Below are 52,178 nucleotides of genomic sequence, written 5' to 3' on the forward strand. Positions count from 1 at the left end.
CACCCCCAGCCACACAGGCGACGGCGGCGGCTCGCCCCGGACGCACGGCGGCGACGGCGGCGGTTCGCCCACCCCTCGGTCCGACCCGTCACCGGGCCACCACGGCGGCAACGACGGCGGCGGCCCCACCCGGCCGACCGACAGCGGAACGACGACCAGCGGCACCGCGCCCACGGCACCCCGCCTCGGCGACGCCGGCCCGTCACACGCGCCTTCTCAGCGCGGTGGTCCCGGTGGCGACGCTTCGCATGGTGTCCCGCCGCAGGGCCAGCCGATCGCCGGCGGCATGCCGCCGCAAGGCGCTCCGGGTGGCGCCCCCGGCGGCACCCCGGGTTCGCCCGGCGGCAGGCCGCAGGGTGGCGGCTGGGCGGGAACGCCCGGTTCGCCGCGCACCCCGGACACGAACGCCCCGCGCACCCCTGACACCCACACCGGCCCCAGCCGCGGACCCGGCCAGACCGGTCCCGGTGGACGGCCGAACCAGCCGCATCAGCCGCAGCCGGTCGCTCGTGGCAACGACTTCGGCCCCGGCGCCCAGCCGCACACCGGCTCACCGAGCACCCACGGCCCGGGCAACCGGCCCGGCGGCACGGGCCCCGGCAACACCGGTCCGGGCGGCCGCGGCCCCGGTGGCCACTCCGGGCCGCCGCATTCGCCGGACGGGCACGGACCCGACGGGCACGGACCGCGCCCGGACCCGAACGGGCATCCCGACAGCACGCCGCACGACCGTGGCCCGGACGGCGAGCCGGATCGTCCGTTGACGCCCGACGAGGTCAACCAGCGGCATTCGGAGAGCACCCCCGCGGGTAGCTCGTACCACCGCGGCGACTCGGACATGGGCGACCTGCCGCACCGGGTCAAGCCGGATCCGGACGGCCGCTACACCGTCGACGTACACGTCACGCCGGACGGGCACGCCCGGATCGGCAACCGCACCTACACCCCGGAAGAGTTCGCGGACATCCTGCGGCGCAACGGGGATTACGACGGTCGCCCGATCCGCCTGATCGGCTGTGACGCCGGCTCGAACGACTTCGCGCGCCGTCTGTCGCGGGAACTCGACACCGAGGTGATGGCGCCGAGCAAGCCGGCTTGGACCGACTCGAACGGGCGCGTCTTCTCGTCCGACTACGAGATCGGCCCCGACGGCCGTCCCCGGCCCAAGATCCCGCCGAACGGCGAATGGGACGTCCACAGCCCCGACGGCACCGCCCGCCGGGCGAGCGACGACGGCTTCACCCCGGACACCTCGCACGCGGACAAGCAGGACGTGGACGCCGACAGCGCCCGCGACCGCGGCCGTCGTGAGATTCCGGACGAAGAGGTCGATATCGAGCGCCGGGACCGGGTACCTCGCGCCACCATGCAGGAAAAGATCAACGATCCGGACTACCGCGCCAAGTACTACGACGGACCGCACAAGGACGGTTCGTACACGCGTAAGAACGCGGACCAGCCCGACGCCACCGACGAACGCGTGCCGAAGATTCAAGAGAACCCGTCCAAGCCGGATGGTGAAAAGTTCTCGCCGAAGTCGGACGATTTCGAGGAATCGCGTTACCACAGGGATCGCGAAGTCGAACACCCAGCCTCGGCGAAACAAAAAGAGGACGCGCAGAAACTCATCGACGAACGCGCGAAGGCGAACGAGCGCGCCAAGACCGCGGAATCCGACTATCAGGACGCGAAAGAAAAGGGAACGCTCACCGAAGAGATCGAGAAGGAACGCAGCGACGCCCACCGAGTACGGACCGACAAGGGCGAAGAACTCGGCGAGCACGCCGGTGAAGACGCGATCCGGGACAAGTATCCGGACAAGGACTACGAGCGCACACCGCTGCCGACCGATCGGCACGGGGACAACACCCACCGGGACGGCCAAAAGCCCGGCTCGGGCCGGTTCGACCAGATTTACGAGGTCAAGAACAAGCACACGGGTGAGACCCATATCGTCATCGTCGAGGCGAAGGGTCCCAACGCCGGGCTCGGCGTCCGCGAGGGAGCCGGGAAACTCCGCTACGAACAGGGCCACCCGGAGTACGTCAAAAGCATCACCAAGAACATGGAGAACAACGGCACGCCCGCGGAAAAGGCGCTCGCCATGGATATCGACCGCGCCCAGCGCAGGGGCACTCTGGAGTACTCGGTCGCAAGGGCCCGAGTACGCGAGGAAGACGTGCTCGACCCCGCCGGGAAGCCGATTCCCGACCCCGATAACCCGGGTAAGAACCTGAAACGACCGGTGTACGGTGGCTATAACCTGAAGGAATTCGACCTGACGCCACGTCCGCCCAAGAACCGCAGGGAGTGACACCTCGTGCGCACTATCGCCCGGCATGACGTCGATGCGCCCAACGCAGAGGAGACCGTCGAGCTTCTCGTGGCCCGCGCCCATGAGGTACGCGAGGACATCGAAGAGATTCCGCTCGGCCCGGGCTTCGCGATGTCGCGATCCCTGTCCGAGTTCGGCAACCGCTGCGCGAACGACCCGAGGGCCGCCTGGGCCGACACCTGGTACGCACTGATCCGGGCAATGCAGTCGTCAGCCGCTCTCTTCCAGGCCGCGAGCAGTACGGATGGCGACGTCGAGTTCCGGTTCGGCGACGAGACGATCCGGCGGCAGGCGACCGGCCCTACCACCGACACCAACGCCGCGAACTGGCTGACCGCCCTGTATCTGGCCATGATCTGCCGCGAGCGCCCGCGGATCGACCTGCTGGCCGGTATTCCCATCGACCTGCTCCGCGAATCCGGCCACGAGTACGACGAGTTCCTCTATTCCTGGGTACGCGCCCTCCAGAGCTATTGGCGCGGCGAAGAGAACCTGATCGACACGGTGCTGGAGGCGATGAGCGGCACCGACCCCGAGCGGCTGGAACGCTTCGAAGCCGCTCCCGTCCTTCAGCTCTATTATCCGCCGATGGAGATGTTCTACCTCCTGACCCAACGCGAGGACGCCAAGTTCAACGACTCACTCGCCAACGCGCTGGAACTGCACAAGCGATACTGGACCGCCGACGAAGAGCGCTTGCGGGATCCCGAGGGCTTCGTCGCGCTGGGGCCGCTTGCCATCGCCTGTCTCGCCCACGACGCCGGGGTGACCATCGAGGTCGAATCGGATTACCTGCCGATTCACCTGCTGGACGGCACCCGGGTCGGCGAGATGTCGACGTAAGCCGCCGCCACGAAGGTGTTGAAAGGATGAGGGGATGAGCCAGCCACAGGGGCCGTTGAACCAGCAGCAGCAACAGCAGCTCGTCTGGCAGATCGGCCATGCCCTCGCGACGCCGCTGCCGCCCGGCTGGCAGCAGATGCGCGTCGAGTACCGGGCGGCGGGCAGGCACGTCGAGGTCGACCTGCTCGTCACCGGTCAGGACGGTCTGCCGCGTCCGGTGCAGCCGAGTCCGGAAGCCGTGCAACTGCTCGGGAACCTGCGGGCGGGCATGTACCGGCCCGGCCGCGGGACGTGGCTGAGCGCGATCCTGGTCTACGGTTCGGCGACCGTGCTCAGCACGGACTTCCTCGCGGACGTGGAGCCGCCGTGGCGGCAGGCGCCGCCTCCGATCGGCTTCCAGGACGAACTGCGGTTCTTCCCCCGCGCCGAGCAGAGCATCCCGCCGTGGCTGCGGCAGCGCGCCGGGCTCGACATCGCACCGGCGGGCGAGCCTTCGGTGGCGACTCCGCTCGCCGAGACCCCGGAGGCGCTGAAGTCGCCGCGGGTCTACGACGGTCTCGACGAGTCCGGGCGCCCGATGGTGAACCGTGAGCAGCTTTCCCCGGCTGAGCGGGACCGTGTGCTGGAGTACCTCGACGGTGCCCCGGTCGTGCTGGCGTCACGGAGTTACGACGCCGACGCCTTCGATCCCGACAGGGAACCGTTGGTGCCGCTGAACTTCCGCACGGACGGCCGGTGGTACTGGCCGGGCGCGGTCGCCTACTACCTGCGTGAGCACGACGTGGCGCCCGATCCCGAGCTGCTCGGTCACATCCGGGCGCTGCGGTTCACCCTGCCCGAGGTCGGAGAGCCCGAACGCGAACTCGCGGTCGCCGCGATCACCGGTCAACCGTCCACTTAGGACCCGGTGCTGCGCGGGTGATTCGAGGCCGGATCATGCCACCTGACGGATACGTCACGTGACAGGTTCACGGTCCGGGTACTCTTGACGGCGGCGGCGAAGGCGACCAGGGAGCGCACATGGCACGGGGGAACATCGGCAGGGTCCGGGCGACCCGTTCCGCCGGGATGCTCCCGGTCGTGCTGGCTCTCACCTCGGCCGCGCTGCTGACCGGCGCCGCCGTCTACACGGTCGACCGCGCCGGTTGCGTGGATCCGGGCCAGTACATCCGGCACGACAACCACATCGAACTCGTCGGCGGCTGCGTCGACGGCTCCGAGCTGCCGGCCGCCCCAAAGGGGACTTCCCACGAGGCCGACGCGAAGAGCGGCGTCACTCCCAGCAACTACCGCCCATAGCCGGGCGCTTCCACCCACCACACCGCGCTGACCAGCGCGAACAGAGCAAGGGACCTTTGCTACCGCTTGCTTAGCTTGGCTAAGCGAGCGGTAGCAAAGGTCCCTTGCTCCCACGCGCGCAGCGGCCCGGCTCGGCCCACGGGTCACTGTGTGGGTTTTGGGACAGCTGACGTCCCAAAACCCACACGGTCGGTCAGCGTCGCTACGCGGGGTGAGGGGCGTGGGGAAATAAGGACACTCAACGTCTCTATTCCCGCACACCCTCCTGCCCTCCGGGGAGAGCGGTAGCAAAGGTCCCTTGCTCGCTCCCTGGGCTCGGCGGCGGTCAGCCCAGGGCCTTGGCCAGATCGTCGACCAGGTCGCTGCCGTCCTCGATGCCGACGGACAGCCGCAGCAGGTTGTCCGGCACCTCCAGGGTGGACCCGGCGGTGCTCGCGTGGGTCATCCGCCCCGGGTGCTCGATGAGCGATTCGATCCCGCCCAGCGACTCGGCGAGGATGAACAGCTTCGTCTTCGACGCGACGTCGAGCGCGGCCTGCTCGCCGTCGATGTGGGTGAACGAGATCATCCCGCCGAAGCGCCGCATCTGCTTCGAGGCGACCTCGTGGCCGGGGTGCTCCGGCAGGCCCGGGTAGTAGACACGATCGACCTTCGGGTGCTTCAGCAGCATCCGGGCGATCAGTTCGGCGTTGTCACTGTGCCGCTCCATCCGCAGCGCGAGCGTCTTGACCCCGCGCAGGGTCAGCCACGCGTCGAACGGGCCGGGTACCGCGCCCGCCGCGTTGCGCAGGTAGAACAGCTGTTCGCGCAACTCGTCCTCGTTCGTCAGAATCGCACCACCGACGACGTCGGAGTGCCCGCCGAGGTACTTGGTCGTCGAGTGCAGGACGACGTCGGCGCCCAGCGAAAGCGGGTTCTGCAGGTACGGGGTGGCGAAGGTGTTGTCGACGACCAGGCGGGCGCCGGCGCCGTGCGCGACCTCGGCCAGCGCGGCGATGTCGGCGATCCCCAGCATGGGGTTCGTCGGCGACTCGCACCAGATCAGCTTCGTCTCCGGCCGGATCGCCGCGCGGACCTCGTCGATGTTCCCCAGGTCGGCGACCGTGTGCTCGACGCCCCACAGGCTGAGCACCTTGTCGATCAGCCGGAACGTGCCGCCGTACGCGTCGTTGCCGAGCACGAGGTGGTCTCCGGGCCGGAGGGTCGCCCGCAGCAGGACGTCACTGGCCGCCATACCCGACGCGTAGGCCAGACCGTGCCGCGCGCCTTCGAGCGCCGCCAGCGCGACCTCCAACGCGGTGCGCGTCGGGTTCGCGGTGCGGGAGTACTCGTAGTCGCCTTCGCGCGTGCCGCCGACGCCGTCCTGCGCGTAAGTCGAGGTCTGATAGATCGGCACGATGACCGCGCCGGTCCGGGGATCAGGGGTCTGCCCGGCGTGGATCGCGCGCGTCTCGAAGCCCAGCAGAGAGTAATCGTCGGCCATACGGTCAAGGGTACGACCACCCGTGCGGGATCCCATCGTCTGGGATCGAACTCACCACTGCCCGGGTGGCTGTCCCTGCTGCTGGGCACCGGGAGCCGGCGGGTATCCGAAGTTCGGCGGCTGCACGGCGCCGTCGGTCTTCGGCTTGGCCGCCAGCCAGCGCGCCGTCGGCGGGACCAGCGCCAGCACAAGGGTCGCGATCGCCGGGATCAGGACCACGAAGAGGAGCCAGCCGAAGCCGAAGTGCAGGCTCACCCCGCCGTACGAGAAGTAGAAATGCCCGATCGCCCGGAGCAGGAAGGTCAGCGCCACGAACCCGATCGCGGACGCGGCTCCGATCACGGTGAGCACCCGTCCGGCCCGCTTGCGCAGGAGCAGCATGATCCCGCCGCCCAAGAGCAAAGCCGTGCTGACGAGGTCCAGCGCCGCCCCGACCACCAGGAACGAAATGACGTAGTGGGACAGCTCGATGACGTGGGACGCCAGCCCGGCGAGGAACCAGAGCCCGCCGAGAATCGCGAGGATCCCGGCGATGATCGCGGTCGCACCGCTCGGCTGCCGCATCGGCGGCGGGTAGGCACCGGGTGCCGGATAGCCCTGCGGTGGGTATTGCTGGAAGGTCATGTCTCCCCCTGTCGAATTCCTGGGCCGTGAAGTACGCCGGATCTCACCATCCGCCCTGCTGGGGGAACTGGTTCTGCGGCCGGTACGGCTGCACCGGCGCGGGCCGCCAGCGCAGGTACCTGAAGGTCGGCGGGAGCACAGCCAGCAGGAGCGCGAGCAGCCCGAACACGACCATGGCCAGGCGGAGGACGCCGTCGAAGGTCGCGAACCGGAGCAGGATGTCGAGGTGGATCCGGTACGGCACGCGGAAAGCGATCGGTTCCAGCACGACGGCCAGGATGGCGAGCAGCGAGCCGAGGATCAGCAGGATGGCGCCGATCAGCGACCGGAAGAACGTCGTCAACGCGCCCATCAGCAGGAACAACGCGGCGAGCAGGTACAGCACCAGCTCGACGAGCGCGAAGCCCGGCAGGTTCGAGAGGCTGAACCCCGACGGGAGCTCGATGAAGTAGCGGATCGGGATGAAGCCCGACGCGAGGGCACCGACGAGGCCCAGCACCGCGGCGATGATCGCCGTCGCCCCGGAGGGCCGGGCCTGCGGAGCGGGATATCCGAAAACCGGCGGTCCGGGCTGCTGGGCGGGATATCCGTACGGACCGGTCACGTCGCTCCCGTCGGCCAGGTGTGGGTTGACGGCGCTCACCCTAGCCCGCGGGACCTGGCCACGGCAGGCGAATCGGGATACCCCCGGCTAAACGGAAACACCCCCGGCGAGTGCCGGGGGTGTTCCGAACGAAACCGTTCAGTGGTGGTGAATCACCACTGCTGCGGGGGCTGACCGGGCTGCTGGCCCGGCTGGCCGAAACCGCCGCTGGGCGGACCCTGCTGGCCGGGCTGCTGCCCGAAACCGCCGGGCTGCTGCGGAGGCTGACCGAAGCCGCCCTGCTGCTGGCCCGGCTGGGCGAACCCGCCGCTGGGCGGACCCTGCTGGCCGGGCTGCTGCCCGAAGCCACCGGGCTGCTGCCCCGGCTGCGGGAAGCCACCCGAAGACGGCTGACCGGGCTGGCCGAAGCCACCCTGCGGCTGTCCGTACGGACCAGGCTGACCCGGCTGACCGGGCTGGCCGAAGCCACCCTGCGGCGGACCGCCGAAACCGCCGGGCTGGCCGCTCTGCGGGGCACCCAGCACCGAACCGCCGCCACTGAGACCCACGAACTGCGCGGTCGCCGGGATCAGGCCCAGCACACCGACGATCAGGATCACGATGCCGAGGAGCAGGTGCAGCAGGCCACCGCCGATACCGGCGCCTTCCCTGGCGGAAGGCGGCAGCTTCTCCAGGAAGTCCGACGACGGGGTCGAACCGACGAGCAGGAGGACGCCGAACAGCACCAGAAGCGCGCCACCGGCGGCGGCGACGATCGGCGCGATCTTCTTCACCGTGCCCGGGAGCTTGCCCGCGAGGGCGAGCCCGACACCACCGGCGAGCGAAACGAGCGATCCGACCAGAAGCATGATCACGTAGAACCACGTGGCGCCCGGACCGGCCACGCCCGCCTCGTCGAGGAACTTGTCGATCTGTTCCTGGTTCGGGGCGCTGTCGAAGACCTTCGAGTAGTCGCTCGCGTCACCGAAGTAGACGAACGACACGATCAAGGCGATCAGGCCGAGCAACGCCACGACACCGCCGGCGATGAACCCGAACATCGGGTTCCCGCCGCCACCGCCCGCGGCGGCGGGGCTGTAGCCCTGCGGCGGTCCGCCGAAACCGGGCTGCTGGCCGAAGCCGCCCTGCGGCGGTCCGCCGAAGCCCTGCTGCGGCTGGCCGAAACCAGGCTGCTGGCCCTGCGAGGGGTCGAAGCCGCCCTGCTGGGGCTGGCCGAAGCCCTGCTGCTGACCGAAGCCGCCACCCTGGGCGCCGTAGGCACCGGCGGACGGGTTGTCGGCCGCGCTCGGCGGCGGGGCGTACGGGATGGCGGGCGGCTGCGAACCCGGCGGCACGAGCTGGGTGGACTCGGCGGTGGGGCTTTCCCCGCCGCCGCTCACCGGCTGCACGACCTGGGTCGCGTTCGCGTCGTTGGAACCCGGCTGGACCGGCTGCACGACCTGCGTGGGCTCCGGCGTGTCGCCGAACCCGCCTCCCTGGGGCTGCTGCTCATAGGAGGGCTGCTGCCCGTACTGCGGTTGCCCGTAGTCGGGCTGGGCGGGCTGGCCGGGCTGCACCACCTGGGTCGGTTCCGGGGAACCGAACGGGTTGTCTTGCTGCGGCTGAGGGCCACTCGGGGGTCCCTGCGGTGGCTGGGCGCCACCCCAAGGCTGATTCGGTGGCTGCGGAGCACTCATTTGGGTCTTGAACCCCCTTGACGAGGACATAAAAGTTCAACTCACCGGACACGCTATCGGATAGCCGGTCGGGCCGCTCGTAACGCCCCGGCCCGACCATCCGATGAAATGCCTCTTTACCGTCCCGCGAGAAACGCGAGCAGGTCGTGCCGGGTGACGACCCCCGCCGGCTTGCCGTCGACCAGCACCAGCGCGCCGTCCGCGCCCGAGAGCGCGTTCATCGCCACGCTCACCTGTTCACCGGCGCCGATGGTCGGCAGCGGCGGCGACATGTGCTGCTCGAGCCGGTCGGCCAGCTGGGCCTTGCCGGTGAAGAGCGCCTCGAGGAGATCGCGTTCGTTGACCGCGCCGACGACTTCGGCCGCCATGACCGGCGGTTCCGCGCTGACCACGGGCATCTGGCTGACGCCGAACTCGGAAAGGATCGCCACCGCTTCGGCGACGGTCTCGTTCGGGTGACTGTGCACCAGGCTGGGGAGCGAGCCGCTCTTCTTCGTCAGGACGTCGCCGACGGTCCGGCCGCTGGAGTCCGGCGGCAGGAAACCGTAGGAGGACATCCAGCTGTCGTTGAACACCTTGGTGAGGTAGCCGCGGCCGCCGTCGGGCAGGAGCACGACGACGACGTCGTCCGGGCCGAGGCCCTCGGCGAGCTTGAGCGCCGCGGCGACGGCCATGCCGCACGAGCCGCCGACGAGCAGCCCCTCTTCGAGCGCGAGGCGGCGGGTGATGTCGAAGGAGTCCGCGTCCGACACCGCGATGATCCGGTCGGCGATGTTCCGGTCGTAGGTGTCCGGCCAGAAGTCCTCGCCGACGCCCTCGACCAGGTACGGCCGCCCGGACCCGCCGGAGTACACCGAGCCTTCGGGGTCCGCGCCGATGACCTGGACGCGGCCGTCGCTGACCTCCTTGAGGTACTTGCCGGTGCCCGAGATCGTGCCGCCGGTGCCGACGCCCGCGACGAAGTGCGTGATCTTGCCCTCGGTCTGGCGCCAGAGTTCCGGGCCGGTCGAGTGGTAGTGGCTGGCGGGGTTCTCCGGGTTGGCGTACTGGTTCGGCTTCCAGGCGCCCTCGATCTCACGCACGAGGCGGTCGGAGACGTTGTAGTACGAGTCCGGGTGCTCCGGCGCGACCGCGGTCGGGCAGACCACGACGCGGGCGCCGTAGGCCTTGAGCACGTTGCGCTTGTCCTCGCTGACCTTGTCCGGGCAGACGAACACGCACTTGTACCCCTTGCGCTGCGCCACCATGGCCAGCCCGACGCCGGTGTTGCCGGACGTCGGCTCGACGATGGTGCCGCCGGGCTTCAGCTCGCCGGACCGCTCCGCGGCTTCGATCATCCGCAGCGCGATGCGGTCCTTGACGCTGCCGCCGGGGTTGACGTACTCGACCTTGGCCAGGATGAGCGGCTGGAGCCCCTCGGCCAGTGCGTTCAGCTTGACCAGAGGGGTGTTGCCCACGAGGTCCACGATGTGCTCGACGTATTCCACACTCACAGCCTAAACGCCGCAGGTCGCGATGTGCCTGCTCGAACTCCGGCGTAAGGGGGTGTCGTCGTAAAGAGTGGCGTGGATCGCGTTCGCCTTTGACCCGCACCTTCCTCCGGTGGAGGATGCGAGGTGAGCAACCGCTTAGCGCGTCTGGATCGAAAACAAGGGAGTGTCGTTCCATGCCCGAAGCCGTCATCGTCTCCACCGCCCGATCCCCGATCGGCCGCGCCGGCAAGGGATCGCTGGTGAGCATCCGCCCGGACGACCTCGCCGCGCAGATGGTCCGCGCCGCGCTAGACAAGGTCCCCGAACTCGACCCGACGCAGATCGAAGACCTCATGCTGGGCTGTGGTCTCCCCGGCGGCGAGCAGGGCTTCAACATGGGCCGCGCCGTCGCCGTCGAACTCGGCTACGACCACCTGCCCGGCTGCACGATCACCCGGTACTGCTCCTCCAGCCTCCAGACCACCCGCATGGCGCTGCACGCGATCAAGGCCGGCGAAGGCGACGTGTTCATCTCCGCCGGCGTCGAGACCGTGTCGCGCTTCGCCAACGGAAGCTCCGACTCCTGGCCGAACACGCACAACCCGCTGTTCGCCGACGCCGAGGCCCGCACCGCGCAGGTGGCGGCCGAGGGCGCCGACAGCTGGACGGACCCGCGCGAGAACGGCGCCCTGCCGGACGTCTACATCGCGATGGGCCAGACCGCCGAAAACCTGGCGCGGCTGAAGAACGTTTCGCGTGAGGAGATGGACGAGTTCGGCGTCCGCTCGCAGAACCTCGCCGAGAAGGCCATCGCGGACGGCTTCTGGGCCAAGGACATCACGCCGGTCACCCTGCCGGACGGCACCGTGGTCTCGAAGGACGACGGCCCGCGCGCCGGCGTCACCCTCGAAGGCGTCTCCGGCCTCAAGCCGGTCTTCCGCCCCGACGGCCGGATCACCGCGGGCAACTGCTGCCCGCTCAACGACGGCGCGGCCGCGGTGATCATCATGTCCGACACCAAGGCGAAGGAACTCGGCCTCACGCCGCTCGCCCGGGTCGTCTCCACCGGCGTTTCCGGGTTGTCGCCGGAGATCATGGGCTACGGCCCGGTCGAAGCGTCGAAGCAGGCCCTCGCCCGCGCCGGGATGTCCATCGGTGACATCGACCTCGTCGAGATCAACGAGGCGTTCGCCGCGCAGGTCATCCCGTCCTACAAGGACCTCGGGATCGACCTCGACAAGCTGAACGTCAACGGCGGCGCGATCGCCGTCGGCCACCCGTTCGGCATGACCGGCGCCCGGATCACCTCGACGCTGATCAACTCGCTGCGCCACCACGACAAGCAGTTCGGGCTCGAGACGATGTGCGTCGGCGGCGGCCAGGGCATGGCGATGGTCCTGGAGCGCCTCTCCTGACCCGCTGACCTGCGGAAAGGGAGCAAGGGACCTTTGCTCGCGTTCGTTAGTGCACTAACCGACGCGAGCAAAGGTCCCTTGCTCCCTTTCGGGCCTAGTGGGTCATGATCGGCGGGACCGCGGCGACCTCGCCGTCCGCGCCCTCCGGCAGCGCGGGCTTGGTCTTCGGCAGGAACGCCGCCGGGATCAGGCACAGCGCGAGCAGGATCATCGACCACAGGAACGTCGTCGAGAACGCGTCCGCGGTCAGCCCCGAAGCCGCTTCGCGCGTCGCAGGGTTCATCACCGCGGCCGTCGCGGCCAGCTGCCCCTGCGCCGTCGGCACACCGAACTTCCCGGCGAGCAGCGCCGCCAGGATGATCGACAGCACCGCCGAACCGATCGCCCCGGCGGTCTGCTGCAGGATGTTCGTCGCCGTCGACGCCTTCGCCATGTCCTCCGACTTGAGCGTCTGCAACGCGGCCGAGGTGATCGGCATCATCGTCGCGCCCATGCCGAGCCCCATCACGAACAGCGCCGAAAGCAGCAGCCAGTACGGCGTCGCCGCGGTGATCTGGGTGAAGGCGATCAGGCCGGCGAGCATCAGCACGAGACCGGGCAGCACGATCTTCCGCGCGCCGATCTTGTCCGCGAACCGGCCCGCGATCGGCATGGTCAGCATCGCGCCGACACCCTGCGGGGCGAGTAGCAGACCGGCGTTCATCGCCGATTCGCCGCGCGCCAGCACGAAATACGTCGGCAGGAGCAGCATCGCGCCGAAGAACGCGACGCAGAAGAAGGTCATCGTCACCATGGCGACGGAGAACGACCGGTTCTTGAACAGTTTCAGGTCGAGCAGCGGGTTCGCCACGCGGTTCGCCCGGACCACGAACGCCACCAGCAACGCGATCCCGGCCAGCGCGGGCAGCCAGACGTCCACCGCGCCGACACCGCCCGCCGCCGGGATGTTCGAAACACCGAAGATCAGCGCCGCCAGGCCGGGCGAGACCATCAGCATGCCGAGGAAATCGAAGCGTTCACTGGGCTCCGGCCGGTCCTTCGGCAGCAGGCGCCACGCCATGGCCATGGTGATCAGGCCGATCGGCACGTTGATGTAGAAGATCCAGCGCCAGCTCACCGCGTCGACCAGCCAGCCGCCGAGGATCGGGCCGCCGATCGGGCCGAGCAGCATCGGCACCCCGAGCACGCCCATCACGCGCCCGATCCGGTGCGGTCCGGCGGCCCTGGTCAGGATCGTCATGCCGGCGGGCATCAGCATGCCGCCGCCGAAGCCCTGCAGGACCCGGAAGACGATCAGCGATTCGACGTCCCAGGCCATGCCGGCGAGCATCGACCCGATCAGGAACAGCCCGATCGCGGTCATGTAGAGCCGTTTGGTGCCGAACCGGTCCGAAGCCCAGCCGGTGATCGGGATGACCGTCGCCAGGGCGAGCATGTAGCCGGTCGCGATCCACTGGATGGTGTCGAACGAGGTCTGGAACTCGATGGTCAGTTTCTGGAGCGCGACGTTGACGACCGTCGTGTCGAGGATCGCCATGATCGCGCCGAGGATGACGACGCCGGCGATCTTGAGCACGCCGGCGTCGAGTTTGTCGCCGCCCGGTGCGGCCGGGCTTTGCGTTGACATGAAAAATCCGTCCCTGATGCTCAGTGTCCCCCGGGACGCGACAACCCCCCGCGGTCGCGACTACGGAATCGACGCCCGGCCTCGCGCCGAGCTCCCCAAACGAGCTTGTGCATTAATGCGCAAGCTCAGTACGTAGCCGAGGGTAGCCGAACACGGGTTTTACCTGCCAACCTTTTCCCCGCATGCAGGCCTAAAGGGCAGACCCGCATACGTCTTGTCACGAAGAGTGATCAGCAGATGCTGTCCGTGGGAGCCGGGTTGCCGAGCCCGAACAGCGGTCGCAGCTTCAGCCCGATCCAGGTGCCGCCGAGCGCGAAGACGCCCCACAGCCAGCCGTGCAGGCTGCCGACCGAGATGCCGCCGAGGTAGGCACCGATGTTGCACCCGCCCGCCATCCGCGCGCCGACGCCCATCAGGATCCCGCCGAGCACCGCGGCGACCGCGGTCCGCCACGGGATCGAACTGTGGATCTTCCACGCGCCCGCCGCCGCGGCCGCGACACCCGCGCCGATCATGATGCCGATGTCGGTGAGGCTGTTCTTGTCCTTCCAGATCGGCCCCGCCAGCGACGCCGCGTTCGCCTTGATCCGCCAGAACTCCCAGGTCTCGGGGTGCAGGCCGAACACCTGCAGGATCTTGGCGCCCCACAGGCTGAACGCGCTCGTGACACCCCAGATCCCGCCGGAGACCAGGAAGACCGCGCCCGCCAGCACCCCGAGCACGACGGCGCCGACGAGGATCGGCCAGGAGCCGCGGTAGATCCGGGCGAAACCGCGCGCGGTCGGCACGACGTCGACCGGCGGCGGGTTGCGGCGCTTCTGCACGAACCGGGTCCCCAGCACGATCGCGGCGAGGACGGCGACGGTGATCGCCCACGAACCGAACCAGCCGACATGGTCGGCGAGCAGGATGCCCTTGAATTCGGGCCAGCCCGACAGCAGCGGATACGCCCACGTGCAGAGGACGGACCCGGTGATGAAACCGCCGAGGGTCAGCACGATCGTCGACTGCCCGGAGCCGACCGCGAACAGCGTTCCCGAAGCGCACGCGCCACCCAGTTGCATGCCGATGGCGAAGATCGTCGCGCCGACGAACAGCGCGAGCCCAAGCCCACCCGCGGTCGGATTCGGCGAGCTGCCGAAGAGCCCGGATCCGGTGCCCGCGATCAGCGCGATCAACGTCGCCGCCGTGCCGAGCAGCAGCGTGTGCGCCCGCAGGCCCTGGCCGTTCCCGACCGCGATCAGCTGGCGCCAGGCCGAAGTGAACCCGAAACGTGAGTGGAAGAGCGCGAGGCCGAGCAGCAGGCCGAGGATGAGCAGGACACCGAATTTAGCCCCGTGCGCGGCCCAGACGTACCAGGTCAGCCCGACCGCGAGGGCACCCGCGACCGCCAGCGGCACGACCTTGACCGGTTCCTCCGGTCGCGGGACCGGGGCGGCGCAGGAGGTCGGGAAGTCGAGAAGTTTCCTCTCGCCGGCTTGGGTTTCGGTCGTCGCCACCAGGACTCCAGGTCGATCGGCGGGGTGGGGGACGAGCAACGTTAGGACCGGTGGCGGCCCGGTCGCAGCGCGTCCCACTCTGTGCGACGAACGGCGGCGCGCGCAGTGCCGGATGGCTGCGGTAGCAAAGGTCCCTTGCTACTTGGTGCTCTTCACGCAGACCGTCGAGGGCGGTGTCGAGTAGCTCTTGAGGTGAGTCGCGTCCGTGTCGTCACAGGTCGCGACACTGTCGACCACCTTCAGGACCTCCGCGTCCCGCGCGGGATCCGAGCAGGGCACCTTCTGGTAGGCCACGCTGTCGGCCAGGAAGTTCTCGAGACAGTCGCCCTGCTTGGCGTTGATCATCATGCAGAGCTTGTACGAGGCGAAGGTCTTGTCGACGGTGAGCTGGTCATACTCGCCCGCGGGGCAAGCGCCACCCGCGTCGGTCTTCGCGCCGGCCTTCGCGTTGGCCTCGGCCGAACCACAGTCCGCCTTGACCGGATCCTCGCCGATGTCACCGAAAGTGGTGACCGCGTAGCAGTCCCCCACCCGGACGTCGTCGGTGTTCGAGAGGTAGCCGACGATCCACGACGACGCGCTCAGCACCACGATCGCGACCGGCACCAGGAGGCCGACCCAGAACCACTTGGAACGCTTCGGCCTGGCGGGTTCGCCACTGTGCTCGGTCATGGGGTCAGCGTATTCGCGGCGACGAAAAAGGGCGCCCCGATCGCTCGGAGCGCCCTTTCGCGAAAGCCCGGATCAGTCGTTTTGGAAGTACGACAGCAACCGCAGGATCTCGAGGTACAGCCAGACCAGGGTGGTCATGAGACCGAAGGCGGCGAACCACGCCCACTTCGACGGCATGCCTTCGCGGATCATCCGGTCGGCCTGGTCGAAGTCGAGCAGGAAGCTGAACGCCGCGACACCGATCACCACGAGGCTGAAGATGATCGCGATCGGCCCGCCGTCACGCAGCGGGTTGAAGCCGAAGAAGCTGGTGATGAGGTTGACCAGCATCAGGATCGCGACACCGACGACGGCGCCGATGATCCACTTCGTCAGCTTCGGGGTGACCTTGACCGCGCCGGTCTTGTAGACGACCAGCATCGCGATGAAGACACCCGCGGTACCGATGATCGCCTGCAGCGCGATACCGGGGTACAGCGCCTCGAAAAGACCGCTGATCGCACCGAGGAAGACACCCTCGGCGGCCGAGTACGCCAGCGTGAGCGGACCGCTCGGCTTCTGCTTGAAGATGATCACGAGCGAGATCACGAGGCCGACGATCATGCCGCCGACGAGCGCGCCGATCACGCCGCCGCTGATACCGGTGATCCGGCCCGCGGCGTCCACGGGCAGCTGGCTGATCGCCCAGATCGCGGTGAGCACACCGGTCACCAGCGCGGTGCCGAGGCTCAGCGCCGTCTTGATGACGACGTCGTCGACGGTCATCGGACGGTCGTCGGCGCCGGCGGAGGTCTGCGGAGGGCCGTAGCCGGGCACGCCGCCCTGGGGTTGGTTGAAGCCTACGTTGGGTCCGTACTGCGCCGCGCCACGCGGCAGGTTCCGGAACGCCGGGTTGCTACTGGATCGCACCTGATCCTCCTGGATCTACTGGCACCTGCATCGGGTTCAACGACCGCGTGGGCCGCCCGGTTCCCGTCGAAGTAAAGACGACTTTACTCACAATCGGCGCGACGCCCATCCCCCACACCGTATGCGGTGGAGATCACCGACCGTTCACCGATACCCCACCTGATGCCGTATTGCCAAAACCGCTGATCACCCGCCACCCTCCACGTTACGTGTTCGGATAGTCACCGAAGGCGTGTCGGGGAACCTATCGATCGTGTGACCTGCGCCGACGTAAATGCGCCGGGGCGGAGCACGGCCAAAGGAGTCAACACACCATGGGGTGGACCACACGCCCGAGCGTGCGTTCGCGCGCCTTGACCAGCCTGATCGCGACGTGCCTGCTAGGCGCTTTGTCCGCCACCGTCGCGGTGACACCGGCCTCGGCCGCCGACAACGAAGGCATCGGCTTCGGGGTTACACCCGGCCAGCCCTACAAGGACGTGAAACCGAAGAAGGACTGGCTCGGTTCCTACGTCGTCAACGGCAAGCACGTCTTCTGCGTGAGCTTCCAGCAGAAGGCGCCGGACACGAACGAGGAGTACAAGCCCGGCGACGAGCTGCTGGACAAGTGGGGACAGAAGCTGCCCGCGGACATCGCGGCCAACATCTCCTACCTGCTGCTTCGCTACGGTGGCACGCAGGACAACGCCGAAGCCGCCGCACTCGCTCACCTGCTCCATTCCTGGACGGCCAAGCCGCGATCCGACGCCGACACCGACCCGGAGCTGCCTTCCAACAAGATCGGCTACAAGATCCAAGATCATCTCGACAAGCTGAAGGCCCAGTTCCCCGAAGGCGCCACGGCCGTCGAGAAGCTGACCAAGGACGCCGAAGCGAACCGCGGCCCGTGGACCACCGCGATCACGCCGCCGAAGGAAGACCAGCACATCGGCACCGCCGGCGAGTGGACGATCAGCGTCAAGAACGCCAAGGGCAAGGGCGTCTCCGGCGTGCCCGTGCAGCTCACGCCGTCGAACGCGACCGTCGACAGCGGCGAGAGCACCAAGCCCGCGTCGACATCCAACGCCAAGGCCGAGAAGGCCACGACGGTGAAGACGGGCGAGGACGGCACCGTCACGGTCAAGGTGACGCCGACCGGTGACCAGCCGAAGCTGGCCAGCTCGCTGTCCGCCCCGGCGGACCGGCCGTACGTGCAGTTCCCCGTCAAGACCGGCGTGCAGAAGGTCGTCTCGACCGGCGGCGAGAAGGAACTGAAGGCCCAAGGTGTCGCGGTCGTTTCGAAGCCGGGCAAGGTCCAGGTGACGAAGGTCGACGCGAAGACCGACAAGGGCGTGGCGGGCGCCGTGCTGCGGATCACCGCGAAGGACAAGACGACGGCCGCGATCGGCCACGACGGCAAACCCCTCAACGGCGCCGACGGCAAACCCGCCGTCGTCACCACCGAAGGCGAGAACGGCACCGTCATCGTGGAGAACCTGCGGACCCCGCAGGAGATCTGCGTGGTCGAGGTCAGCGCGCCGCCGGGTTACACCAACGCGTTCGACCCGAAGAATCCGCCATCCGCCTGCGGTGAGGTCGAACCGGGTGAGACGCTGGCGCTCAAGGTCGCCAACACGCCCAACGAGGTACCGCGCACCATCCCCGCCGGCGACCGGCCGGTGGCGATGATGCAGGGCACCGTCGAGAATTCGGCGTCGACCGCCGGCATCCTCGGCGTCGGCGCGCTCGCGCTGCTCGGTTCGCTGATGGTGGGCGTGGCCGCGCGGCGGTCTTCGCGACGCTAAGAGGTTCTGGGATGTCAGTACGACGCGGGTTCGCGCTGGGAGCCGTCACGGTCCTGTGCGCGGACCTCGTCGCGGCCTTGCTCATCTGGCCGCCGACGACAGTGGTGACGGGGACGGCCCAGGCCGTCTCCGTCTCGGTCGCGGGCGGCGCTCCGGCCGCGCCCGCGCAACAGGAGGTCCCGCCTCCGCCGGACGTCGTCCCCACGACTCCGACGGCCACTCCGCCGGTGTCGAAGAAGCCCGAAGCCCCGAAACCGCAGCGGCCGGGGACGATCCGGCTGCCCGCGGGCGGTGCCGCGAAACTCGTGCGCAAGGAACTCGGGCCGGGCGCGGAGCTTCCCGTGCCGGAGAATCTCGGCGAGGTGACCTGGTGGGGCGCCGAGCTGAGCGCGGCCACCGGCGCGAGCGTGTTCGCGGGCCACGTGAACTGGAAGGGCGCGACGGGTCCGTTCGCCGAGCTGTGGACCGAGCGGATCGGCGGCACGGTCACAGTGGTCGACAAGGCGGGCAAGTCCTGGCAGTACAAGGTCTCCCAGCTGATCACGCTGAAGAAGAACGAACTGCCGCAGCGGGCGGACGAGCTGTTCGGCCAGTCCGGTCCACATCGGATAGTCCTCGTCACCTGTGGCGGCCGCTGGGTCGGCGGGGAGACCGGCTACGCCGAGAACCGGGTCGTCATCGCCGACCCCGCCTAGTTACCCGTGAGTAACTTCACTGGTGTCGTGGTGGTCCTCGCCGTCCTGATGCAGCAGAATGCCGGGGGACGCGGGCGAGCACGGTGAAGGGTGAGGCGAATGGCGACTTTTCTGGTGACCGGGGCGACCGGGCTGATCGGGCGCCAATTCACCCGGCTGCTGCTCACCAGGGACGACGTCGACGAGGTCGCGCTCGTCGTCCGGGCGTCCTCGCGGGACAAACTCGCCAAACTCGTGAACGCCTGGCCGCATCCGGAACGCGTCACCCTCGTCACCGGTGACCTCGGCGAGCCACTGCTCGGCGTCTCCGGGGAGGACCGTGAGCGGCTTCGCGGCGTCGATCACATCGTCCACCTCGCCGCCCTGTACGACCTCACCGCCGACGACGAAGCCAGCATCAAGGCCAACGTCGAGGGCACCGCGCAGGTGATCGCGCTCGCCGCCGATCTGAACGCGGGCTGCCTGCACCACGTGTCCTCGGTCGCCGTCGCCGGTGACCACGAGGGCATGTTCACCGAAGAGATGTTCGACGTCGGCCAGCGGCTCGTCACGCCGTACCACCGCACGAAGTTCGAGGCGGAGCGCCTCGTGCGCGAGCAGCAGGACGTGCCGTGGCGGGTGTACCGGCCCGCGGTCGTCGTCGGGAACTCCGAGACCGGCGAAATGGACAAGATCGACGGCCCGTACTACCTGTTCCCCGCGATCAGCAGGCTCGCCGGGCTGCCCGACGTGCCGATCGTCGGCCCCGACCTCGGCGACACCAATGTCGTCCCGGTCGACTACGTCGCCGAATCGCTGAACGCCCTGATCACCACGAAGGGGCTCGACGGGCGCGCGTTCCACCTGGTCAACCCGGAACCGCAGCCGGTCGTCTCGGTCTACAACGCGTTCGCGAAGGCGGCGGGTGCGCCGACCATCTCCGTACAGCTCAACGAACGCGTGTCCAAGGGCATCGTCAACCTGGTGAAACTGAGCGAGCACATCCCCGGCTTCACGATCGCGCGTGACGCCGTGCTGGAGCGGCTCGGGATCCCGCCGGTGCTGCTGGAGACCATGGCGTTCCCGTCGGTGTTCTCGTCGGCGTCGACGCGCAAGGCACTCATCGGTTCGGGCGTCGAGGTGCCCCGGATCGAGGACTACGCGCCCACCCTGTGGCGCTACTGGCGAGAGCACCTGGACCCGTTCCGCGCCCGCAAGCACGGCCCGCGCGGCGAACTGGACGGCCGTCGCGTGATCATCACCGGCGCGTCTTCGGGCATCGGCCGGGCGACCGCGATCAAGGTCGCCGCCGCGGGCGGGGTGCCGCTGCTCGTGGCACGGCGGCAGCACGAGCTCGAAGAAGTGCGGGACGAGATCATCGCCGCGGGCGGCACCGCGTCGGTGTACCCGGCCGACCTGACCGACGAGGAATCGGTGCACAAGGCCGTCGACGCGATGCTCGCCGAGCACGGCCGGATCGACATGCTCGTGAACAACGCCGGCCGGTCGATCCGGCGGTCGATCAAACTGTCGTACGACCGGTTCCACGACTACGAGCGCGCGATGGCGATCAATTACTTCGGCGCGGTGCGGCTGATCCTCGCGGTGCTGCCGCATATGTCCGAGCGGAAGTTCGGGCATATCGTCAACGTCTCGTCGATCGGCGTCCAGGGAATCGCGCCGCGCTTTTCGGCGTATGCGGCGTCGAAGGCCGCATTGGACTATTTCTCCCGGATCGCCGCGACCGAGACCCACGGCGATGGAATCACCTTCACGACCATCCACATGCCACTCGTGCGTACGCCGATGATCCGGCCGACGAAGATCTACGACGCGTTTCCGACCAAATCCCCGGATCAGGCGGCGGACATGGTGATGAAGGCGCTGAGGGAGCGTCCGAAGCACATCGGCACGCCCGCCGGGCAGGCGATCGGGCTCGCGTACACGCTCACACCGGGACTCACGGATGCCGTGGCCTACCAAGGATTCCGGGTGTTCCCGGATTCCGCGGCCGCGGGCGGCGAAGGCGGGCTCAAGATCGGGAAGGGCGAGCAGCATCTGTCTCGTGCGGCGATGGCGCTCGCCCGGCTCAGCCGCGGCTTCCATTGGTGACACTGCGCACACGGGTGGCGGCCGTTCAGGTGAGGGATCGCAGCTGAGAGCCGACACACGTCGGTGAATCACGAAGCCTGACAACGGCGACACCGGGTACGCAGGTACCGTCGTGGCCATGGTTCCCGAGCGAGACAACGGCCTGTTGCCCCTGCGGCGCGAATACACCCAGGCCTGGCACGGCTTCGACCGGAACGAAGTGCGCCAGTATCTGGATCATCTCGAAGCCCAGCTGCATCGCGTGATCACCGACCGCGACACCGCGATCGCGCAGGCGACATCGGCCACGCGCGAACTCGAAACCGTCCGCCACGAGGTGGCGAAGCTGAACGCCAGGATCGAGGAGCTGAAGAAGCCGCCGGAGCGGCTCGAAGACCTCGACGAGCGGATGCAGCGCACCGTCACGCTCGCACAGGCGCGCGCGGAAGAGATCACGAAGCGTGCCGAGGTCGCCGCCGAGAAGCACTGGGCGTCGTCGAGCGAAGCTTCGAAGAAGCTCCGTGAGCGCTACACGCGGCTCGTCGCCGAGCTGGACAAGCAGGCGGACGCGCTGCACTCAGAGCACGAATCGGCGCTCGCCGAGACGCGGGCCGAGGTCCAGCGGCTGACCGTCGAGGCCGCCCAGCGCCGGGAACTGCTGGACAACGAGGCCGAGCGCAAGCGCCGGAAGATCGAGCGCGAGTTCGATCAGACGATCGCGGCTCAGCGCGCCGCGCACGAGAAGCACATCGCCGACCAGCAGACGGCCAGCAAGAATCAGGCCGAGCGCCGGATCGCCGAGGCCACCGCGGAGGCGAAGCGCCGCATCGACGAGGCAACGGCCGAAGCCAAGCGCCGGCTCGACGAGGCCACGACGACCGCCGCCCAGCGCACGACCGCCGCCCAGCGGAAGGTCGAGCGGCTGGCGGAGATCCGCGAGCAGGCCCGCAAGAGCCTGATGCAGGCCGACGAGGTCCTGAAGGGCAGCGAGGCGATGCTCGCGGCACTGCCCGAGGAGTCGGTGATCCCGCACGCTTCGAAGCTCGTCGGTGGCGACAGCAAGGCCGAGGAGAAGAAGCCGGCGGGCAAGCCCGCCGAGCCGCCCGCCTCGAAGGCCGCCGCTCCGGCCGCCGCCAAACCTTCTCCCAAGCCCGCTCCTTCGGCGCCTGCCGCCGCTGCGCCGAAGAACGGACAGAACGAGCAGAACGGCCCGAAGTCGAACGGGCAGAAGCCGTCACCCGCCAAAACCGGCTCCTGAACAGCACGAAGTAGCAAGGGACCTTTGCTGTCACTCTCTTTTGGAGAGTGACAGCAAAGGTCCCTTGCTCCCTTCTGGGAACGGTCAGGAGGCGGTGGTGCGCGGCCAGGGATTGGCCGCTTCGAGCTGGGCGGCGAGGCCCAGGAGGAGCGCTTCCCCGCCGGGCGCGGCGACGAGCTGGACGCAGGCCGGGATGCCCGAAGGATGCACCCCGACCGGCACGGACATCGCCGGATAGCCCGCGAGATTCCACAGGCCCGCGAAGCCCGCCACACGCACGGATGGCAGCACGTTGGCGATCCACCGGCTTTCGTGCCAGGTGCGGGCCTTGAGCGGGAGCGTCGCGATCATGGGCGTGACCAGGACATCGTGGTCGGTGAAGAACTCTTCGGCACGCTCCAGCCAGCGCTCCCGGGTGCTCTCCCGGACGCGTTCGGCCATCAGCCGCCCGAGCCGGACGTGGGTGCGTGTCCGGGGCTGGAGCGCGGCGAGATCGAACTCGGCCGCTTGTTCGGCAGGGCCCGCGACCCAGCGCACCAGGAGGCCACCGATCGCTCCGGCGCTGTACCGGGGCGTGCCGGGCGCGACGGTGTGCCCTGCCGCACGGAACAGCTCTCCGGCCTGGGCGACGGCACGGCTGAACGCGCGGGGCAGCGGCGCCCTCGTCAGCGGGACCTGGGTCGACAAAGCGATGCGGGACCGCTTCGGGGTGACGAGGTCCGTCAGCCCCGGCTCTTCGGCGAGGACCGACATCAGCACGGCGGCGTCGGCCACGGTGGTCGTCATCGGACCGTGCGTGGACAGGCCGAACCAGCCGTTCTCCCCCGGTACACGGACCACGCCCTTACCCGGTTTGAGACCGACGATCCCGCACATCGCGGACGGGAGCCGAATCGACCCCAGCCCGTCCGTGCCGTGCGCGATAGGCACCAACCCGGCCGCGACGGCCGCGGCGCTTCCGCCCGACGAACCACCGGCGGCATAGGACGGATTGCGCGGATTGCGCGCTGTCCCGTCCGGATCGTCGCTCGACGGCCAGATGCACAACTCCGGCACCCGGGTCAGGCCGACGATCACCGCTCCGGCCGCGCGTAGGCGCCGCGCTATCTCACCGTCCTCTGAGGACAGCGTCGACGAACCCGCACGCGACCCCCACGAGGCGTATTCGCCTTCGATCGGCGCGACGTCCTTGACCGCGACCGGCACCCCGGCCAAGGGCAGATCCGCCAGGTCCGGACGTTCGGCGACAGCGGCTGCCTCGGTGAGTGCCTCCTCGGCCCGCACCCGGCGGAACGCACCGATCACCCCGTCCGCCGCCGCGATCCGGGCCAGCGCCTCACGGGTCACCTGGACCGGATCGAGTTCCTTGGCACGCACAGCCGCCGCGATTTCCACTGCCGTCTTGACCATCCCCGCACTGTAGAGCGGGCGGCGAAGATCAGCTGCGCGCCGAACAGGCGAACTTCGCCGAGTCCGGTTCGAACGCCGGGAAGTCGGTGTAGCCATTGAGCCTGGCGCCGTAGTAGACGGCGTGGTCCGCCCGAGCCAGCGGAGCACGGAGAGCGAAACGGGCGGGCAGATCCGGGTTCGCGATGAACAACCTGCCGAAAGCGACCACGTCGGCCAGCCCGGACTCGATCAAGGACTCACCCTCGTCCCGGGTGGTCGGCTCCTCGGACCGCAGATTCGCGATGAGCGTTCCTGGCCACAAGGGCCGCAGATGCGACAGCACCTCGGCGTCAGGAGTGTCGATGACGTGCAGGTACGCGAGCTCGTACCGGCGAAGTTCCGCCACGAGCCGTGAGTACACCTCCTTCCAGTCGCCTTCCACGATGTCGTTCTCCGGGTTTCCCGGCGAGATCCGCAGGGCGACCCTGGCCGCGCCGATCTGCTGGACCACGGCCGCCACCACCTCGAGCGGGAAGCAGAGCCGGGCGGCGACCGAGCCGCCGTAACGGTCCTCCCTGCGGTTGGTGTTGTCGGCGAGGAACTCCTGGATGAGGTAGCCGTTGGCACCGTGGAGCTCCACGCCGTCGAATCCCGCCTCGATGGCTCGCCGGGCCGCCGAAGCGAAGTCCTGGACCACCTCACCGATCTCCTCCTCGCCGAGCGCACGAGGTTCGACCGTGTCCGTCCAGCCTCCGGCCGAGAAGATCCGCCCGGCCTGCTGGACCGCCGACGGCGCCACCGGCGTCCGGCCCATCACTCCGGGGTGAGTGACCCTCCCCGCGTGCCAGAGCTGCGCGAAGATGCGGCCGCCCTTCTCGTGCACGGCCGCCGTCACCGCGCGCCATGCCTCGGCCTGTTGCTCTGTCGCCAGCCCTGGAATACCGGGGCCGCTCTTGCCGGTCCGGTTCACCCAGACACCTTCACTCACGATCAAACCGGCGCTCGCGCGCTGCGCGTAGTACTCGGCCGTCAGTGGATGCGGTAGGCCGGTGACATCGTCCGCGCGCCCCCTGGTCATCGGGGCCATCGCCATGCGGTTCGTCAACTGGAGCGCGGTACCGCGGAATACTTCGAGCAGCCTCATGAACGCGAAGCTAAACCCTGACGCCGACGTCACGGTCAACCTCGGTTCCCGCGGCTACTGTGGACTCATGCAGATCGGTGAACTGGCGAAGCGAACCGGGGTGAGCGTCCGCTCGTTGCGGTACTACGAAACGGAAGGCCTGCTGACTCCCGCTCGATGCGGCAACGGCTACCGGGCCTTCACCGAAGAAGACGTCGCCAGGGTCCTGCAGATCCAGCTCTTCTATTCGGCCGGGTTGTGCAGCGGCAAAATCGCGGAACTCCTTCCGTGCGTTTCCGGGGACCACACGCATTTGGTGCCCTCGCCGGAGATGACCGGCGAACTGGAGATCGCCAGGACTCGGATCCAGAACCAGATCTCCTTGCTCACCACCTCTCTGTCGGTTCTGGAACGTGTCCTGGCCGCGGCCAAGGGAACCGATACCGCCGAGGTACCTGTTCCTTCCCGGCCCGTCCGGCGACACCGCGGGATCCATGTCTGATCCGTGTCAGGCGTTCGGGTCCCGGCCCATCAGGCCGAGCAGCCTGTCCTGCAGGGGCGCGTCTTCGGGCACTTTCACTTCGGGACCGAAGACGACGATGCCGGGCCCGAACGCTCCGGGAATCCTCATCTGATCGGGGATCGCCTGCGCCGCCGGCCACATCCGGGCGATCTCCTCCGGATCGATCGTGTCGTCCTGCCCGGTGGCCCGGGCCAGATCCCAGCCGTGGATCACCATGTCGGCACTGACGACCTGGTCGATGTGCTGTTCCGCGGTCATCTTCCCCGTCGGTGTCTCGTGTTCCGTGGCCGCGAGCACGGGATCGGCGAGGACGGCTTCGACATCGGCCCGCGCGGCACGGAAGGCGCCCAGCGGGTCGTCCAGGAGCGATGGCGCCGGCCCGAGGTCACGCCCGAAGGGGCGAAGCATCGCGCCGTGCATGTCGACGATGTGCCCGACGACATCCCTGGCGTTCCACTCTTCACACGGAGATCCGCTCTCCCACTGCCCGGCTTGGACGGCGGCGACCTTGCTCTCGAAGGCGTCGGCCCGGACGCGATATCGGTCCGCGATGGCGGTCATCGTGTTCACGCCCCCACCGGAGCGGCCAGGAACTCGGCCAGCTTGCCGAAGCCCTCGCCGATGCCCCGTTCCATCCCGGATTCGAGAACGGCGTCCCGGACCCGCTTCGAGCCGTACCGCACCACCTGGGTCAGCGTGGTGGCCCCTTCGTGTTCGACCAGCGTCAGAGTCGCCAAGGCCTGGCCTTCCGACGCCTCACAGTCCTCGTTCGTCTCGAGGGAGACGAGCCTTTCCGGACGGTCGATCTCCTGGTAGACGCCCTGCAGCACCATGTCCGTCCCGCCGTGGCGCAGCCGGTAGCGCCACCTGCTGCCGACCCGCAGGTCGATCTCGCATTCGACGACCTCGCAGCCGCGCGGACCGAACCAGCGGCGCACCAGTTCCGGTTTGGTCCACGCGTCGAACACCAGCGTCCTCGGCGCGTCGAAGGACCTCGTCATGACGATCTCGAGATCGCCGGATTTCGTCACGCTGAGAGTTCGTCCCATCGTGCTGTTCCTTTCCGCTCGTGCGGTGGTCAATCGGTCTCTGGACGGCGTTCCGGGTGCCGCATCTCCCCGTCGAGGACGAGATCCAGCTCCGAGAAGGCCTCGTCCCAGTAGCGGCGGTAGCCGCCGAGCCATTCGTTCGCGTTCTTCAGCGGCTGAGCCACCAGCCGGCAGGGGCGGCGCTGGGCATCACGCCCCCTTGCCACCAGCCCCGCCCGCTCCAGCACCTTCAGATGCTTGGAGATGGCGGGCTGGCTCATCGCGAAGGGTTCGGCCAGCTCCGTCACCGTGGCCTCGCCGTGCGCGAGCCGCGCGAGGATCGCGCGGCGGGTGGGGTCGGCGAGTGCCGCGAAGGTGACATCGAGCAGATCCTGTGCCACGGTCGCCCGCCTTCCTGTTCCTGGGTTCGAGCAGGTCTCACGAGTTCGAGTTCTCACGATCTCCTCCCCCGTCGCCTACCCGGGGAGGAGATGGATAACCTTGCGGTTCCATAACCATGTGGTAATCTACGGCGGAGCGGATCCAGTTGTCAAGCACGAACACCGGCTTGACCAGAGAGAACACGATCCGGAAGGAGGTGAAGCCGAACGCCCTGCCCGACGCGGTCACGCATCAAAGGGCACGCGAGCGCGTACGAAAGGGCAACTGGGGTTACCGTCGACACCGGCATGGACGACGAACGAAACGAGCCGATGAACTCCGGGCGACCGAAGACGACGAAGCGGTGGGCGGCCGTCATCCTGGGAGCCGCCACCGTCCTGGCCACCAGCGTGCAGTGCGGTACGGCGAACGACGGGGCCGGATCCGCGCAGCCAGCGGGAACCGTACCTCCGCCGCGCGGCAGTGCCGCTTCAAGCCAGCCCGCCTCCAGCAAGCCCACGCCCTCGCCGTCACCGAGGGCGGAGCAGGCGCCCGTTCCAGGCTGCGAAGCCGTCATCGCCGGGATGAGCCCCCGGCAGCGGCTGGCCCAGCTGGTGGTGGTCGGCGTGAACGCCGGCGACCCGCAGGCGGCGGTGAAGCTGGTGCGCGACCAGCAGGTCGGCGGGATCTTCCTCGGCGGCAACGAGACGGCCCTGTTGCGGAACCGCGCACTGGACGACGTCCAGCGCGCCGCGAAGGTCCCGGTGTCGGTCGCGATCGACGAAGAAGGCGGCCGTGTCCAGCGGATCGACGCCCTCGACGGCGACATGCCGAGCGCCCGGAAGATGGCCTCGACACTGACGCCGGCGCAGGTACGGGCGAAGGCGGCCGAGCGAGGACGGCAGATGCGAGCCCGCGGTGTCACCGTCGACTACGCGCCCGACGCCGACATCACCGACCAGCCGGACCGCGACATCGTCGGCGACCGATCGTTCGGCGCGGCCCCGGAAACCGCGCGCAAGTACGTCCTGGCGTTCGCGCAGGGCCTGCGGGACGCGGGGGTGCAGCCGGTGCTGAAGCATTTCCCCGGGCACGGGCACGCCACGGGGGATTCCCACAAGGGACTGGTACGAACGCCGCCGCTCGCCTCGCTGCGCAAGGTCGACCTGGTGCCGTACCGCGACATCGGCGAGTACGGCGAGATCGGCGTCATGGTCGGACACCTGGACGTGCCCGATCTGACCGGCGGCACCCCGTCGACCCTGTCGGCACCGGCGTACCGGCTGCTGCGGAAGGACTACGCGTTCAACGGCCCGGTGATCACCGACGATCTCGGGGCGATGAAGGCGATCACGGCGCAGTACCCGCTCCAGACGGCCGTGCTCAAGGCCCTGCAGGCGGGAGCGGATCAAGCGTTGTGGTCCTCCGGCGGCAACGTCGGGACGGTGCTGACCACCCTGGAGCAAGCGCTCGCGTCCGGCGACCTCCCGGCCGCCCGGGTCGACGAGGCCTTGACCCGCGTGCTCGCGGCGAAACGCGCCTGCGGCTGACCTGCGACCGGCTGGACACCCCTGGATCCTCGGCGAGCCCGATCGGCACGCCCGCCAGAGGTGACGGAAAGCGGTCCGAAAACTCAATGAACACAATGCTGACCGGGCCCGCGGCAGGAGTGACCCTGACCACGCCCTGCCGCCCGATCAAGGAGGATCGCGTGCCTGGTCCCACGAAGTACCTGCGTCGTCTCGCGCTGACTGCCGCCGCCGCTGCCGGACTGAGCCTGTTCGCCGCCCCGACGGCGTCGGCCGCACCATCGCCGATCGATCACCCGGTGCGGACGACCGGCTGCCAGCGTCCGTCCCCGGTTCCCGCCGGGACGACGACGCTGCGGACGCTGACGTCCGGCGGCCTGCTCCGCGAGTACACGGTGCACGTTCCGCCTCAGTACCGGCCGTCCCGGCCGTACCCGCTGGTGTTGTCCTTCCACGGCCACAAACGCACGTCGAAATACCAGGAGGAGCTATCCGGATTTTCCGCGTATGACGCGATTTCCGTCTATCCGCAAGGACTTCCGGGAACGGACGGCGAATCGGCATGGACCGGCGCGCCGTACTCGGCCGCAGCCGACGACGTGCTCTTCACCAGCGATCTGCTGAACACGCTCCAGCGTGAACTGTGTGTCGACTCCCGCCGGATCTACGCGACGGGCAAGTCGAACGGCGGCGGGTTCGTCGGTGTCCTCGCTTGCCGGATGCCGGGCCGGATCGCGGCGTTCGCACCCGTCGCGGGCGCGTTCTACCCGCAGGGCGGCGAATGCCACCCGTCGCGTCCCGCCCCGATTCTCGATTTCCACGGCACGGCCGACGCGACGATCCCCTACGCCGGGAATCCCGCCAAGGGCCTGCCGGCGCTGCCGGACTGGCTCGCCGCGTGGGCGGACCGGAACGGCTGCTTCCCGCATCCGATCCGGTATTCGCCGGAAACCGACGTCACCGTTCAGCGCTGGCTCGGTTGCTCGCTGCAGCACTACCGGGTCGAAGGTGCCGGGCACGTCTGGCCGAGCACCGCGCCGAACAACGACTCCGTCACTCCGACCGTCATCGACGCGACTCCGGTCATCTGGAAGTTCCTGCTCGCCCACCGTCTGCGTTAAGAAACTCGTCGATTCCCTTGCCGGACCGGCACCCCCGGGGCTACCGTCTAACTGACCGGATGACCAGATGAGCAAATCTGGTCACGAAGTCAGAGATGGGGAGCGCACGTGGCAGAACGTCCGGACCGCACCGCCGGTCGCGCCGATCGCATCCTCGACGCGGCCGGCGTCCTGCTGACGCGGCTGGGCTATCGCAAGGTGACCATCGAGGACATCGCGAGTCAGGCGGGCATCGGGAAGGGCACGATCTACCTGCACTGGCCCACCAAGGAAACCCTCTTCCACGCGTTGCTCCTGCGTGAATCCCTCCGGGCCGCCGAGAATCTCCTTGCCCGGCTGGACGAAGATCCGGCGGAAGTCGTCCCACACCGGTTCCATCGGGCGGTCTTCCTCCATACCCAGCGGAACCCGTTGCTCGGCGCGCTCATCACCGGCAACACCGAACTGCTGGGCCGGTTGAAGAAACATCCTTTGCAGGATCAGGACGCGGTCGTGAGCGAGCGCTACCTGAAGACGATGACGGACCGCGGCCTGCTGCGCGACGACATCCCGAACCTGCTCTTTTCCCTGCGCGCCTCGTCGCTGGGGTTCTACCTGATGGACAGCTTCATCGCCGACGGCGCCGACCTCGACTCCGAGGAGAAGGCCGACGCTCTCGCGCACATCATCCGGACGGCGTTCGAGCCGCCGGAGCCGCCGTCCCCGGCGAACGTGGCCGCCACCGCGGCCGAAGTGATCCAGGCGTTCCAGGATCTGATCTCGTCCTATCGCGCCTGGATCTACCGGAAGGACGGCCCCGAGGAGCCCGCTTGATCCGGGCTCTCCACCACTGAAGAAGGGGGCAAGCCATGACCACGATCGCCGAAAACTGGGGCGTCCACGAAGGCCAGTTCTGGCTTCGAGAGGAGTTCCCGGCCGAGCCGGTCCGTTTCGATTCCGAGACGGGCATGTGGAACGTCTACGGCCACGCAGAGGCGCTGAAGACCCTGAGTGATCCCAAGGTGTTCTCCTCCGACACCACCCGGCTGATCCCCGAGGAGCTCTCACCGGACAAGGACCTGTTCGTCGAGGGCAATCTGCTCGTGATGGACCCGCCGGATCACAAGAAGCTGCGCACGCTGGTGAGCCACGCCTTCACGCCGAAGGTCGTCGCGGATCTCGAACCGCGGATCGCCGCGCTGACGAACGAACTCCTCGACACCGTCGACGGCGCGGACTCGATGGAACTGGTGACCCATCTGGCCTACCCGCTGCCGGTGATCGTCATCGCCGAACTGCTCGGCATCCCGGCGAGCGATCGCGACCTGTTCAAGGAATGGGTCGACACGTTGCTGCGGAACAGCCAGCAGCGGTCACTGATCAAGCAGACCGAGGAGGACAAGAAGGCCGCCGAGGAAACTGCCGCACAGATAAAGAACCTGGTGAACTACCTTGCCGAGCATGTCGACGACCGGCGGCGGAACCCGCGCGAAGACCTGCTGACCAAACTCGTCGAAGCCGAGGTCGACGGCGCGAAACTCACGCAGAACGAAGTCGTCAACTTCGCGAACGTGCTGCTGCTCGCCGGGCACATCACCACCACGATGCTGCTCGGGAACACGGTTCTGTGCCTGGATTCCCATCCGGAGGAGTACCGGCGTGTCCGCGAGGACCGGGCACTGCTGCCCGCCGCCATCGAGGAATCGTTGCGTTTCCTCAGCCCGTTCGCCCTCGTCGCCCGCGCCACGACGACCGAGGTCGAACTGGGCGGCCAGACGATCCCGCCGGACAGCATGCTCGGCATCTGGGTCGCGGCGGCGAACCGGGATCCGCGTGCGTTCACGGATCCCGGCACCTTCGATCCGGCGAGGGCGCACAACCCGCACCTGGCCTTCGGCCGCGGGATCCATTTCTGCATCGGCGCCCCGCTCGCCAGGCTGGAAGGGAAGACGGCGCTCAACATCCTGCTGGACCGCTTCCCTGATCTGCGCACCGATCCGGCCGCTCCGCCGTCGTTCATCCCGAGCCCGAACATGACCGGGGTGAACAAGCTCCAGCTGTTGCTGAAGCCCTAGCGGTCCGCGTACCGGGACGCGAGCGGGACCACCACTCGCGGAACCCGCTTCCCGGGTGTGTACCGCAGTTCGGTGATGTTGCCGTTCGGCACGAGGTAGGTGTCGGCGAACGTGCGGAATCCGCGCATGGCCTCGCTGTCCGGCGTGGTGATCCCGGTCAGCAACGACCACATGACCGCGCGGATGAAGAGCCCGTGCGTGAAGACCGCGATCGGCCCGGGTTCGCTGTCTCCCAGCCGCGCCAGGAAATCCTGGGTCCGGGTGAAGAGCGCCGCGAAGGATTCCGCGCCGTTCACCGCGTGGTGCGGATCGGCACGGGACCAGTAGGCCTCCGTGTACGGCTTACGGGTGACGGTGGTGGTGACCTGTCCATGGAGTTCGCCGAGAAAGGTGAACTCCTGGACAGGCCACTCCTCACGCTCCGCACCGGGGAACCGCTCGATCGTCGGCTGGGCGGTCTGCCGTGCCCGCAGGAACGGCGACGTCACGATCAACCGAGGCGGTTCGGACAGCGAGTCCGCGATTTCGAGGGCTTGCCGTCTGCCGAGTTCGGTCAGCGCCGAAGCCCCCGGCTCCCCGCCGGGAAGGCCCGCGTTGGACTCGCTTTCCCCATGCCTGATCAGCCACACTCGTGTCACGATCGCCTCCTAGACCCCGTGTGCATCGACGATCGCACCGAGTGCGAGTTGATCGCGACTTCCAGGATGCCCCATCACCGCGGAAATGACGGGACTCTCAACGGCCGAACTGTCCCGGCGAGCGCCCCTCGCCCGCCGGACCGCGGTACGCCTGCGCGATGTCCAGCCACTGGTCGGCCAGCGCGCCCTCGGCACGGACGTCGAGATCGTCGCGGTGACGGCGCCGCGTGACCAGGAGGCAGAAGTCCTCCGCGCTCCCGGTGATCCGCTCCGGCGAGTCCTCGGGGCCGAACGTCCACAACTGCCCGGACGGCGAGGTGATCTCGAACCGGAACTCCTGCTCGGGCGGGGTCAGGCCGCGCGCCTCGTAGCCGAAGTCCCGCACCCGGACCGCGAAGCCGACGAGGTACGCGAGCCGGTCCGTCCGCTCCGGCCGCACACCCAGCGCGTCCGCGACGTCCTGGCCGTGCGCGAACAGCTCCATCATCCCGGCGCAGGCGAGGATGGCCGGCGGCAGCGGGTTGACCAGCCACGGGACGACCTGGTCCGCCGGGACCGCGGCGAGCGCCTTGATACCGGCGTCGCGTTCGGCGCGCCAGCGGCTCAGCAGGACCTCGTTGGGGTCGCCGAGGTAGTCGTCGAGGGCCGCGTTGACGGCGGCGTCGAACCCGCGCGCCATCGACGATTTCGCGAGTTCGGCGAAGGCCCGGGGCTCGGCCGCGGACAACCCGGCGATCTTGAAGATGAACGCGAGATGCGCGATCTGGTGTTTGACCGACCAGCCCGTCGCGGGCGTCGGCAGATCCCATCCCGCGTCGTCGAGGCCGGCCACCAGGGCATCGACCTGTTCACCCTCCGTGGTGAGGTCCCTGATCACGTTCCGGAAGTCAGTCACCGTGCCGTCCTCTCGCCGTTTCCACCCTCTCGAATGATGCGGACGCGCCTGGCCGTCGTCTTCTCTTCGTGAGCGCCATCGGAATCCGGACTTGATTCTGGAGCCGAGTCCAAGTTCTACCCTCGCATCATGCGAACCGAAGCGACGAAGGCGCTGACGGCGTTGACCATGTCCGAGGTGACCTCCCGCGCCGGCGTGCGGCCGGACACCGTGCGTTACTACGAGCGCATCGGCCTTCTGCCCACACCCGCGCGGACGACCGGTGCCCACCGGCGCTACGACGAGGGCGTCATCGAGAGGTTGCGGTTCATCCGCGGCACCCAGCGGCTCGGGCTGATGCTGACGGAGATCGGTGACCTGCTGAGCGTGCGTGACACCGGCGTATGCCCGTGCGAACCCGCCGAAACCATGCTGGAACGCCATCTCGCCGAGATCGAGGCGGAGATGGCGCGGCTCGGCGAGCTGCGCGCCGAACTCACTTCCATGCTGTCCGGGATGTCCGGCGAGAACTGCGCCGATCCGGTTCCCGGCGCCTGGTGCCCGCCCGGCTGCGACCCCGAGGGAGGAGGTGGATGACCATGCGGAACGACGACTGGTGCGATTGCGACTGCTGCGGCAGCGGCTGCTGCTGACCCGCTTCGGCGGGACCGGCCGGGCTTGACGTCACCCGGCCGGCCATCCGAGGTCAGTCCTGCGGCAGGAGCACCGTCTTCCCGATCCGGTCTCTGCGGACTTCGGCCGAGTAGGCCATCAGGCCGCCCACCTGCGTGTCCGGAACAGCCGCTGGATCGGCGAAGTGCGCAGGAAGCCCGAACCGCCACCGGCTTTCAGCGCCAGCTGCGCGACTTCGCGGGCGATGTCGTTCGCGAGCACCTTCGCCGTCATGGTCGCGGGCAGGAACTCCGGTGAATTCCGGTCCGCCAGCCACGCCATGTTCCGCGAGTACACGCGCGCGGCTTCGAGACGGGCGTGGACGTCCGCGGCTTCGAACTGGAGCCATTGCATTTCGGCGAGTGGCTGCCCGGTCGCGGGGATGACGTGGCTTCGGGCGTGCGAGACCAGAGCTTCCTCCACCGCGTCGGCGATCCCCAGTGACAGGAACGCGAGGCCTGCCGCGATGTGGTTCGGGCGACGCTCGGCCGAGGGCGGGCACCTGCGGTCCTCCCGCAGGAGGGTCCCTTCGAAGGAGACGAGCTGGCTTCGGCTGGCGCGCAGGCCCATCGTGTCCCAGATGGACACGAAGGTCATCGTGTCGTCCGGCGAGACGCCGAAGAACGTGGGCTCGCCGCCGACGAGCGCGTTGACCAGGAAATGGTCGGCGGCATCACAACCGGAAACGAACCGCTTGGCGCCGGTGAGCCGGTATCCGCCGTCGCCGGGCTCGGCGCTCTGCTGCGGCATCAGGAACATGTTGCCGCTGCTCGGTTCCGAAAGCGCGTTGGCGAACCGCTTGCCGCCGATGAGTTCTTCGGCATAGAAGCGCCCCACGTCGGGAGCGGACAACTGGGCCAGCCCGACCGCGGCACCGATGTGCATCACCCAGACGCACGCGGTGGACGAACAGGCGGCGCTGAGAATACGGACGATCTCGCCGTAGCTCCGATAGCTGAGGTCCTCGCCGCCGAACTCCGCGGGCAACGTCGCCCTGTCGCGGGCAAGGCGTGAAGGCTGGCGATGGGCAGCTCGGCCGTTTCGTCGAACTCGGCGGCGTTCGCGGCGAAGTCCCTCGCCAGTTCGGTGACGGTTTCGATCCAGTGACGTTCGTGGGCGCATCATGCCGGAAGCGCGAAGGCCTCCTCGCCACCCCGAGAATGGCGAAGGAGGCCTTTCACGGTCCGGCCGTCACACTCCGGTGCAGGCGGCCATGGCGAATTCGCCCGAAGCGGTCTTGGTCGAAACGACCGCGCCGTCGACGGTGATCTTGCAGGTGACGGATCCACCGGTCTCGCCCGTGGTCACCGTGAGCGTCCCGCCCTTGTAGACGCCCTTGTTCTCGACTTCCTTGTTCCACGGCAGCGCCGGAACGGTCTCGGTGGTTGGGTTGAGGACCTCGCCGTAGATGACCTCGACGTTCGTGGCGTCACCGGTGACTTCGTAGGAAACCTTCGCGGTGCGGTTGATTTCGTTGTTGACCTCGTTGACCGCCGCGTTGAACACGAAGATCCACACCACGCAGACCACGAGCCCGAGCGCGGACAGGGCGATACCGGTGATGGAGAGCCCCTTGTTGGAGGCCTTCCCGTTCTTGACGCGGATCAGCCCGATGATCGAGAAGATCAGGCCGAGGATCACCAGCGGCCACGCGATGACGCCGACGAACGGGATCGGGGAGAAGACCAGCCCCACCAGGCCGAGGACGAAGCCCGTGACGCCGATGCCGTTGCGGGGAGGCATCGGGCTGGCGGGGGCTTGCGGGGCCGGCGTGTAGGGGGTTTGCTGGGTCACGGGGATTTCCTTTCCAACGGGATGAACGAGGCGGCATACAACCAGCGATCGCGAGGCGGCCGCGTCGTCCTCGGCGCGTGAACCCGTTACGACGAAAGTCGTAATTCGCGCGCTTCGAAGGATCGGTTCCGCTGATGTGGGTGACCTGGCCTGCTTGCGTACGCTCAGCGCATGGCAAGGCGTGTGCTCGGTGTGGTGCTCACCGTGGTGGCGGTCGCGGCGTGCGTGATCAGCAGCATTTTCGTCTTCAGCGCCCAGGGCTATCTTCCGGCGACGAGAGAGTTCGACCCGACGTGGTGGTCCACGCTCGGCTTCTTCACCGGGATCGCGGGGGCGGTCATGCTCTGCTGGCGGCACAAATGGCCGGAACTCGTCCTCGGCATCGCCTTGGTTCCGCCGCTTTGCTTCCGCTCCGACGCGCTGGCCGCGTTGGTCGCCCTCGCCGCTTTGGCCGCGCACCGCCGCGACCGTCTCCTGTGGATCGGGTCCGTACTGGTCTACATCGCGACGGCGTGGGCGTTGTTCGGCGACGCCAACCGCCATCCCGATGTGACCGTCGCCGGGCAGATCGTCGGAAAGCAGCTGTCCGCGGTGCAGGTGATGGGGACGCTGACGGTCGCCGTCGTGATGACGGCCGTACCGCTCACCGTCGGGGTCGTCCGGGGGATGCAGGGCACGATCGCGATCCGCGAGGCCAAGGAAGAGGAACTCCGCGCCGAAATGACCCGCCGCGCGGAACGCACCCGGATCGCGCGCGAGATGCACGACGTCCTCGGGCACCGGCTTTCCCTGCTTTCGCTGCAGGCCGGCGCGCTCGAGGTCAGCAAGGGACCCGCGACGACGGAAGCGGCGAAGACCGTCCGCACGACGGCCCGCCAATCGCTCGAAGATCTGCGGCAGGTCATCGGCGTCCTGCGCGATGGCCAGGGTTTCGGCGAGAACGGCGAGAACGGATCCCATCCGGAGCCACCGCAGCCGACGCTGGCGGACATTCCCGAGCTGGTCGCCAACGCGCGGCGGGCCGGATTGAGGGTCAACGTGACGATCCTGCTCGACGACGCGGGCGGCGCACCGGCCTTGCTCGGCACGACCGCGTATCGGATCGTCCAGGAGTCGATGACCAACATCCTGAAGCACGCCCCGGGAGCGGCGGCCGAGGTTTCGGTTCGCGGAGGCCCCGGGAACGGGCTCACCGTCGAGGTCGTCAATCCGCTGCCCGCGACGGCGGCGGCGGGCAAGCCGCCAGGTACCGGCGCGGGACTGACCGGGATCGGCGAACGGGTCACGCTGATCGGCGGGAACGTCAGCGCCGGCCCCACCGAAGAGGGCACATTCGCCGTCCAGGCTTGGCTACCGTGGGGACACCACTAACCTGTCCGGGTGAACCAGCGCCCACTGCGAGTGCTGCTCGTCGACGACGACCCGCTCGTGCGAACCGGTTTGTCGATGATCCTGTCCAGCACGGGCGACATCCAGGTCGTCGCGGAAGCCGGCGACGGGGACGAAGCCGTGCCGAAGGTGAGCATGCACGCGCCCGACGTCGTGCTGATGGACATCCGGATGCGGCGGATGAACGGCCTCACCGCGACCGCCGCCGTCACCGCGCTGCCCAATCCGCCGAAGGTTCTCGTTTTGACCACTTACGACCTCGACGAATACGTCTTCGACGCGCTCGGCGCGGGCGCCAGCGGGTTCCTGCTGAAAGAGGGTTCACCGCAGGAGATCATCGACGCGGTGCGGGTGGTCGCGGCGGGCGAGGCGATGCTTTCGCCGCGGACGACACGGAAGCTCATCGGGCACTTCGTCGCGACCAGGACGAGTCCTCGCCGTCATCGGGCGCGAGCCGGACTGAGCACGCTGACCGAACGCGAGCGGGAGATCGTCACCGCCGTCGCGCAGGGCGGGACCAACGCCGAAATCGGCGCGGCACTGCACCTGAGCGAAGCGACGGTGAAGACCCACATCACCCGGATCTTCGCGAAACTCGACGCGGCCAACCGGGTCCAGCTGACGATCTTCGCCTACGAAGCCGGGCTTGTCGCTCCCTGACGGTCCGTAGCGAACAACCCGGCGACGACGGTCACCCAAAGGACCACCGCGCCGCCGAAGCCCGGCACGAGCTGCCAGGCCGCCGCCCAGCCCGCGATCGCGAGCACGGCGGCCAGCACGGCGACGCCGCACAACACGGCACTCAGCACCAGGAAACGCCGCGAACCGAACAATTTCGCGAACGGCACGAAGTGCAGGCCGACCACGAAGAGCACCCACGCGGGCACGGCTTCGGGAATTTCGAAGACCGCCGACAGCACCCGTGCCCCGGCGAAGATCCCCACCAGCATGAGCACCACGGCGATCCCGTACCGCCTGCCGAACGGGCTTTCCTCCCGGCCACCGCCCGCGGGCAGCCCGGTGCCCCGGCGGGCGGTCAGGACGAGCCGGCCTGCCAGTCCCAGGACCACGGCGACGCCCACGACGACGAGCGGCGTCGATCCGCCGGAGACGGAGGACGCGCCGAAGAACCACCACCCGGCACCGAATCCCACGCCGATCGCGGAACTGATCAACAGGGTGATCAGATGTCCTTTGGTGAACTGTGCGTCCGTCATCGCGCGAGGCCGGCGAGGACTACGGCGGCCTCCTGCGGGTGGATGAGGAACCGGACGTGGCTGCTCACGAGCGATCGCACGTCGGTCGGGTTGTCCGGGGTGAGCGCGTCCGCCTCCTCGATGAACCGGTCCTGCAGCGCGAGCGGCATCGACCGGTCCTCAGTGAGCCTGATGTAGGTGCGCGGGATCCGGCCCCACGTGGCGGCGTCGGCGAGTTCGGTCCCGGCGTCGAGGCTCTCGTCCGGCTCGAGGGTGTTGAGGTAGGCGAAGAACTCCTGCTCGGTGCCGTCTTCGAGCATCGCGGTCTTCAACCCGGCCAGCAGCGCGGGATCGGCGGTGCGCCAGTTCATCCGGAGCGCGCCGAGCGTCGCGGGATCGGCGACGACGACACCGCCGACGTCATTGAGCGCGCTGCTCGCGTACTCGGGTCCTTGCATGTACTCGCCCACCGTCGCGTCGACGCAGCACCACGCGGAGATGTAGACGATCCGGTCGATCAGTTCCGGGACAGCGTTGCCGACGCCGGTGAGCGTGACCCCGCCGCGGCTGTGCCCGACCAGGATGACCGGCCCGTGCTCGGCGACCTTGCGCACGACGTCCACCACCTGCTCGACAGCCTCGGCCAGCGTGGCACCCGCCTGGTTCGACGGCGCCGTGGCCAGCGCTTCGAGGTCCTGCGGCGCCTGGTAGGCGGCGTGGAAACCGGCGGCGAAGCCGTGGCCGGGAAGGTCGACGGCCAGCGTGCGGTGGCCGAGCAAAGCGAGCTCACGTTGCAGTGGGCCCCAGGTGAACGAGGCACTGCTGGAACCGTGCACGAAAACGTAGGTCGAAGTCACGGTTCGTATCCTGACATCCCGGCTTTGCCCGGATGGCGCTCAGTTCGCGATGAGCACCTGGCCCGCCCGTCGAACCGGTAGCCCTGGGCGTTGTGCGGAGCGACCTCCGGCTGGGTGACACCGGTGATGTCCGTGGCCCGCGCACGCAAGGTGTGGGTACCGGGAACGCCGGAGCGCCAAGGGATCTCCCAGCGTTGCCAGCCTCGATCGGCCGCCGCGCCCACGAACTTCGCCTGCCGCCAACCGGCACCGGTGTCGACCTCGACGCGCCGGATCCGGCCGTTTCCCGACCACGATCGGCCGCGCAGCACCTGCCTGCCGCCCGCCACGAACTCGGCATTCCAGGGCAGTTCGAAAGCGCTCTTGACCACCTGTCGGGTGACGACCGTGCCATCGGCCGGATAGTCCGGCCCGAGCAGCCGGTAGTACTGCGTGTTCCATGGCGACACCAGTGGCGTGTCCGAGACTTCGATGCGCCCCAGCCATTTGATCGACGAGATCCCTACCCAGGACGGCACGACGAGCCGCACCGGATGGCCGTGGTCCGGCGGCAGCGGACGTCCGTTCATCTCGTACGCCAGCAAAACGTCCTGCAAGGCCTTCGCGATCGGCAGCGGGCGGCGAACCTTCCCCAGGTTGACCCCGCCGGTGACATAGTCGGCGTCCAGTCCCTCCGGCAGGACGTCCACCGCGTGCCGCGTCAATCCCGCCTTGGCCAGCACGGTGGAGAGCCGGACACCGCGCCAGCGCGCGACCCCGATCGCGCCGAGCTTCCACGCCGTGCCGGACACCACCTGCCCTTGCTGGCTGCTGAAGAAACTCCGTCCGTTGCCCGCGCATTCGATCGCGGAAGTGATCGTCTCCGCGGGCAACCCGAGCAAGTCTCGGTAGCTGAACTCGACCGGCCCTCCACGCAGCCCGGTCCCGAAGAGCTTCAGCCGCCAGGTGCCGGCGTCGATCGACGGTGTGGCGGTGTGGTTTCGCACGAAGAACCGTTCGACCGGCGTCAGATAGCCCTGCCCGCTCAGCGCCTCCCAGCGCGTCTCGGCGTTGGTGCCGTAGACCTCGAAGATCTCCGGCTGCAAGGGTTTCACGATCGGCGTGGCCGCCGACGCCGTTCCGGCCGGAAACGTGTCGAACGCCGTCAGCGCGAGTGACCCACCGGCCGCCAGCCGAAGCAGGCCGCGCCGCGACATCCCGCCACCCCTCGCCTCCCCCGCGCGCCACTGGGCGAGCCGAGCGCGGTCGTAGGCGGCTTCGTCGGTCAGGCCGGTTCCGGTCATGCGGGTCATTGTCGGCAGCGGCGGTCCGCGCGGACCAGGACGCCCACAGAGCGGAACCGGTGGTGCCCCGGACGGGGATCGAACCCGCACTGGGTCGATTTTAAGTCGACTGCCTCTGCCAGTTGGGCTACCGGGGCACAGACAGCCTAGGCGATGTCCTTCAGTTCGCCGCTTCAGTACGCCGATATTCGAGCCAACGAAGACCGACCTGGTTCCAAACGGCCTGGTACTCCTCGAACTTCTCGTTGATCAGCCGGGGATCGATCCGGTCGGGCGGGGTCGACGCGATGTAGAAGCTGAGCTCGTCGCGCAGCCGGTAGAGCCGGAACTGGACCTCTTCCATCAGGACCCACAAGGAGCGCCAGGCGAAGAAGGGCTCGAGCGCGCCGACGACGGTCGTCACGGCCACGAGGGCGAACGCCACACCGGTCCAGCCGTTGAGGTTCTGCAGACCGAAGATGATCGTGGACGCCGCCGACAGCGCGAGCAGGAAGACCCTGATGGACACGGCGCGCCAGCGGAAACGCCTCTTCCGGGAGCGCGCGTTGTCGCGCTCGATCCGCTCCAAAACGTGCTTCGCCAGTTCGGCCGGAGTCAGGCCGGTGGCAAGCGGGACGGAGGGTACGGACTTCCGGAGTGCCTGCACCGGCACACCTTAAACGCCGTGAAGGCCTCCTTCCCTAACTTGAGCGTAGGGAAGGAGGCCTTCACGGACTTACGAACTCAGGACTTCGACAGCCGGTCGAATTCCTCGCGCGGGTTGTTGATCTGGCCGAGCGAGATGACCTCGCGCCGGAACAGGCCACCCAGCATCCAGTCGAACAGGATGCGGATCTTGCGGTTCCACGTCGGCATCGCCTTGAGGTGGTACGCACGGTGGAAGAGCCAGGCCGGGAAGCCCTTGATCTTCAGGTTCAGCGCGTCGGCGACACCCTTGTGCAGGCCGAGGCTGGCCACCGCACCCAGGTTCTTGTGGTAGTAGTCCTTCGGCTTGCCGCCGCGGATCACCTTGATGATGTTCTTCGCCAGCAGACGCGCCTGGCGAACTGCGTGCTGCGCGTTCGGCGGGCAGGTCGCGGTCGGGTCCTGCTCGGTACGCGAGAGGTCCGGCACGGCGGCGTTGTCACCGGCGGTCCAGACGTCGGGGTGCCCGACGACCTGCATCGCGGCGGTGGCCTCGACGCGGCCGCGCTTGTCGAGCGGCAGGTCCGAGCTGGCGAGCACCGGGTTCGCCTTCACGCCGGCGGTCCAGATGATCGTGTCGGTGTCGAACTCGGTGCCGTCCGAGAGCACGACGTGGCCGTTCTCGAACGACTTCGCCGCTGTCGACAAATAGACTTCGATACCGCGCTTTTCGAGCTGTTCGGCGGTGTACACGCCGAGCGTCTCGCGCACCTCGGGGAGGATCCGCCCGGCCGCCTCGACGAGCACCCAGCGGATGTCCTCGACCTTGAGGTTCGGATAGTAGTTCTCCACCGCGAACCGGGTCATGTCCTCGAGTTCGGCGAGCGCCTCGATACCGGCGAACCCGCCGCCGACGACGGTGAACGTCAGCAGGCGCTTGCGCTGCTCGGGATCGAGCGTGCTGGCGGCCTCGTCCAGCTTCGTCATGACGTGGTTGCGCAGGTAGATCGCCTCGCCGATGGTCTTGAAGGCGATGCCCTCCTCGACCAGGCCCGGGATCGGCAGGATGCGCGCGACGGCACCGAGAGCGACCACGAGGACGTCGTAGTTCAGCTGCTCGACGTGCCCGTCGGCGGCCTCGACCGTCACGGCCTTGCGCTCGTGCTCGATCTTCGTCACGCGCGCGGTGAGCACGTGGCAGCGCTTGAGCACGCGCCTCAGCGGCACGACCACGTGCCGCGGTTCGATCGCACCGGCCGCCGCCTCGGGCAGGAAGGGGGCATAGGTCATGTGCGGCTGCGGATCAACGACCGTCACGGACGCTTCGTTGGCCCGGAGCATCTTCTGGAGCCCGTACGCCGTGTAGAGCCCGACGTACCCACCACCAAGGACGAGGATCCGTGTCGGTTCCGACTTAACACCAGCCATATTTCTATAGTCGCACCCATCAGCTGAGATCGCTCGGAGACCCCATCCGGCTGTGACCAGCGTCGCCACGGTTTCCGCACCGATTCAGTTCAGGCCGGCCGCCGAGGTCGCGGAGGCCAGGACGTCGCACACCATGTCAAGGGTCAGGCGGCCGGTCTGGACATTGCGCTGCGACACGTGATAACAGCCGAAAAGGCGCAGGTCGCCGAGTTCCAGTTCGGCTCCGTGGCCGAACTTCGGGCGTGGCGCGGGCACCGGCCAGCCCACCTCCGCGAGCACCGGCAGCAGCGCCTGCCAGCCGAACGCGCCGAGCACCACGACGGCCTTCAGTGTCGGTTTCAGCAACTCGAGCTCCGCCGCGAGCCACGATCGGCAGGTTTCCCGTTCCTCAGGTGTGGGCTTGTTGGCGGGTGGCGCGCATCTCACCGGGGAGACCATCCGGGTCCCTCGGAGCTCGAGGCCGTCACCTATACGGGTCGACGTCGGCTGCGACGCGACCCCGACCCGGTGAAGCGCCTTGAAGAGAACGTCACCGGACGGGTCGCCGGTGAACAGGCGGCCGGTCCGGTTCGCGCCGTGCGCCGAAGGGGCGAGGCCGACGATCGCCAGCGACGCGTCCGGCGGGCCGAAGCCGGGCACCGGCCGGGCCCAGTAGGTCTCTCCGGCGAAGGCCGCGCGCTTGACCACGGCGATCTCCTCACGCCACGCGACCAGCCGCGGGCAGGCGCGGCAGCCGACGACCTCGGCGTCGAGTTCGGCGAGCGAGCGGAACCTCATAACGCCTCTTTCAGCGCGTCCCGGGCGAGACGGTCGGCTTGCCGGGTGGTCTCCGGCTGACGGAACGCTCGACACAGCCGCAGCACCTGGCGGCACGCGTTGTCCAGCGAGATCTTGTGGCCGACGGAGACATAGAGAGGCTTCACGCCGTCTTGGGTGCGCAGGACCGCGCCGACGACGTCGCCGTCATCCAGCAAGGGCGTCCGCGAGCCGCGTTCGGCCCCCGGTTCGTCGTGCTCGCCGACGAACCGGGTCTTGCCGACACCGACGGACGGCAGGCCCGTCACGACGCCGACGTGGCAAGCGAGCCCGAACCGGCGTGGGTGGGCCAGGCCGTGGCCGTCGCAAATCAGCAGATCCGGGACGTGGTCGAGCGCGCGGAGGACGTCGAGCAGCGGGGGCAGCTCGCGGAACGCGAAAAGGCCCGGTTCGTAGGGGAACGCGATCCGGGAAACGACGGTTCGCTTCTCCACGACGCGGAATCCGTCGATTTCGAGGGTGACCGCGGCGGCCGCGATCAGGCCGCCGTCCTCGTCGTAGGCGACGTCCAGCCCGGTGACCGTGACGATCTCTTGTGGACAGCGATCTTCGAGTTCGACCAGGCCACGCAGGGTTTCCTGGATCCCGATCGCCTCCTGGGGCGTACTCGGGCGATCATGCGCCGTGACGATGTCCACTCCTACAGACTGCCAGTAGGTTGGGGACATGCCGGACACCAATCCCGATGAAAAGGCCACCGACGAGAAGGACACCCCGTCGGTGGAAACCAAGGTCGAGCCGACCGACGACCTGGTCACCACGAAGCACACGCTCACGCTCAAGCGCAAGAAGCTCGCCTACACCGCCCAAACCGGGCGGATCGTGCTGCGGAAGGAGGTCATCACCGACGGCAAGTCCGAGGGCTACAAGGCCAAGGCCGAGGTGTTCGTGACCTCCTACACGCTCGACGACGCGGAGCCCGGCTCGCGCCCGGTCACGTTCGCGTTCAACGGCGGGCCCGGCTCGGCGAGCGTCTGGCTGCACATGGGCCTGCTCGGCCCGCGCCGGGTGCTTTCGGGCGATGTCGACGACCCGGTCGCGCCGCCCTACGGGCTGACCGACAACCAGGAAACCCTGCTGGCGCACAGCGACCTGGTGTTCATCGACCCGGTGTCGACCGGCTATTCGCGCGCCGTGGACGGCGAGGCCGCCAAGGAGTACCACGGGTACACCGCCGACATCGAGTCCATCGGCGAGGTCATCCGGCTGTGGGTCTCGCGCAAACAGCGCTGGCTCTCGCCGAAGTTCCTGGCGGGCGAGTCCTACGGCACGCTCCGCGCGGCCGGGCTGGCGTCGCATCTGCAGGAACGCCACGGCATGTACCTGAACGGGCTGCTGTTGATCTCGTCCGTGCTGGACCTGGGCACGCTGCGGTTCACCGAGGGCAACGACCTGCCGTACTCGCTCTACGTGCCGACGTACGCGGCGATCGCGCACTACCACGGCCTCCACGGCGACCAGCCGCTCGACGACGTCCTCGCCGACGCCGAGGACTTCGCGGCCAAGGAACTCCCCTGGGCTCTGGCGCGCGGCGCGCGACTGTCCACGCAGGACCGTGCCGACGCGGTAGCGACGCTCGCTTCACTGACCGGACTGAGCGAGTCCTATGTGGACCGGGTCAACCTGCGGATCGAGCACGTCCGGTACTTCACCGAGCTGTTGCGGGACAAGGGTCTCGTCGTCGGCCGGATGGACGGCCGGTTCACCACCTGGGAGCCCGACGGCGGCCGCGAGCACATGAGCGACGACCCGTCGATCTCGCGGATCATCGGCGCCTACACGGGCGGGCTCAACCACTACGTACGGGCCGAACTCGGCTACGAGAACGACCTGCCGTACGAGGTCTTGTCGACGGACGTCTTCAAGGCCTGGTCGTACTCGGACTTCGAGGGCCGCTCTGTGTCCTCTGTGGACTCACTCGCGTCGGCGATGCGGGCGAACCCGCACCTTCAGGTGCACGTCGCCTTCGGCCACTACGATGGCGCGACACCGTACTTCGCTTCGGAGCATGTGCTGGCGCGCCTGCAGATTCCCGAGGAGTTGCGGGAGAACATCGACACGGCGTACTACCCGGCCGGGCACATGATGTACGTGCACGAGGAGTCGCGGGTGCGGCAGGCAAAGGACCTGGCGAAGTTCATCAAGAACGCGTCGGGGAAGTAGCCCCCACTCCTACCGCGACCCCTGTCTGCCAGTGCCATGAAAGGTCCTTTCCTTGCAAATTTTGCAAGGAAAGGACCTTTCATGGCACTCCGGGATCGAATCCTGTCGGACCTGCTGGTCATTGTGTCGGAATGTACCTATCTAGAGCTCCGCTAACGGATTCATACCTACGCCAACACAGTCGGCACGGCGTCATCCGTGTGGCGACCCTGGAGAAACTCGGGGTCACGCAAAGCACGTCGTATCGAAGATGCCAGCCTGGTGGAAGGTGGACTCACCTGCTACCAGGCATCGTCCTTCTCTCGAAGGAACAACCAACCGCACGGCAACGAGTGGAAGCCGCGCTGATGCTCACTGACTCCCGGGGCGTCGTCACCGGCTTCGAAGCCACGCGACGATACGGCCTACGACAGTCCGGCCCCCATGGGACCGTCCATGTACTCATTCCCCAACAGCGCAAGGTACGAAGCGTCAAGTTCGCGATCATCGAACGAACGATCTCGATGCCGGAACGTCGGGTGATCGAAGGGGTCCCGCTGGCAGCACCGGCTCGAGCGGTCTTGGATGGTGTGAGGCGCATTCGGGACCTCGAACCGGTTCGGGCTCTGCTCATCGAAGCCATCGAGGCGGGCCTCTGCACAGTGGACGAGTTGTGCGCCGAACTCGAGTCCGGCAGCAGACGCGGAACAGCCCTTCCTCGTGCCGTGCTCCGAGAGCTCGCCGCCGACGTCAAGTCGGTCCCCGAAGCAGCATCGCTGGCGCTCTGGGAGAAAGCGGGACTGCCGCCTGCCGAGCGGAACGTCAAGATCTATGATGCCTTCGGCAACTACATCGGCAAGCCCGATTCATGGTGCGACGAGCTTGGCATGGCATGGGAGATCGATTCGTATGCCTTCCACTTCGGCAGGGACGCTTATCGAAAGACCCTCCACCGCAACAATCGTTACGCGGCCGCGGGGATCGTCGTCGTCCAGACCTTGCCGTCTCGGATTCGCGACGAACCGGAGAAGGTCATCGCCGAACTCCGTGCCGCGGCCGACGCAGCGGCACGGCGTCCGAGACCCGATGTCACTGTGGCGCACACCGACCGAGCCGCCTGACCCGCGCATGCTATGAAAGGTCCTTTCCTTGCAAATTTTGCAAGGAAAGGACCTTTCATAGCACTCCAAGGAACCGAAGGGTCAGCCCCGCAGGTACTGCGAACCCCGCGTGACGGCCGACCAGGCGTCGACGGCACCGTGGCCGTAGAAGCCGTTGAACGAAGCGTCACCGGTGCAGGTCGCGGTGAACGACGCGTCCCGGCCTTCCTTCAGGTAGTCGACGGTCCGCGGCACCGGGCAGGCGATGTCCGAAGCCGTGCCTTCGAGCACCCGCTGCACCGCGTCCGGGTTCATCCCGAAGTCGCGCGAACCCTTGCCGTACTGCGAAACGATGAGCGCGGCGACACCGCTCGCGTGCGGCGACGCCATCGACGTGCCCTGCAGCCACTGGTAGTAGCCGACGCGGCCGTCTGCGGCGGTCTCCTTCTTGATGCCGGCGGCGACACCGTCGGGAGTGACGTTCCCGGCCGCGTCGATCATGCCTTCCGCGACACCGACGTTGCGCGGGTACGTCGAGAGGATCTGGTTCTCGACCGTGCGGAACCACGGGGTGCCGTAGTAGTCACGGAAGTATCCGCCGGGCGCGGACACCGAGATCTGCTCGACGCCGTAGTTCGAGTAGTCCGCCTTCGCCTGCGAAGGACCGAAGGAGGAGACACCGATCGTGTGAGGGCCCTCGATGGGCATCGAGAGGCAGCTCGCGTTGTCGATCTGCCGCGGGTGCGTGCTGTTCGACGGGTAGCCCGGGCTCGACGCGTCCGGCTGCGGGGTGGCGAGGTCGCTGTGCTGGTTGCCCAGCGAGACGACCTGGGTGACGCCCTTGCGGTGCGCGTAGTTCAGCGCACGGGTCGTCGCCTCGATGATGGTGCGCTGCTCGGCCTGCTGCGCGGGCGTGTCCGCGGGGTTCGCGGTGCAGTTGTACAGCCAGGGGTCCGTGAAGAAGCTCATGTTCACGACGTCCACCCCGGCGTCGCCGGCGTAGGTGATCGCGTCCACGGTCGACTGCAGGAAGAAGAAGCCCGAGTCCTGACCGGCGCGGATGTTCACCAGCGTCACGTTCGGCGCGACACCCGAGACACCGAAACCGTTCGCGGCGGCGCCGATGGTGCCGGCGACGTGCGTGCCGTGCCCGTTGTCGTCGTGGTCAACCGGGTCGACGCAGCTGCGGAATTCACACGGTCCGTCGACGACGGCGCCGTTGACGTCCGAGACGATGTCCTTCGTGAAGTTCCGCGACGCCGCGCGGTCGAAGTTCGGCGCGATGTCCGGGTGGCTCCCGTCGACGCCGGTGTCGATGACACCGACCTTCACCCGCTTGTCACCCGGCTGCTTGGTGCGCGAGAGGTCCGACCGGACCGACTTGAGTCCCCACAACTGGTCGTCGAGCGGGTCCATGCCGACGGCGTTCGCCTGCGCGGGCTTCTTGGCCGACGCGGCGCCACGGCCCTCCTTCTCGACGACACCCGGCTTGACCTTCGCCTTGCCGTTCTTCGGCGCGGTGCCGATCGGCTTCGCCTTGGCCGCGCCGAAAACCGACCGGTCCGCGGAGACCCGCTCGGCGAACCCGTTGGCGGGCGCGGTCGCGGTGATCAGGCCGACCGCGGCGTTGCTCGCCACGACGGTGCCCCCGGCGGCGCGGACCGCCCTTTCCGCCGAAGCGATACTTTGGCCTTCACGGGCCAGGACGGAGAATTCCGTCGCGGCGCCGGAAAGCGCCGGTTGCGCTGATGCCACCGGAGCAGCGACGATCGCGCCGAACAGCGGTACCGCTAGCGCGACCACGAGAGATCTGGGCTTTTTCACTTCCTGCCTCCTGAAGAAAACTATTCGTGCAAACTACGTGAGCGATCCCCACGTATCAACGAAGTCCCTACGAAAGTCAGGGGACGACGGTTTTCTCCTCCGCGAAATGACAGGCGGACAAATGCCCGCCGGACCGGGTGATCAATTCGGGTTCCTGATCGGCGCAAATGTCCTGCGCCTTCCAGCACCGCGTGCGGAACCGGCAGCCCGACGGCGGATCCAGCGGGCTCGGCACGTCGCCTTCCAGCCGGATCACCTGCCGCTGGCCACGCAACGCCGGATCCGCGACCGGCACCGCGGACAGCAGCGCCTGCGTGTACGGATGCGAAGGACGCTCGTAGATCTCCTCTTCGGTCCCCATTTCCACGATCTTGCCGAGATACATCACCGCCACGCGCGTGGAAAGGTGACGGACAACCGACAGATCGTGTGCGATGAACACATAGGAAAGGCCGAATTCGTTCTGCAGATCACCGAGCAGATTCATCACCTGCGCCTGAATCGAAACGTCGAGCGCGGAAACCGGTTCGTCGCAGATGATCACCTTCGGCCGCAACGCCAGTGCCCGCGCGATGCCGATGCGCTGACGCTGGCCGCCGGAGAATTGATGCGGATAGCGGTTGATGTGCTCCGGATTCAGCCCGACGACGTCGAGCAGCTCCCGCACCTTCGCGGCCCGCGACCCCTTCGGCGCCACGTCGGTGTGGATTTCGAAGGGTTCGCCGATGATGTCGCCGACCGTCATCCTCGGGTTCAGCGAGGTGTACGGATCCTGCAGCACGATCTGGATCTCGCGCCGCAGCCTCCTCAGTTCGGCTCCCCGCAACGCGAAGATGTCGCGGCCTTCGAAGGTCGCGAGCCCGCCTGTGGGTTCTTCCAGCCGCATCAGCACCTGGGCCAAAGTGGACTTGCCGCAACCGGATTCCCCCACCACACCGAGCGTTTCGCCCGGCATGAGGTCGAAGGAGACGCCGTCGACGGCCTTCACGTGCCCGATGGTGCGTTTGAAGAGGATCCCGGCCCGTACCGGGAAGTACTTCACCAGGTTTTCGACGCGCAGAATGGGCTCAGACACGGTCGCCCACCACCTCGTCGGCGAAGTGGCAGGCGCTGACCCGGCCGAAGCCGAGGCTGTGCAGGGCCGGCCGTTCGGTCTCGCACCGGCTTTCCGCCCGCGGGCAGCGCGGATGGAACGGGCATCCGGGCGGGACGTTCAGCAGGCTCGGCGGCAGGCCCTTGATGGTCTCCAGCGTCTGTCCTTTGAGGTCGAGCCGCGGCAGCGAGGCCATCAGCGCCTCGGTGTAGGGATGCCCCGGCGAGCGGAACAATTCGGCGACGTCGGCCTGTTCGACGATCCGGCCGGCGTACATCACGGCGATCCGGTCGGCGACCTCGGCGACCACCGCCAGATCGTGGGTGATCAGGATCAGCCCCATCCGCCGTTCGGCCTGGATCTCCGCCAGCAGGTCCATGATCTGGGCCTGCACGGTGACGTCGAGCGCGGTCGTCGGCTCGTCCGCGATCAGGAGATCCGGGTCGAGCGCGAGCGACATGGCGATCATCGCCCGCTGCCGCATCCCGCCCGAGAACTGGTGCGGATACTCGCGGACCCGGCGGGCGGCGGCGGGGATGCGCACGGTGTCGAGCAGTTCGATCGCCCGTTTCCGCGCGTCCTTTTTGGACATCCCGAGCCGGACGCGCAGCTGTTCCTCGATCTGGAATCCCACGGTGAACACGGGGTTCAGCGCCGACAGCGCGTCCTGGAAGATCATCGCGATCTCCCCGCCCCGCACCTCACGCCGCCGCTCTTCGGTGGCGGTGAGCAGATCCTCGCCGCGGTAACGGACCGCGCCGCCGGTGACGACGGCGGGCGGGCTGTCGAGGATGCCCATCACCGTCTGCGCGGTCACACTCTTCCCGGAGCCCGATTCTCCCAGCACGGCAAGGGTTTCCCCGGCGTGCACGGAGTAGTCGACGCCGTTGAGCACGGTCGCGACGCCATCGGACGTGCGGAATTCGACATGGAGGTCTTCCACCTCCAGCAGCAGTTCGTCGGTCACGGACGATCACCGGGCCTTCGGGTCGAGCGCGTCGCGGATACCGTCACCGAGCATGACGAACGCGAGCACGGTGATGGTCACGAACCCCGCGGGGAACAACAACATGTGCGGATTCACCCGGAAGTAGTCCCGCGCGTCGCTGATCATCACACCCCACGAGACGACCGGCGGCCGCACACCGACGCCGAGATACGCGAGCGTCGCTTCCGCGCCGATGAACGCGCCGAGCGCGATGGTCCCGTAGACCAGCACCGGCGCGACCGTGTTCGGCAGCAGATGCCGGAACACGATGCGCGGTGTGCTCGCCCCGAGTCCGCGCGCGGCTTTGACGTAGTCGAGTTGTTTGGCCACCAGCGTCGCCGACCGCATGATGCGCATCGCCACCGGCCAGCTCAACGCGGCGATCGACACGACCACCTGCACGATGATGGTGACGACCCCGGGGTTCGAGCCGGGCGCGTTGAACGTGGTCAGGATGACGATCGCGCCGAGCACGAACGGCAGCGCCGCGAAGATGTCGCCCACCCGCGAGAACAGGCTGTCGACGAGACGGCCGTAGTACCCGGCGATGATCCCCACCACCGAGCCGATCAGGATCGTCAGCACCGTCGCGAAGACACCGACCAGCAGCGACGCCCGCGCGCCGTGGATGGTCCGCGCGTAGACGTCGTAACCCTGGTTGTCGTAACCGAACCAGGCGTCCGCGGACGGCCCTTCGTTGGCGTGGAGCAGATCGCTGAACCCGGCGGGCCGGGAACTGAACAGGTCGGGCACGATCGCGATGAGCACGACGAGCGTGATGATGACGGCGGAGATGATGAACGACGGCCGCTTGCGCAACATCCGCCAGGCGTCGCCGCCGAGGCTGCGCGGTTTGTGCGCCTCCGCGGAATCGTCGGCGACACCGGCACCGGCGACGTCCACAGAGGACACCCCGCCGGCCACATTGGGGTCAGTCATAACGGATCCTCGGGTCGAGAACGGCGTAGAGCAGGTCGACGATGAGACTCACCAGCAGATAGACCATCACCAGCAGGACGACGACGCCGGTGACGGTGGCGCCCTCCCGGTTCTGGATACCGCGGAAGATGAGCCCGCCGATGCCGTTGATGTTGAACACGCCTTCGGTGACGATGGCCCCGCCCATGAGCGCGCCGATGTCGGTGCCGATGAAGGTCAGCACCGGGATCACCGAGTTCCGGAGCAGGTGCACGCCGACGACCCGGCTGCGCGGCTGCCCCTTCGCGACGGCCGTGCGGACGTAGTCGGCGTGCCGGTTCTCCGCGATGCTCGTTCTGGTCAACCGGGCTATATAGGCCATGGAGAGACTGCCGAGCGCGATTCCGGGCACGATCAGCTCGCCGATCGTGGCGTCCTCGGACACGCTCGCGTCGATGATGCCCAGTTCCGAACCGAGGACGATCTGGAGCACGATCGCGGTGACGAACACCGGGATCGAGATCAGGAACGTGGTGGACATCAGCACGAGGTTGTCGAGGAAACCCTTGCCGCGCAGGCCGGTCAGGATACCCGCGGACAGGCCGATGATCGCTTCGATGGCCACCGCGATGAGGGCGAGCCGGACCGTCACCGGATAGGCGTTCCCGATCAGTTCGCCGACCGAGACGCCGTTGAAGGTCTCGCCCCAGTCGCCGCTGAACAGGTTGCCGAGGTATTTGAAGTACTGGACGAAGATCGAATCGTCGAGATTGAACTTCTCGGTCATCATCTCGATGTAGGCGGGCGGGCAGGCGACCTGACCGCATTTACCGGCGAACGGGTCACCGGGCACCGCCCACACGAGGGCGTAGATGAGGAACGTCGTGCCGAAGAAGACCGGGATGAGTTGAAGTAGACGTCGGAGGATGTATTGGGGCATGCGCGTGCCGTCCTGAGGATCGCGTGGTGGGAGCCTTCGGTCCGGCGGGTCGTGGGGGGGGGTTTGGGGTTTCCCCCCCAAAACCCCCCCCCCCCCCCCCCCGGCCTTTGAAGTTTTTTCTTTCCCTCGCCCCCCGTGGAACAGCAAGCCACCGATCGAACGAAAGCAAAACCTCACGGGCTTGAGAGG

Annotated in this window: 48 protein-coding genes, 1 tRNA gene and 1 pseudogene; 19 read left to right on the top strand and 31 right to left on the bottom strand. The window is 68.2% G+C overall.

The annotated features are described in order from the left end of the window. The 4 genes and pseudogenes from AC069I_RS21025 to AC069I_RS21040 form a co-directional block, all read left to right on the top strand. Positions 1-2,314, top strand: a pseudogene (locus AC069I_RS21025) (hypothetical protein); the annotation flags it as partial. A 6-nt stretch (positions 2,315-2,320) separates the two neighbouring features. Next, the gene (locus AC069I_RS21030) at positions 2,321-3,178 is read left to right on the top strand and encodes an immunity 49 family protein (RefSeq protein WP_478266221.1); all 858 of its coding nucleotides are present in this window, start codon (positions 2,321-2,323) and stop codon (positions 3,176-3,178) included. Between the two features lie 34 nt (positions 3,179-3,212). Then, positions 3,213-4,079 (top strand): ferredoxin, encoded by an 867-nt coding sequence (locus AC069I_RS21035; RefSeq protein WP_478266222.1) that lies wholly within the window; start codon positions 3,213-3,215, stop codon positions 4,077-4,079. A 119-nt stretch (positions 4,080-4,198) separates the two neighbouring features. Next, a complete protein-coding gene (locus AC069I_RS21040) occupies positions 4,199-4,477 on the top strand; it encodes a hypothetical protein (RefSeq protein WP_478226222.1) in 279 nt (92 codons plus the stop codon). Positions 4,478-4,802: 325 nt separating this feature from the next. On the opposite strand, the gene AC069I_RS21045 is transcribed toward AC069I_RS21040, so the two are convergent. The 5 genes from AC069I_RS21045 to AC069I_RS21065 all read right to left on the bottom strand — a co-directional run bounded on the left by AC069I_RS21045 (position 4,803) and on the right by AC069I_RS21065 (position 10,351). Beyond that, the gene (locus AC069I_RS21045; RefSeq protein WP_340687078.1) at positions 4,803-5,960 is read right to left on the bottom strand and encodes a cystathionine gamma-synthase; all 1,158 of its coding nucleotides are present in this window, start codon (positions 5,958-5,960) and stop codon (positions 4,803-4,805) included. Between the two features lie 51 nt (positions 5,961-6,011). Further along, positions 6,012-6,584 (bottom strand): hypothetical protein, encoded by a 573-nt coding sequence (locus AC069I_RS21050; RefSeq protein ID WP_478226221.1) that lies wholly within the window; start codon positions 6,582-6,584, stop codon positions 6,012-6,014. Positions 6,585-6,627: 43 nt separating this feature from the next. Continuing rightward, entirely contained in the window at positions 6,628-7,188 is a 561-nt protein-coding gene (locus AC069I_RS21055) for a hypothetical protein (protein WP_478226220.1), read from the bottom strand. Between the two features lie 152 nt (positions 7,189-7,340). Then, entirely contained in the window at positions 7,341-8,747 is a 1,407-nt protein-coding gene (locus AC069I_RS21060; protein ID WP_478266223.1) for a hypothetical protein, read from the bottom strand. A 233-nt stretch (positions 8,748-8,980) separates the two neighbouring features. After that, positions 8,981-10,351 carry a cystathionine beta-synthase gene (locus AC069I_RS21065; RefSeq protein WP_219148392.1) on the bottom strand — a complete coding sequence of 457 codons (1,371 nt, stop codon included), beginning with the start codon at positions 10,349-10,351 and terminating at the stop codon, positions 8,981-8,983. Positions 10,352-10,530: 179 nt separating this feature from the next. Between AC069I_RS21065 and AC069I_RS21070 the strand changes: the two genes are divergently transcribed. Then, positions 10,531-11,751 carry an acetyl-CoA C-acetyltransferase gene (locus AC069I_RS21070; protein WP_478234753.1) on the top strand — a complete coding sequence of 407 codons (1,221 nt, stop codon included), beginning with the start codon at positions 10,531-10,533 and terminating at the stop codon, positions 11,749-11,751. 94 nt (positions 11,752-11,845) lie between these two features. Here the strand turns inward: AC069I_RS21070 and AC069I_RS21075 are convergent, their stop codons facing one another. The 4 genes from AC069I_RS21075 to AC069I_RS21090 all read right to left on the bottom strand — a co-directional run bounded on the left by AC069I_RS21075 (position 11,846) and on the right by AC069I_RS21090 (position 16,458). Continuing rightward, positions 11,846-13,378 (bottom strand): DHA2 family efflux MFS transporter permease subunit, encoded by a 1,533-nt coding sequence (locus tag AC069I_RS21075; protein ID WP_478226217.1) that lies wholly within the window; start codon positions 13,376-13,378, stop codon positions 11,846-11,848. A 230-nt stretch (positions 13,379-13,608) separates the two neighbouring features. Then, positions 13,609-14,877 (bottom strand): YeeE/YedE family protein, encoded by a 1,269-nt coding sequence (locus AC069I_RS21080; protein WP_478266224.1) that lies wholly within the window; start codon positions 14,875-14,877, stop codon positions 13,609-13,611. Positions 14,878-15,015: 138 nt separating this feature from the next. Continuing rightward, the gene (locus AC069I_RS21085; RefSeq protein WP_478226215.1) at positions 15,016-15,549 is read right to left on the bottom strand and encodes an LppU/SCO3897 family protein; all 534 of its coding nucleotides are present in this window, start codon (positions 15,547-15,549) and stop codon (positions 15,016-15,018) included. A 72-nt stretch (positions 15,550-15,621) separates the two neighbouring features. Beyond that, positions 15,622-16,458, bottom strand: coding sequence for a Bax inhibitor-1/YccA family protein (locus AC069I_RS21090; protein WP_340687070.1), 837 nt, complete (start codon positions 16,456-16,458; stop codon positions 15,622-15,624). Positions 16,459-16,772: 314 nt separating this feature from the next. On the opposite strand from AC069I_RS21090, the gene AC069I_RS21095 reads away from it, so the two are divergent. The 4 genes from AC069I_RS21095 (at position 16,773) to AC069I_RS21110 (ending at position 22,265) form a co-directional block, all read left to right on the top strand. After that, on the top strand, positions 16,773-18,242 hold the full coding sequence (locus AC069I_RS21095; RefSeq protein ID WP_478226214.1) for a SpaA isopeptide-forming pilin-related protein: 1,470 nt from the start codon (positions 16,773-16,775) through the stop codon (positions 18,240-18,242). A gap of 11 nt (positions 18,243-18,253) precedes the next feature. Continuing rightward, positions 18,254-18,937 carry a class F sortase gene (locus tag AC069I_RS21100; RefSeq protein WP_478226213.1) on the top strand — a complete coding sequence of 228 codons (684 nt, stop codon included), beginning with the start codon at positions 18,254-18,256 and terminating at the stop codon, positions 18,935-18,937. 99 nt (positions 18,938-19,036) lie between these two features. Next, positions 19,037-21,028 carry an SDR family oxidoreductase gene (locus AC069I_RS21105; RefSeq protein WP_478234759.1) on the top strand — a complete coding sequence of 664 codons (1,992 nt, stop codon included), beginning with the start codon at positions 19,037-19,039 and terminating at the stop codon, positions 21,026-21,028. 118 nt (positions 21,029-21,146) lie between these two features. Next, entirely contained in the window at positions 21,147-22,265 is a 1,119-nt protein-coding gene (locus AC069I_RS21110; RefSeq protein ID WP_478266225.1) for a cell division protein DivIVA, read from the top strand. An 84-nt stretch (positions 22,266-22,349) separates the two neighbouring features. Here AC069I_RS21110 and AC069I_RS21115 read toward each other — a convergent pair whose 3' ends face one another. Continuing rightward, complete coding sequence (locus AC069I_RS21115; protein WP_478266226.1) at positions 22,350-23,675, bottom strand: amidase; 1,326 nt, start codon at positions 23,673-23,675, stop codon at positions 22,350-22,352. Positions 23,676-23,703: 28 nt separating this feature from the next. Continuing rightward, entirely contained in the window at positions 23,704-24,798 is a 1,095-nt protein-coding gene (locus tag AC069I_RS21120; RefSeq protein ID WP_478266227.1) for an alkene reductase, read from the bottom strand. Between AC069I_RS21120 and AC069I_RS21125 the strand changes: the two genes are divergently transcribed. After that, positions 24,797-25,279 (top strand): MerR family transcriptional regulator, encoded by a 483-nt coding sequence (locus tag AC069I_RS21125; RefSeq protein WP_478226208.1) that lies wholly within the window; start codon positions 24,797-24,799, stop codon positions 25,277-25,279. The two genes, AC069I_RS21120 and AC069I_RS21125, sit on opposite strands and share 2 nt — an antisense overlap. A gap of 6 nt (positions 25,280-25,285) precedes the next feature. Here AC069I_RS21125 and AC069I_RS21130 read toward each other — a convergent pair whose 3' ends face one another. The 3 genes from AC069I_RS21130 to AC069I_RS21140 are packed head-to-tail and all read right to left on the bottom strand — an operon-like array spanning position 25,286 to position 26,729. Then, complete coding sequence (locus tag AC069I_RS21130) at positions 25,286-25,861, bottom strand: TIGR03086 family metal-binding protein (RefSeq protein ID WP_478226404.1); 576 nt, start codon at positions 25,859-25,861, stop codon at positions 25,286-25,288. A gap of 5 nt (positions 25,862-25,866) precedes the next feature. Next, positions 25,867-26,349 carry an SRPBCC family protein gene (locus AC069I_RS21135; RefSeq protein WP_478266228.1) on the bottom strand — a complete coding sequence of 161 codons (483 nt, stop codon included), beginning with the start codon at positions 26,347-26,349 and terminating at the stop codon, positions 25,867-25,869. A 29-nt stretch (positions 26,350-26,378) separates the two neighbouring features. After that, a complete protein-coding gene (locus AC069I_RS21140; protein ID WP_340687061.1) occupies positions 26,379-26,729 on the bottom strand; it encodes an ArsR/SmtB family transcription factor in 351 nt (116 codons plus the stop codon). A gap of 288 nt (positions 26,730-27,017) precedes the next feature. Between AC069I_RS21140 and AC069I_RS21145 the strand changes: the two genes are divergently transcribed. The 4 genes from AC069I_RS21145 (at position 27,018) to AC069I_RS21160 (ending at position 31,413) form a co-directional block, all read left to right on the top strand. Further along, positions 27,018-28,259: a glycoside hydrolase family 3 N-terminal domain-containing protein gene (locus tag AC069I_RS21145; RefSeq protein WP_478226206.1), complete on the top strand. Its 1,242-nt coding sequence runs from the start codon at positions 27,018-27,020 to the stop codon at positions 28,257-28,259. Between the two features lie 161 nt (positions 28,260-28,420). Next, positions 28,421-29,359 carry a CE1 family esterase gene (locus AC069I_RS21150; RefSeq protein ID WP_478266229.1) on the top strand — a complete coding sequence of 313 codons (939 nt, stop codon included), beginning with the start codon at positions 28,421-28,423 and terminating at the stop codon, positions 29,357-29,359. Positions 29,360-29,467: 108 nt separating this feature from the next. Then, entirely contained in the window at positions 29,468-30,172 is a 705-nt protein-coding gene (locus AC069I_RS21155) for a TetR/AcrR family transcriptional regulator (protein ID WP_478226204.1), read from the top strand. A 35-nt stretch (positions 30,173-30,207) separates the two neighbouring features. Further along, positions 30,208-31,413 (top strand): cytochrome P450, encoded by a 1,206-nt coding sequence (locus tag AC069I_RS21160; RefSeq protein WP_478226203.1) that lies wholly within the window; start codon positions 30,208-30,210, stop codon positions 31,411-31,413. Here AC069I_RS21160 and AC069I_RS21165 read toward each other — a convergent pair. Beyond that, on the bottom strand, positions 31,410-32,051 hold the full coding sequence (locus AC069I_RS21165) for a histidine phosphatase family protein (protein ID WP_478226202.1): 642 nt from the start codon (positions 32,049-32,051) through the stop codon (positions 31,410-31,412). The genes AC069I_RS21160 and AC069I_RS21165 overlap by 4 nt on opposite strands. A 97-nt stretch (positions 32,052-32,148) precedes the next feature. After that, positions 32,149-32,946, bottom strand: a complete 798-nt coding sequence (locus AC069I_RS21170; protein ID WP_126736495.1) for a TIGR03084 family metal-binding protein — start codon at positions 32,944-32,946, stop codon at positions 32,149-32,151. Between the two features lie 129 nt (positions 32,947-33,075). On the opposite strand from AC069I_RS21170, the gene AC069I_RS21175 reads away from it, so the two are divergent. Then, complete coding sequence (locus tag AC069I_RS21175; protein WP_478266230.1) at positions 33,076-33,522, top strand: MerR family DNA-binding protein; 447 nt, start codon at positions 33,076-33,078, stop codon at positions 33,520-33,522. 174 nt (positions 33,523-33,696) lie between these two features. On the opposite strand, the gene AC069I_RS21180 is transcribed toward AC069I_RS21175, so the two are convergent. Next, positions 33,697-34,584, bottom strand: coding sequence for an acyl-CoA dehydrogenase family protein (locus AC069I_RS21180; protein ID WP_478266231.1), 888 nt, complete (start codon positions 34,582-34,584; stop codon positions 33,697-33,699). Positions 34,585-34,788: 204 nt separating this feature from the next. Further along, on the bottom strand, positions 34,789-35,340 hold the full coding sequence (locus AC069I_RS21185; RefSeq protein ID WP_125674380.1) for a DUF4190 domain-containing protein: 552 nt from the start codon (positions 35,338-35,340) through the stop codon (positions 34,789-34,791). Between the two features lie 222 nt (positions 35,341-35,562). Between AC069I_RS21185 and AC069I_RS21190 the strand changes: the two genes are divergently transcribed. After that, a complete protein-coding gene (locus AC069I_RS21190) occupies positions 35,563-36,762 on the top strand; it encodes a sensor histidine kinase (RefSeq protein WP_478266232.1) in 1,200 nt (399 codons plus the stop codon). A gap of 30 nt (positions 36,763-36,792) precedes the next feature. After that, complete coding sequence (locus AC069I_RS21195) at positions 36,793-37,440, top strand: response regulator transcription factor (RefSeq protein WP_340688561.1); 648 nt, start codon at positions 36,793-36,795, stop codon at positions 37,438-37,440. On the opposite strand, the gene AC069I_RS21200 is transcribed toward AC069I_RS21195, so the two are convergent. The 8 genes from AC069I_RS21200 to nfi form a co-directional block, all read right to left on the bottom strand. Further along, positions 37,413-37,997, bottom strand: coding sequence for a DUF7010 family protein (locus AC069I_RS21200; protein WP_478226199.1), 585 nt, complete (start codon positions 37,995-37,997; stop codon positions 37,413-37,415). The genes AC069I_RS21195 and AC069I_RS21200 overlap by 28 nt on opposite strands. Continuing rightward, positions 37,994-38,833, bottom strand: a complete 840-nt coding sequence (locus tag AC069I_RS21205; protein WP_478234772.1) for an alpha/beta fold hydrolase — start codon at positions 38,831-38,833, stop codon at positions 37,994-37,996. Before AC069I_RS21205 ends, AC069I_RS21200 begins: the two co-directional genes overlap by 4 nt. Further along, a complete protein-coding gene (locus AC069I_RS21210; RefSeq protein WP_478266233.1) occupies positions 38,830-40,116 on the bottom strand; it encodes a sulfite oxidase in 1,287 nt (428 codons plus the stop codon). The genes AC069I_RS21205 and AC069I_RS21210 overlap by 4 nt, the downstream gene beginning before the upstream one ends. 60 nt (positions 40,117-40,176) lie before the next feature. Next, a tRNA-Leu gene (locus AC069I_RS21215) sits at positions 40,177-40,253 on the bottom strand. Positions 40,254-40,276: 23 nt separating this feature from the next. After that, the gene (locus AC069I_RS21220) at positions 40,277-40,762 is read right to left on the bottom strand and encodes an SLATT domain-containing protein (RefSeq protein ID WP_478226175.1); all 486 of its coding nucleotides are present in this window, start codon (positions 40,760-40,762) and stop codon (positions 40,277-40,279) included. A 77-nt stretch (positions 40,763-40,839) separates the two neighbouring features. Beyond that, positions 40,840-42,168 (bottom strand): NAD(P)/FAD-dependent oxidoreductase, encoded by a 1,329-nt coding sequence (locus AC069I_RS21225; protein WP_478266242.1) that lies wholly within the window; start codon positions 42,166-42,168, stop codon positions 40,840-40,842. 84 nt (positions 42,169-42,252) lie between these two features. After that, the gene (locus tag AC069I_RS21230) at positions 42,253-42,945 is read right to left on the bottom strand and encodes a uracil-DNA glycosylase (RefSeq protein WP_340687047.1); all 693 of its coding nucleotides are present in this window, start codon (positions 42,943-42,945) and stop codon (positions 42,253-42,255) included. Further along, positions 42,942-43,622, bottom strand: a complete 681-nt coding sequence (gene nfi, locus AC069I_RS21235; RefSeq protein WP_478266234.1) for a deoxyribonuclease V — start codon at positions 43,620-43,622, stop codon at positions 42,942-42,944. Before nfi ends, AC069I_RS21230 begins: the two co-directional genes overlap by 4 nt. Positions 43,623-43,650: 28 nt before the next feature. Here nfi and AC069I_RS21240 point away from each other — a divergent pair, with 28 nt between their 5' ends. After that, complete coding sequence (locus tag AC069I_RS21240; protein ID WP_478266235.1) at positions 43,651-45,147, top strand: S10 family peptidase; 1,497 nt, start codon at positions 43,651-43,653, stop codon at positions 45,145-45,147. A gap of 332 nt (positions 45,148-45,479) precedes the next feature. Continuing rightward, on the top strand, positions 45,480-46,247 hold the full coding sequence (locus tag AC069I_RS21245; RefSeq protein ID WP_478266236.1) for a hypothetical protein: 768 nt from the start codon (positions 45,480-45,482) through the stop codon (positions 46,245-46,247). An 81-nt stretch (positions 46,248-46,328) separates the two neighbouring features. On the opposite strand, the gene AC069I_RS21250 is transcribed toward AC069I_RS21245, so the two are convergent. From AC069I_RS21250 to AC069I_RS21270, 5 genes are all read right to left on the bottom strand, one after another. Continuing rightward, positions 46,329-48,050, bottom strand: coding sequence for a S8 family serine peptidase (locus AC069I_RS21250; protein WP_478266237.1), 1,722 nt, complete (start codon positions 48,048-48,050; stop codon positions 46,329-46,331). Between the two features lie 76 nt (positions 48,051-48,126). After that, on the bottom strand, positions 48,127-49,125 hold the full coding sequence (locus AC069I_RS21255; protein ID WP_478226169.1) for an ABC transporter ATP-binding protein: 999 nt from the start codon (positions 49,123-49,125) through the stop codon (positions 48,127-48,129). Next, complete coding sequence (locus AC069I_RS21260) at positions 49,118-50,110, bottom strand: ABC transporter ATP-binding protein (RefSeq protein WP_478266238.1); 993 nt, start codon at positions 50,108-50,110, stop codon at positions 49,118-49,120. Before AC069I_RS21260 ends, AC069I_RS21255 begins: the two co-directional genes overlap by 8 nt. 6 nt (positions 50,111-50,116) lie before the next feature. Beyond that, complete coding sequence (locus tag AC069I_RS21265) at positions 50,117-51,070, bottom strand: ABC transporter permease (RefSeq protein WP_478234801.1); 954 nt, start codon at positions 51,068-51,070, stop codon at positions 50,117-50,119. Next, positions 51,063-51,989: an ABC transporter permease gene (locus AC069I_RS21270; RefSeq protein ID WP_478226167.1), complete on the bottom strand. Its 927-nt coding sequence runs from the start codon at positions 51,987-51,989 to the stop codon at positions 51,063-51,065. Before AC069I_RS21270 ends, AC069I_RS21265 begins: the two co-directional genes overlap by 8 nt. Positions 51,990-52,178 lie beyond the last annotated feature (189 nt).

Source organism: Amycolatopsis sp. NPDC043885 (genome assembly GCF_056435685.1).

Coding starts and splice junctions, on each gene's coding strand:
- AC069I_RS21035 (WP_478266222.1), top strand. CDS start 3,213: ATGAGCCAGCCACAGGGGCCGTTGAACCAGCAGCAGCAACAGCAGCTC.
- AC069I_RS21040 (WP_478226222.1), top strand. CDS start 4,199: ATGGCACGGGGGAACATCGGCAGGGTCCGGGCGACCCGTTCCGCCGGG.
- AC069I_RS21045 (WP_340687078.1), bottom strand. CDS start 5,960: ATGGCCGACGATTACTCTCTGCTGGGCTTCGAGACGCGCGCGATCCAC.
- AC069I_RS21050 (WP_478226221.1), bottom strand. CDS start 6,584: ATGACCTTCCAGCAATACCCACCGCAGGGCTATCCGGCACCCGGTGCC.
- AC069I_RS21070 (WP_478234753.1), top strand. CDS start 10,531: ATGCCCGAAGCCGTCATCGTCTCCACCGCCCGATCCCCGATCGGCCGC.
- AC069I_RS21075 (WP_478226217.1), bottom strand. CDS start 13,378: ATGTCAACGCAAAGCCCGGCCGCACCGGGCGGCGACAAACTCGACGCC.
- AC069I_RS21085 (WP_478226215.1), bottom strand. CDS start 15,549: ATGACCGAGCACAGTGGCGAACCCGCCAGGCCGAAGCGTTCCAAGTGG.
- AC069I_RS21095 (WP_478226214.1), top strand. CDS start 16,773: ATGGGGTGGACCACACGCCCGAGCGTGCGTTCGCGCGCCTTGACCAGC.
- AC069I_RS21100 (WP_478226213.1), top strand. CDS start 18,254: ATGTCAGTACGACGCGGGTTCGCGCTGGGAGCCGTCACGGTCCTGTGC.
- AC069I_RS21105 (WP_478234759.1), top strand. CDS start 19,037: ATGGCGACTTTTCTGGTGACCGGGGCGACCGGGCTGATCGGGCGCCAA.
- AC069I_RS21110 (WP_478266225.1), top strand. CDS start 21,147: ATGGTTCCCGAGCGAGACAACGGCCTGTTGCCCCTGCGGCGCGAATAC.
- AC069I_RS21115 (WP_478266226.1), bottom strand. CDS start 23,675: ATGGTCAAGACGGCAGTGGAAATCGCGGCGGCTGTGCGTGCCAAGGAA.
- AC069I_RS21125 (WP_478226208.1), top strand. CDS start 24,797: ATGAACGCGAAGCTAAACCCTGACGCCGACGTCACGGTCAACCTCGGT.
- AC069I_RS21120 (WP_478266227.1), bottom strand. CDS start 24,798: ATGAGGCTGCTCGAAGTATTCCGCGGTACCGCGCTCCAGTTGACGAAC.
- AC069I_RS21130 (WP_478226404.1), bottom strand. CDS start 25,861: ATGACCGCCATCGCGGACCGATATCGCGTCCGGGCCGACGCCTTCGAG.
- AC069I_RS21135 (WP_478266228.1), bottom strand. CDS start 26,349: ATGGGACGAACTCTCAGCGTGACGAAATCCGGCGATCTCGAGATCGTC.
- AC069I_RS21145 (WP_478226206.1), top strand. CDS start 27,018: ATGGACGACGAACGAAACGAGCCGATGAACTCCGGGCGACCGAAGACG.
- AC069I_RS21160 (WP_478226203.1), top strand. CDS start 30,208: ATGACCACGATCGCCGAAAACTGGGGCGTCCACGAAGGCCAGTTCTGG.
- AC069I_RS21175 (WP_478266230.1), top strand. CDS start 33,076: ATGCGAACCGAAGCGACGAAGGCGCTGACGGCGTTGACCATGTCCGAG.
- AC069I_RS21185 (WP_125674380.1), bottom strand. CDS start 35,340: ATGCCTCCCCGCAACGGCATCGGCGTCACGGGCTTCGTCCTCGGCCTG.
- AC069I_RS21190 (WP_478266232.1), top strand. CDS start 35,563: ATGGCAAGGCGTGTGCTCGGTGTGGTGCTCACCGTGGTGGCGGTCGCG.
- AC069I_RS21200 (WP_478226199.1), bottom strand. CDS start 37,997: ATGACGGACGCACAGTTCACCAAAGGACATCTGATCACCCTGTTGATC.
- AC069I_RS21210 (WP_478266233.1), bottom strand. CDS start 40,116: ATGACCGGAACCGGCCTGACCGACGAAGCCGCCTACGACCGCGCTCGG.
- AC069I_RS21225 (WP_478266242.1), bottom strand. CDS start 42,168: ATGGCTGGTGTTAAGTCGGAACCGACACGGATCCTCGTCCTTGGTGGT.
- AC069I_RS21230 (WP_340687047.1), bottom strand. CDS start 42,945: ATGAGGTTCCGCTCGCTCGCCGAACTCGACGCCGAGGTCGTCGGCTGC.
- AC069I_RS21240 (WP_478266235.1), top strand. CDS start 43,651: ATGCCGGACACCAATCCCGATGAAAAGGCCACCGACGAGAAGGACACC.
- AC069I_RS21265 (WP_478234801.1), bottom strand. CDS start 51,070: ATGACTGACCCCAATGTGGCCGGCGGGGTGTCCTCTGTGGACGTCGCC.
- AC069I_RS21270 (WP_478226167.1), bottom strand. CDS start 51,989: ATGCCCCAATACATCCTCCGACGTCTACTTCAACTCATCCCGGTCTTC.